42 protein-coding genes and 1 tRNA gene are annotated in these 57671 nt (G+C 54.8%); 25 read left to right on the top strand and 18 right to left on the bottom strand.

Annotation, left to right across the window (positions count from 1 at the left end; translation table 11 throughout):
• Window positions 1-282 precede the first annotated feature (282 nt).
• Window positions 283-1029, top strand: coding sequence for an SDR family oxidoreductase (locus tag ABVT36_RS15270; RefSeq protein WP_368457316.1), 747 nt, complete (start codon window positions 283-285; stop codon window positions 1027-1029).
• 573 nt (window positions 1030-1602) lie between these two features.
• Window positions 1603-2013 (top strand): hypothetical protein, encoded by a 411-nt coding sequence (locus tag ABVT36_RS15265; RefSeq protein ID WP_368457310.1) that lies wholly within the window; start codon window positions 1603-1605, stop codon window positions 2011-2013.
• Between the two features lie 562 nt (window positions 2014-2575).
• Here the strand turns inward: ABVT36_RS15265 and ABVT36_RS15260 are convergent.
• Window positions 2576-2662, bottom strand: a tRNA-Leu gene (locus tag ABVT36_RS15260).
• Window positions 2663-2936: 274 nt separating this feature from the next.
• On the opposite strand from ABVT36_RS15260, the gene rnr reads away from it, so the two are divergent.
• On the top strand, window positions 2937-5606 hold the full coding sequence (gene rnr, locus ABVT36_RS15255) for a ribonuclease R (RefSeq protein WP_368457315.1): 2670 nt from the start codon (window positions 2937-2939) through the stop codon (window positions 5604-5606).
• 3 nt (window positions 5607-5609) lie between these two features.
• Complete coding sequence (gene rlmB, locus ABVT36_RS15250; protein ID WP_368457309.1) at window positions 5610-6362, top strand: 23S rRNA (guanosine(2251)-2'-O)-methyltransferase RlmB; 753 nt, start codon at window positions 5610-5612, stop codon at window positions 6360-6362.
• Window positions 6363-6398: 36 nt separating this feature from the next.
• On the opposite strand, the gene ABVT36_RS15245 is transcribed toward rlmB, so the two are convergent.
• Window positions 6399-7106, bottom strand: coding sequence for a 2OG-Fe(II) oxygenase (locus ABVT36_RS15245; RefSeq protein ID WP_367151503.1), 708 nt, complete (start codon window positions 7104-7106; stop codon window positions 6399-6401).
• Between the two features lie 252 nt (window positions 7107-7358).
• Here ABVT36_RS15245 and rpsF point away from each other — a divergent pair, with 252 nt between their 5' ends.
• From rpsF to ABVT36_RS15215, 6 genes are all read left to right on the top strand, one after another.
• On the top strand, window positions 7359-7811 hold the full coding sequence (gene rpsF / locus ABVT36_RS15240; RefSeq protein ID WP_367151505.1) for a 30S ribosomal protein S6: 453 nt from the start codon (window positions 7359-7361) through the stop codon (window positions 7809-7811).
• 11 nt (window positions 7812-7822) lie between these two features.
• Window positions 7823-8053, top strand: a complete 231-nt coding sequence (gene rpsR, locus ABVT36_RS15235; protein WP_020411626.1) for a 30S ribosomal protein S18 — start codon at window positions 7823-7825, stop codon at window positions 8051-8053.
• A 35-nt stretch (window positions 8054-8088) separates the two neighbouring features.
• Complete coding sequence (locus ABVT36_RS15230; RefSeq protein WP_367151506.1) at window positions 8089-8922, top strand: hypothetical protein; 834 nt, start codon at window positions 8089-8091, stop codon at window positions 8920-8922.
• A gap of 37 nt (window positions 8923-8959) precedes the next feature.
• Window positions 8960-9406, top strand: a complete 447-nt coding sequence (gene rplI / locus ABVT36_RS15225) for a 50S ribosomal protein L9 (protein ID WP_367151507.1) — start codon at window positions 8960-8962, stop codon at window positions 9404-9406.
• A gap of 108 nt (window positions 9407-9514) precedes the next feature.
• On the top strand, window positions 9515-10954 hold the full coding sequence (dnaB, locus tag ABVT36_RS15220) for a replicative DNA helicase (protein WP_368457308.1): 1440 nt from the start codon (window positions 9515-9517) through the stop codon (window positions 10952-10954).
• A 34-nt stretch (window positions 10955-10988) separates the two neighbouring features.
• A complete protein-coding gene (locus tag ABVT36_RS15215) occupies window positions 10989-12092 on the top strand; it encodes a winged helix-turn-helix domain-containing protein (protein WP_368457306.1) in 1104 nt (367 codons plus the stop codon).
• Between the two features lie 161 nt (window positions 12093-12253).
• Here the strand turns inward: ABVT36_RS15215 and ABVT36_RS15210 are convergent, their stop codons facing one another.
• The 10 genes from ABVT36_RS15210 to ABVT36_RS15165 all read right to left on the bottom strand — a co-directional run bounded on the left by ABVT36_RS15210 (window position 12254) and on the right by ABVT36_RS15165 (window position 23381).
• Entirely contained in the window at window positions 12254-12925 is a 672-nt protein-coding gene (locus ABVT36_RS15210; RefSeq protein ID WP_368457304.1) for a DUF6515 family protein, read from the bottom strand.
• A 147-nt stretch (window positions 12926-13072) separates the two neighbouring features.
• Window positions 13073-13948: an agmatinase gene (gene speB, locus ABVT36_RS15205; RefSeq protein WP_367151512.1), complete on the bottom strand. Its 876-nt coding sequence runs from the start codon at window positions 13946-13948 to the stop codon at window positions 13073-13075.
• Window positions 13949-13985: 37 nt separating this feature from the next.
• A complete protein-coding gene (nspC, locus tag ABVT36_RS15200; RefSeq protein ID WP_368457302.1) occupies window positions 13986-15179 on the bottom strand; it encodes a carboxynorspermidine decarboxylase in 1194 nt (397 codons plus the stop codon).
• 67 nt (window positions 15180-15246) lie between these two features.
• The gene (locus tag ABVT36_RS15195) at window positions 15247-16455 is read right to left on the bottom strand and encodes a saccharopine dehydrogenase C-terminal domain-containing protein (RefSeq protein ID WP_368457300.1); all 1209 of its coding nucleotides are present in this window, start codon (window positions 16453-16455) and stop codon (window positions 15247-15249) included.
• Between the two features lie 134 nt (window positions 16456-16589).
• The gene (gene speA / locus ABVT36_RS15190; RefSeq protein ID WP_368457298.1) at window positions 16590-18512 is read right to left on the bottom strand and encodes a biosynthetic arginine decarboxylase; all 1923 of its coding nucleotides are present in this window, start codon (window positions 18510-18512) and stop codon (window positions 16590-16592) included.
• Between the two features lie 313 nt (window positions 18513-18825).
• Window positions 18826-19761: a hypothetical protein gene (locus ABVT36_RS15185; RefSeq protein ID WP_368457296.1), complete on the bottom strand. Its 936-nt coding sequence runs from the start codon at window positions 19759-19761 to the stop codon at window positions 18826-18828.
• A 462-nt stretch (window positions 19762-20223) separates the two neighbouring features.
• Window positions 20224-20883, bottom strand: coding sequence for a hypothetical protein (locus ABVT36_RS15180; RefSeq protein WP_368457294.1), 660 nt, complete (start codon window positions 20881-20883; stop codon window positions 20224-20226).
• Window positions 20884-20978: 95 nt separating this feature from the next.
• Window positions 20979-21596: a transcriptional regulator gene (locus ABVT36_RS15175; RefSeq protein WP_368457292.1), complete on the bottom strand. Its 618-nt coding sequence runs from the start codon at window positions 21594-21596 to the stop codon at window positions 20979-20981.
• A 12-nt stretch (window positions 21597-21608) separates the two neighbouring features.
• Window positions 21609-22718, bottom strand: a complete 1110-nt coding sequence (locus ABVT36_RS15170) for an aminotransferase class I/II-fold pyridoxal phosphate-dependent enzyme (protein WP_368457290.1) — start codon at window positions 22716-22718, stop codon at window positions 21609-21611.
• A gap of 165 nt (window positions 22719-22883) precedes the next feature.
• Window positions 22884-23381 carry a TetR/AcrR family transcriptional regulator gene (locus tag ABVT36_RS15165; protein ID WP_368457289.1) on the bottom strand — a complete coding sequence of 166 codons (498 nt, stop codon included), beginning with the start codon at window positions 23379-23381 and terminating at the stop codon, window positions 22884-22886.
• 193 nt (window positions 23382-23574) lie between these two features.
• Between ABVT36_RS15165 and ABVT36_RS15160 the strand changes: the two genes are divergently transcribed.
• A complete protein-coding gene (locus ABVT36_RS15160) occupies window positions 23575-24108 on the top strand; it encodes a dihydrofolate reductase family protein (RefSeq protein WP_368457288.1) in 534 nt (177 codons plus the stop codon).
• A 305-nt stretch (window positions 24109-24413) separates the two neighbouring features.
• On the opposite strand, the gene ABVT36_RS15155 is transcribed toward ABVT36_RS15160, so the two are convergent.
• On the bottom strand, window positions 24414-24956 hold the full coding sequence (locus ABVT36_RS15155) for a carboxymuconolactone decarboxylase family protein (protein WP_368457286.1): 543 nt from the start codon (window positions 24954-24956) through the stop codon (window positions 24414-24416).
• Window positions 24957-25116: 160 nt separating this feature from the next.
• Between ABVT36_RS15155 and ABVT36_RS15150 the strand changes: the two genes are divergently transcribed.
• A complete protein-coding gene (locus tag ABVT36_RS15150) occupies window positions 25117-25710 on the top strand; it encodes a TetR/AcrR family transcriptional regulator (protein ID WP_368457285.1) in 594 nt (197 codons plus the stop codon).
• An 11-nt stretch (window positions 25711-25721) separates the two neighbouring features.
• Here the strand turns inward: ABVT36_RS15150 and gap are convergent, their stop codons facing one another.
• Together gap and tkt are read right to left on the bottom strand one after the other, a co-directional pair.
• On the bottom strand, window positions 25722-26729 hold the full coding sequence (gap, locus tag ABVT36_RS15145) for a type I glyceraldehyde-3-phosphate dehydrogenase (RefSeq protein ID WP_367151528.1): 1008 nt from the start codon (window positions 26727-26729) through the stop codon (window positions 25722-25724).
• A 193-nt stretch (window positions 26730-26922) separates the two neighbouring features.
• Complete coding sequence (gene tkt, locus ABVT36_RS15140) at window positions 26923-28926, bottom strand: transketolase (protein WP_367151530.1); 2004 nt, start codon at window positions 28924-28926, stop codon at window positions 26923-26925.
• A 248-nt stretch (window positions 28927-29174) separates the two neighbouring features.
• On the opposite strand from tkt, the gene ABVT36_RS15135 reads away from it, so the two are divergent.
• The 4 genes from ABVT36_RS15135 to metF all read left to right on the top strand — a co-directional run bounded on the left by ABVT36_RS15135 (window position 29175) and on the right by metF (window position 33724).
• Window positions 29175-30170 (top strand): metalloregulator ArsR/SmtB family transcription factor, encoded by a 996-nt coding sequence (locus ABVT36_RS15135; RefSeq protein WP_367151531.1) that lies wholly within the window; start codon window positions 29175-29177, stop codon window positions 30168-30170.
• Window positions 30167-31387 (top strand): methionine adenosyltransferase, encoded by a 1221-nt coding sequence (gene metK, locus ABVT36_RS15130; protein WP_367151533.1) that lies wholly within the window; start codon window positions 30167-30169, stop codon window positions 31385-31387. The genes ABVT36_RS15135 and metK overlap by 4 nt, the downstream gene beginning before the upstream one ends.
• A gap of 56 nt (window positions 31388-31443) precedes the next feature.
• On the top strand, window positions 31444-32829 hold the full coding sequence (gene ahcY / locus ABVT36_RS15125) for an adenosylhomocysteinase (protein ID WP_367151535.1): 1386 nt from the start codon (window positions 31444-31446) through the stop codon (window positions 32827-32829).
• A gap of 61 nt (window positions 32830-32890) precedes the next feature.
• Window positions 32891-33724, top strand: coding sequence for a methylenetetrahydrofolate reductase [NAD(P)H] (gene metF, locus ABVT36_RS15120; protein WP_367151536.1), 834 nt, complete (start codon window positions 32891-32893; stop codon window positions 33722-33724).
• Between the two features lie 56 nt (window positions 33725-33780).
• On the opposite strand, the gene ABVT36_RS15115 is transcribed toward metF, so the two are convergent.
• Window positions 33781-34356 carry an OmpA family protein gene (locus tag ABVT36_RS15115; protein ID WP_368457284.1) on the bottom strand — a complete coding sequence of 192 codons (576 nt, stop codon included), beginning with the start codon at window positions 34354-34356 and terminating at the stop codon, window positions 33781-33783.
• A gap of 759 nt (window positions 34357-35115) precedes the next feature.
• Between ABVT36_RS15115 and ABVT36_RS15110 the strand changes: the two genes are divergently transcribed.
• On the top strand, window positions 35116-36810 hold the full coding sequence (locus tag ABVT36_RS15110; RefSeq protein ID WP_368457283.1) for a thiamine pyrophosphate-binding protein: 1695 nt from the start codon (window positions 35116-35118) through the stop codon (window positions 36808-36810).
• Between the two features lie 169 nt (window positions 36811-36979).
• Here ABVT36_RS15110 and ABVT36_RS15105 read toward each other — a convergent pair whose 3' ends face one another.
• Entirely contained in the window at window positions 36980-37429 is a 450-nt protein-coding gene (locus tag ABVT36_RS15105) for a hypothetical protein (RefSeq protein WP_368457282.1), read from the bottom strand.
• Window positions 37430-38424: 995 nt separating this feature from the next.
• Between ABVT36_RS15105 and ABVT36_RS15100 the strand changes: the two genes are divergently transcribed.
• The 8 genes from ABVT36_RS15100 (at window position 38425) to ABVT36_RS15065 (ending at window position 57125) form a co-directional block, all read left to right on the top strand.
• The gene (locus tag ABVT36_RS15100; protein WP_368457281.1) at window positions 38425-38655 is read left to right on the top strand and encodes a hypothetical protein; all 231 of its coding nucleotides are present in this window, start codon (window positions 38425-38427) and stop codon (window positions 38653-38655) included.
• 53 nt (window positions 38656-38708) lie between these two features.
• A complete protein-coding gene (locus ABVT36_RS15095; protein ID WP_368457279.1) occupies window positions 38709-38942 on the top strand; it encodes a transposase in 234 nt (77 codons plus the stop codon).
• Between the two features lie 436 nt (window positions 38943-39378).
• Window positions 39379-41628, top strand: coding sequence for a type I secretion system permease/ATPase (locus tag ABVT36_RS15090; protein WP_368457278.1), 2250 nt, complete (start codon window positions 39379-39381; stop codon window positions 41626-41628).
• Complete coding sequence (locus tag ABVT36_RS15085) at window positions 41625-43037, top strand: HlyD family type I secretion periplasmic adaptor subunit (RefSeq protein ID WP_368457277.1); 1413 nt, start codon at window positions 41625-41627, stop codon at window positions 43035-43037. The genes ABVT36_RS15090 and ABVT36_RS15085 overlap by 4 nt, the downstream gene beginning before the upstream one ends.
• Window positions 43038-43059: 22 nt before the next feature.
• Window positions 43060-45666: a cupin-like domain-containing protein gene (locus tag ABVT36_RS15080; RefSeq protein ID WP_368457276.1), complete on the top strand. Its 2607-nt coding sequence runs from the start codon at window positions 43060-43062 to the stop codon at window positions 45664-45666.
• 305 nt (window positions 45667-45971) lie between these two features.
• A complete protein-coding gene (locus ABVT36_RS15075; protein ID WP_368457275.1) occupies window positions 45972-46580 on the top strand; it encodes a hypothetical protein in 609 nt (202 codons plus the stop codon).
• Window positions 46581-46676: 96 nt separating this feature from the next.
• Window positions 46677-47747, top strand: coding sequence for a hypothetical protein (locus ABVT36_RS15070; RefSeq protein WP_368457274.1), 1071 nt, complete (start codon window positions 46677-46679; stop codon window positions 47745-47747).
• A gap of 171 nt (window positions 47748-47918) precedes the next feature.
• A complete protein-coding gene (locus ABVT36_RS15065; RefSeq protein WP_368457273.1) occupies window positions 47919-57125 on the top strand; it encodes a calcium-binding protein in 9207 nt (3068 codons plus the stop codon).
• A 206-nt stretch (window positions 57126-57331) separates the two neighbouring features.
• Here the strand turns inward: ABVT36_RS15065 and ABVT36_RS15060 are convergent.
• A partial coding sequence (locus tag ABVT36_RS15060; RefSeq protein ID WP_368457272.1) for an IS30 family transposase occupies window positions 57332-57671 on the bottom strand: 340 nt, incomplete at its 5' end.

Genomic DNA, 57671 nt, shown 5'->3' with positions numbered 1-57671 from the left:
GCTTGGCGCAGCCCGTGACCCTTCATCTGAATCCAAGGCGTTGAGAAGTTGCCGGAGTAGGATGGCTGCGCCTTAATGCCAGATTAAGGGCCTCGGGGAAATGTCTTGATATGAACGCACCGAATCAAGTGTTTTTTGGCATCGATACGGCTGCTGCATTAAGGAATTGAATTCAAGCACAGAAATAGGCAATCCTAATGCAGGAATTGGACTTGTTGTGGTGCTAGGAAACTTCTATTTTATATGACTGATATTTGGCAAGCAAACGAAGGAGAGGCCGCTATGGGAAACAATATTGAAGGAAAAGTTGTCGTTGTTACTGGTGCCAGCAGTGGGCTGGGTGAGGCAACCTCGCGTCATTTGGCGTCGTTAGGTGCAAAAATTATGTTAGGTGCACGCCGGGAAGATAAGCTGGCAGCTATTGTCAATGATATTAGGGGTGCAGGCGGTGAGGCTGATTATTTGGTCACGGATGTAACAGTAAAAAGTGAGGTTTTGAAGCTTGTGCAAAAAGCGACCAGCAGTTTCGGACGTCTGGATGTCATCGTCAATAACGCCGGGTTAATGTCAATTGCGCCAATGTCAGAATGCAATACCGATGAATGGGATCGTATGATTGATATCAATATCAAGGGCGTTCTTTATGGGGTAGCAGCAGCCTTGCCTGTCTTCGAAAAACAGGAAAGCGGACATTTTATTAATATTTCTTCTGTGGCAGGGATTAAGGTCTTTAGCCCTGGCGGGACAGTGTACAGCGGCACAAAATTTGCGGTGCGGGCAATCAGTGAAGGCTTGCGCCATGAAGTTGGCGGTAAAATCCGCACAACATCCATTGAACCTGGGGCCGTTGAATCTGAATTGAAATATGGGTCGTCCCATGAAGACAGCTCCGCCTTTGTCAGGGAATTCTATGAGAATAACGAAATCCCGTCTGATTCTGTAGCACGTGCGATTGCTTATGCGATTGAGCAGCCAGCTGATGTCGATATCAACGAAATCGTTATCCGCCCAACTGTCCAGGAATTTTAAGCCCGATAGGACAGAAGAAATTTGAAAACCGCTGTCGTAAAACCCGACCTGATTTCGTGTATAGCCGCACGTTTATTCGATATCGCTGTCCCGCATAAGGGTCAGATCGAATTGAAGGCTGGCATCACATAAAGACCTTAAAAATTATTGGGGCTGGAATAAATTTCTGGCGCCCTTTTATTCTTGGATTGACGTGCTTTCCTGTACAAAACGGATGGTTGATTTTGACAGAGGTGAATCTTCCGCGGATCAATTTCACTTCTTGCCGCCATGATACTTACTATCCAAGACCAGTACCTATAGGCAGCTGGTTGTTTAGTTGCAAGCCTTCCCTTGTAGTCTCAGTTCGCAAGTGTCGTCCGTAGCGAATGTATGGATAGTGTCCCTAACAGCCTGAATCCTGTCTGGGCTTGCGGGCGTGATATTTCTTCCATTCGATTCAGTTTCCCAGCAGAATTTGTGATATTTCATAACTGGCGCGAAATAACTTTGTAATTGTTCGCGCGCAATGAATTTATTGCCTTAACATAAATATTGCGGTATTTTTGTTTTGCACTGTTAAAGATTATTTACATGGATGAAATAATTATGAAAATTAAATTTCTACTAATATTGTCGCTACTTGCATTTGGGTCTTTAAAAGCATATTCCTCATGCGTGATGGCTAGTGGAACGGTATATTTAGACCCAAGCAATCCTGCAAATAATTCCGAATTGTTGGTTGGCAACGTATCTAATGTTGCTTTTGGTCAGTATTTTTTGGACCAGTCAATTCAGGGTGGTGGATTAATTAGCACTTTTCAAGCATTTCCAGGTTTTTTTAGTAATAATCGGTATGGATTTATTGGGTCCTCAACCACTTTGTATACTTCTGTCCAAGTTCTACCAACGGCCTCTCCAGGTGCCGTCAATATTTCACAGCGTATTATTGATGTTGCTGGTAGAATTATTTGCTCCGGAAGCTTTCAGGTTGTCATTCTTTAAATAACGAGGTTGGAGGAGGAGTTTAACGATTTTTCCTTGTAGGCTGGTACATTTCCTCGACCTGAAGCAGATAGCTGAACTCGGTAAAGCGCGTTCAGTTATCTGCACCAATTCGGCCTCTGGTCCCCGTGATAGCCTGACCCAAGACCAACAAAGATCAGCGGCCAGTGCAGTCGTTGCCCATCGGCCCATTTCCCGGCGAGCAAGCGGAAATAATTACGCCGCTCAATCTATTTCAGGTTCGCTTATCGACTAAAGTGGATCAGCCTGGGTGCAAGGTAGTGCAGAAGGTCTCACCTTGGGTTGAGGCGACTTCTGCAAGAGCTGAAAGGGTGGTAGCAAGAATGGGTGATTTAGTGGGTTAAATTGCTCTATTCGCTTGCCAGCGGAATCTGCTGTGGGGTGAGCCGAAGCAGCTGCCCTGTGTTCAGTGGTATGCGGTTACTGTTGGGGCGTTATAGGTAAGGGAAGTGGGCTCAGTTGTCGATGGGGTCGAAGAGCGGGGCTGGGGTGCGCCGGAGGGCTGAAGAGTGTCAGTTTGCTGATTTGTGAAAGGGGAGTTTGGTGCCCAGGAGAAGACTTGAACTTCCACGACCGTTAGGTCACTAGCACCTGAAGCTAGCGCGTCTACCAATTCCGCCACCTGGGCAATCAACGGCGTTGACCGTTGAGGAGGCGCACTATAGAGACTTGTCCCAGGGGTGTCAACGACCTGCTGCGGCTTTTTCGTCCCGGCCCACGGCAGTCGGGAAATGTGCGCAAATCGCTTATACTGCTCATCAATAGATGCAAACTTCCGGTTTTACCTGCCGGCCCTCAGACCTCCTTCACCAAGCGCACAAGTCCCCGGAAGGCTCCGGAGCCGTCCGAGGGGCAGGCCAATTCGGACCACGGATATTATTTTGACTCGAAATACGACCCCTATGGACGCCGACCCGCACGCGGAGCGGGAAGCGGAGAAATACGACAAGCCGGTTCCCAGCCGCGAATACCTGTTGCAGCTGCTGGAGCGGCAGCCGGGCCCGGTGTCCTGGGAGACACTGGCGGATGTGTTGGAACTGGCGGACGAGGATCGCCGCGAGGGGGTGCGGCGGCGCCTGATCGCCATGTCCCGCGACGGCCAGATCGCCAGCAACCGCGCCGGCGATTTCGGCGTGCTGGAAAAGATGAGCCTGGTGCGCGGCCGGGTGATCGGGCACCGGGATGGCTTTGGCTTCGTTACCCCGCGGGAGGGGGGCGAGGACCTGTTTCTCTCCCACCGGCAGATGCGCAAGGTTTTTGACGGCGATGAGGTGCTGGTGCGGGAAACGCCGGGGGGCTTCCGCGGCAAGCGGGAAGCGGCGGTGGTGCGGGTTATCCAACACAATACGCGCCAGTTGGCGGGGCGGTTGTTCCGGGAAAACGGTATCTGCTTTGTGCGGCCGGACAATCCGCGCATCAGCCTGGACGTTATGGTTGCGGCGGAGAAGACCGCCGATGCGGGTCACGGCCAGTATGTGGTGGTGGATATCATCGCCCAGCCGGGAAGGGATTCGCTGCCCCAGGGGGAGGTGGTGGAGGTGCTGGGTGATCACCTGGCGCCGGGGATGGAGATAGACCTGGCGATCCGCAACTACGGCCTGCCCCACACCTGGCCGGCGGCGGTGCAGCTGGAGGTGGACGCCATCCCGGAAGAGGTGGAGGAGCGCCACAAGAAGGGGCGGGTGGACCTGCGCCATTTGCCGCTGGTGACCATCGATGGGGAGGACGCGCGCGATTTCGATGACGCCGTGTTCTGTGAAATGACCGCCGACGACAGCTGGAAACTGCTGGTGGCGATCGCCGATGTGTCCCACTATGTGCATCCGGGCAGCGCCCTGGACCAGGAGGCGCACAGCCGTGGCAACTCGGTCTATTTCCCCGATTTCGTGTTGCCGATGCTGCCGGAAAAACTGTCCAACGGCCTCTGTTCCCTGAACCCGGAGGTTGACCGCTTGTGCATGGTGTGCGAAATGCACATAGGCAGCGATGGAAAGATCCGGAATTTCCGCTTTTTCGAGGGCGTGATGCGCAGCTATGCGCGGCTGACCTATACCCAGGTGGGCCAGATTGTGGCCGAGCGGGACAACCGCAGCAGCGGATTGCGTAAACAGTTCGCCGCGCTGACACCGCACCTGGACAATTTGCACCAGCTCTATAGGGCACTGCGGGGAGCGCGGGACCGGCGCGGCGCCATCGATTTCGAGACCACCGAAACCCGGATTCTCTTCGACCCGCAGCGCAAGATAGAGCGCATAGTGCCGGTCACCCGCAACGACGCCCACAAGATGATCGAGGAGGCGATGCTGGCGGCCAATGTGTGCGCGGCGCAGCTGATGACGCTGTCGGGCCAGCCGGGCCTGTACCGGGTGCACGATGTGCCCAAGGAGGAAAAGCTCTCCAATTTGCGCGAATACCTGGGTGAGCTGGGCCTGCGCCTGCCAGGTGGCGCCGAGCCCCGGCCAAAGGATTTCCAGGCGCTGCTGGAGCAGGTAGAGGGGCGCGCGGATGCCCACATCATCCAGATGATGTTGCTGCGCTCCATGAACCAGGCGCTGTACCAGCCGGAGAATCGCGGCCACTTTGGCCTGGATTACGATTCCTATGCGCATTTCACCTCGCCCATCCGCCGCTATCCGGACCTGCTGCTGCACCGGTTGCTGCGCTGGTTGATTCGCAACGGCAGCGCCAACGAGCGGGCTGTGGCGGAAAAAGTGCACGCAGTTCCGGGCGCGGAGGCGCTGCAGCGGGAAAAAATCACGCCCTACGACACCGGTGCCATGGTGCAGTTGGGAGAGCACTGCTCCATGACCGAGCGCCGCGCGGACGACGCGACGCGGGATGTGGTGAGTTGGCTGAAGTGCGAATACCTGCAGGATCATGTGGGCGAGGTCTACCCGGGGGTGATCAGTGCGGTCACCGGTTTCGGCTTGTTTGTGGAGCTGGACCAGTTCTATGTGGAGGGGCTGATTCACGTTTCCTCGCTGCCCAAGGATTACTATCGTTTCGAGCAGGCCCACCAGCGTTTGATCGGCGAGCGCAGCGGCCAGCGCTATCACCTGGGGGATTCGGTCACGGTCAGGGTGGCCAGGGTGGACCTGGAAGAGCGCAAGGTGGATTTTGTACTGGAGCGGCTGTTGCCGCGCCGAAAGCGCGATAACACTGAGGTCAGTGCGCGGGCCATGGAACTGGCGGTGGAACACCAGCAGGAGCGGCGCCGGCGCGGCAAGGCGGTCGAGGGGGCTGCGGACAAGGCGGATAGAGAGCCGCGCGGCAAGGCCAGTCCCTGGGGCCGGCGTGCGGAGGTTGCGGCGACGACGCCGTTTCGCAAGCGCAAGGTGGGCGCCACGGAAGCGGAGCCGGTAGCGCCGCAGCCGGAAGCCCCGGCCGAACCGGAGGCAGAAGGGGACGAGCAGCCGCGCAGGCGCCGCGGCCCCAGGCGTACGCCCCCGCGCAAGGGCGGCAAACGCCCGGCGGTGGCGGCCCGCAAGGCGTCGCAGAAAGCCGAGAAAAAAGGCAAGAGCCAAAAAAAGAAACCGCAAAAGAAAAAAGCCCCCAAAGGTAAGAAGAAATAAATCGTGTCGGAGCAGTTAATTTACGGCCTGCACTCGGTGCAGGCCCTGTTGAAGAGCGCACCGCAACAGGTGCAGCAGCTGTTGCTGCTGCGCGGGCGCAAAGATATGCGCCTGCAGAAAATCCTCAGCCAGGCGGAGAAAAACGCGATTGCGGTGCGCTTTGTGGACCGCCAGACGCTGGATGAAAAAGTGGGCGAGGCGGGCAACCACCAGGGCGTGGTGGCGATTTGCGCGGGCGAGACCCGGGTGCAGGACGAACAGTTTTTACGGCAGCTGCTGCAGGAGCTGGCCGCCAGCGGGGAGGCCCCGTTTCTGTTGATCCTGGACGGTGTAACCGACCCCCACAACCTGGGCGCCTGCCTGCGCTCCGCCGAGGCCGCGGGCGTGCACGCGGTGATCGCCCCCAAGGACAAATCCGCCGGCCTGACGCCCACGGCGCGCAAGGTGGCCTGCGGTGCCGCGGAGGTGCTGCCGTTCGTGACGGTGACCAACCTGGCCCGCACCCTGGAGCAGTTGAAGCAGGCCGGTGTCTGGATTTTCGGGGCCGCGGGTGAAGCGGAACAGGATATTTACCAGAGCCAGCTCACCGGCCCGCTGGCACTGGTGATGGGCGCGGAGGGCAGCGGCCTGCGCCGGCTGACGCGGGAAAAATGCGATTACCTGCTGAAGATTCCGATGGCGGGCGAGGTGAGCAGCCTGAATGTGTCGGTAGCGGCGGGGGTGTGCCTGTTCGAGGCGGTGCGGCAGCGGCGCTGAGGCCGGCTTTCCGCCCCGGCAGCCGTACCCTGTCGCTCAAGCTCCCCCGGCGTAGAGTTCCTGCGCCGGCCGATACATCACCCAGGAGGTGAGGACATACTTGTCGCCGGATAGCGGCGCATTGCCGCGGTGGGTGTGGGTGAAGCCGCAGGGGGACAGTATGAGGTGGCCCCGGCGCGGCTTGATTTTGGTTCCCTGGTAACAGAATTCCGTCTCGCCACCCTCCTCCACATCATTCAGGTACAGGAGCCAGAACAGCACCCTGTGCAGCGACTTCTGCGCCGGGTCACTGGGGTGGGGGTAGTGCTCCGAGTGCCAGTGAAAGAAGCCGCCCCGGGTCTGCTCATAGTGCTGGAAATTGATCTGGTCGAGGCGGTAAAAGCCCGCGATCAGCGCCTGCAGCTGGCGGTCGTCCAGCTTGCCAATGTCCCCGCTGGCCAGGTTGTGCCTCTTGCCGGTGTCCTGGTCCAGGAGGGCCGGGGACAGGGCGCCGGTGAGCATATGGGGGTAGCGGCGGCAGTATGCCATTAAGCCGTAGCTGACCATCTTATTGATGGTGGCGCACTCGTCGCGCCAGTGGTCCAGGTAGGAAATATACAGGTCGGTACTGTTTTTCTTGTTTTGGTCGACGCCGGAGCCGGTGCGCCCGGGCTGCTTGTGGGTATCGTCGCGAAAGCGCCCGATCAGTCGATCGCAGTAGTCCGCCGGAGCCATGTCCTCGAACAGCACAATCATTGAATCCATGGTTTTCTCCTGCACCGAAGGTTGCGTGCGACTGCTGGGGATAAGCTGAGACGAAGACTGGCCGGGATCCTGCAACTGGACGGCCGGGGCTGCCGGTAGGGGTCCGTTTCAGCGGGGGCCGGTCAACTTGCAACCAACCGGGCGAATGCATAGAATACGCCGCCCGCAATGGGCCCCTTGTTTAGCCGGGGCCATTGTACTCCTTGCCTCACCGGACTGTCCGGGGGGCTGCTTAAACCGTAAGGAGCCGAAATGCGTCATTACGAAATTGTATTCCTGGTCCACCCGGATCAGAGCGAGCAGGTGCCTGGTATGGTAGAGCGCTACACCGCTGCCATCAAGGACAGCGGTGGCCAGGTCCACCGTCTGGAAGACTGGGGCCGCCGCCGCCTGGCCTATCCAATCAACAAGATCCACAAGGCGCACTACGTTCTGATGAACGTCGAGTGCACCGAGGAAGCGCTGCAGGAGCTGACCACCAACTTCCGCTACAACGACGCGGTGCTGCGCAACCTGGTGATGCGCGAAGACGAGGCCATCACCGAGGAAAGCCCGATCATGAAAGCGGAGAAGGAGAGCCGTGAACGCAAGGCGGCGCGCGCTGAACGCACTGAGCGTCGCGAGCGCACTGAGCGCCCCGAGCGGGAGGAAAAGCCTTCCACGGAGGAAACCGAGTCTTCTGATAACGCTGCAAGCGAAGAATAAGGGGTTAGCACATGGCACGTTTTTTTCGTCGTCGCAAGTTCTGCCGTTTCACCGCTGAAGGCGTAAAGCGTATCGATTACAAAGATCTCGATACCCTGAAGGCCTACATCTCCGAGACCGGCAAAATAGTACCGAGCCGTATTACGGGCACCAAGGCCAAGTACCAGCGCCAGCTGGCCACAGCGGTCAAGCGCGCCCGCTACCTGGCACTGCTGCCTTACACGGACAGCCACGAAGCCTAGGGCTGCCGGGGCATTAACAGAGAAGCTATCTGACCGTGCGCGCTCTGGCTGAATTCATCATGCGCGGGCGCGTGCGCGCGATACTCATCACCATGGTGGGTATCCCGCTGATCAGCCCGGCGGCACTGGCCCTGGTGAGCCTGCGCCGCGGCAGCAGCGACGGCCTGATGGTACTGGCCTGGGGGCTGCTGCCACTGGTGACCGCGGGTTTAAGCGGTTATCTGTCGCCGCTGATGACGGGCCTCGGGGTCGGCCATCTGGTCGCGGTCTTCTGTGCCGCTATGGCCCTGCGGGGCACCCGTTCCTGGAGCGTCGCCCTGGTGGTGGCCACCCTGGTGGCGGTAGCAGGTATCCTGCTCAATGCGCAGCTCAACGGCGGTTTGCTGGAGAGTCTGCTGCAGGCGGCCGAGGAGACCAGCGCTGAACAGGCCGCACAGCTGCGGCAGATATTCGGTAGCGAGATCCTTGCCACCGGATACCTGAGCTGGATGTCGGCGGTGACCGTGGTTCTGGCGCTGGTGCTGGGCCGCTGGTGGCAGGCGCTGTTGTACAATCCCGGCGGTTTTCGCCAGGAGTTCCACCAGCTGCGCATGCCGCTGCCACTGGCTGTGGTGGGAATGCTGGTCTGGGCCTACAGCCTGACCACCCAGGAGTACGCCTTCTGGGGTGCGGTGGCGGCCCTGCCGATGGTGGTGGCCGGCATAGGGCTGATTCACTGGCAGGTGGCCAGTCGAGGATGGGGACGGGGTCCCCTGGTGGCCATGTATGTGGCACTGGTACTGGCGACACTGCCAATGGCGGGCTTCCTTTGTGGTTTGGCACTGGTAGATAGCTGGATAGATATTCGCGAGCGTTTTGCCAAGAAATAGCGGGCGATCGCACAAAACTGAGATTGAGGAAACCGAGATGGAAGTTATTCTGCTCGATAAAGTAGGTAAGCTGGGCAATGTTGGTGACCGGGTGGAAGTGAAAGCCGGTTTCGGTCGCAACTTCCTCCTGCCCACGGGCAAGGCGGTTGCGGCTACCGCGGACAACGTCGCCAAGTTCGAAGCCGAGCGCGCCGAACTGGAGGCCGCCGCCGCGGCCAAGGTGGCAACTGCCGAGGGCCGCGCCGCACAACTGGCGGAAGTGTCTGTGACCATCGCCGCCAACGCCGGTGATGAAGGCAAGCTGTTTGGCTCCATCGGCACCCGCGATATCGCCGATGCGATCACCGCGGCCGGTGTCGAGGTGGCCAAAGCCGAGGTGAAGCTGCCGGAGGGTGCGCTGCGGGAAGTCGGAGAGTACGACGTCGATGTACAGCTGCACGCCGATGTGATTACCACCGTCAAGGTGATCGTCGAAGCCGAGTAAGCCGGGGACGCCTGCGGCAGCTGCCAGGGGCGGCGAGCCGCGCTACAATCGGGCGCTGGATCCCTATGGGTCCGGCGCCCTTTTTGTTTGTGCCTACAGATAACTGCCATGAACCAAGACGTCGAGCTGGAACAGGCCTTGCAGGCTGACGATTCCTCGCCCCTGCCCCATTCGGTGGAGGCGGAGCAGTCCGTACTGGGTGGGCTGATGCTGGACTCCAGCCGCCTCGACAGTGTCGCCGAGCAGCTTGGGGAGGAGGACTTCTTTGTCGCCGGCCACCGCAGCATCTTCGCGGTGATGGCGCAGCTGGCAGAGGCCGAGCAGCCGCTGGATATAGTGACCCTGGCGGAGGCGCTGGCCAGCCGCGAGCTGCTGGCGGAGGTGGGGGGCGCGGCCTACCTGGCGGAGCTGGCTGAAAACACGCCGTCGGCGGCCAATATCGTCGCCTACGCCAAGATAGTGCGCGAGCGCTCGATGCTGCGCCAGCTGATCGCCGCCGCCGGTGAAATCTCCCGCACCAGTTTCAATCCCGGCGGCCTGGCCTCGGCGGACCTGCTGCAGATGGCCGAGCGCCGCGTGGCCGAGATCGCCGAGGGGCGCACCAAGGAGGGCGGCTTTCTCGGGGTGGACGCCCTGCTGAAGAAGACCGTCGAGCGGATCGACGAGCTGTTCAAGTCCGAGGGCGACCTCACCGGCCTCAGCACCGGCCTCACCGAACTGGATCAGCGCACCTCCGGCTGGCAGCCCGGCGAGTTGGTGGTTGTGGCGGCGCGCCCGTCCATGGGCAAGACTGCGCTGGCGCTCAACTTCGCTGAGAAAGCCATGCTGAGCCAGGACCGGCCGACGCTGGTGTTCAGTATGGAAATGCCGGCGGAGTCGCTGATCATGCGGATGCTGTCCTCCATCGGGCGCATAGACCAGACCCGCATTCGCAACGGCAAGCTGCAGGAGGAGGACTGGCCCAAGTTGTCCGGTGCGGTGCAGAAAATGCGCGGACGGCCCCTGTACATCGACGACACGCCGGCGCTGTCCCCCAGTGAAGTGCGGGCGCGCACCAAGCGCACCCTGCGCGAACACGCCAATATGCTGATGCGGGAGAACCCCAGGCTCAGCCACGAAGAGGCGGATGCCAGGAGCCTTCCGGCGCTGATCATGCTGGACTATCTGCAGCTGATGCAGGTCAAGGGCGCCAGCGAAGGGCGCACTCAGGAAATCTCCGAGATCTCCCGCTCCCTGAAGAGCCTGGCGAAGGAATACGACTGCCCGGTGATCGCCCTGTCGCAGTTGAACCGCGGCGTGGAGCAGCGCCCCAACAAGCGCCCCATGAACTCGGACCTGCGGGAGTCCGGTGCCATCGAGCAGGACGCGGATGTGATACTGTTTATCTATCGGGACGAGTACTACAACGAGGACAGCCCGGACAAGGGGATGGCGGAACTCATTATCGGCAAGCAGCGCAACGGCGAGATAGGCACCTGCCGGGCGGCTTTTGTCGGCAAGTTCACCCGCTTCGACAACCTGGCGCCGGAGTACTACCAGGGGGAGTGAGTTTCCCCCGCCCACACTTGCCTGGGGAAGGGCCTTGCTGAGCGAGCGAAACCTGCGCGCCTTAGCCATAGAGCGCCAACATGTACACCGGCCCTGGGGCGGTGACCTGCCGTCCCTGGTCCGCCACCTGGGCGCCCTGCAGCTGGACGCCATCCAGCGCATCACCCGCGCCCACCACCACCAGCTCTACACCCGGCTGCCGCGCTACCGGGAGGACCATCTCGGCGCTGCGGAACAGAGGCGGGAGATCTTCGAGTACTGGTCCCACGCCGCCGCCTACATACCCATGGAACACTATCGCTTCGCCCGGGTGCGCATGAACCGCATCCGCGCCGGGCAGCGGCACTGGTATGAAAAGAACGCCCGCCTGTGCCGCTATGTGCTGGACCGCATCCGCACCGAGGGGCCCCTCAGGGCGAGCGATTTCGTCCGCGCAAAGGGCGGCTGGTGGGCCTGGTCGGAGGAGAAGAAAGCGCTGGAGCAGCTGTTCCACGAGGGAGAGCTGATGGTCAGTCACCGGGAGGGCTTCCAGAAGGTGTTCGATCTGCCGGAGCGGCTGCTGCCGGCGGGAATCCGCACGGAAACCCCCAGCGATCTCGATTATGGCCGCCATCTGGTGCGCACATTTCTCACCGCCCAGGGGGTCGGGCGGCCGGAGGAGATCACCTATCTGCGCCGCCACGACAAGCCGGCGATACGGCAGGCCGTGGCCGCCATGTTGAAAAGCGGCGAACTGCAGCCTTGCGGCGGGGACCTGCTGCTCACTGCGGACGGCCAGCCGAGCCCCGCCAGACCGGCGCGCAAGGTGCGCCTGCTGTCGCCCTTCGACCCGCTGGTGTTGCAGCGCAAGCGCCTGAAAAGACTGTTCGGCTTCGACTACCAGCTGGAGTGCTACCTGCCGGCCCACAGGCGTCGCTATGGGTACTTCTGCTTGCCGATACTCTATGGCGACCGGTTTGCCGGCCTGGTGGACCTGAAGGCGGACCGGGAAGCGGGACTGATGCGCACCGAATCCGTGCACTGGCGGGAGGGGCCGGGCCCGGCGCTGGAGGCCAGCTTTGGCCTGGCCCTGCGGCACTTCTCCCGCTTCCATGGGTTGGCGGCAGACGACTGGCGGAAATCCTCCAGAGTCCGCTAGCAGGCTGTTGAAATTCGAAGAATTTCGACGCCTGGTACCGGAATATGGATGTTCCGGCAAAATCGGCGACGCCTAAGTCGTTGATTTTGGGAGAAAAGTGAAAATCACATTTTTCGCTTTTCGTGTGTTGAAAAAGGCAGGATGCCTTTTTCAACAACCTGCTAAAGGCGCACCACCAGGAAGACCTCGCGTCCGTCGCGCATTGTGGGTATGAAATAGGTGTTGCCGTAGCGGTAGTACTGGATTCCGTTGATGACTTCGGCGCTATAGCCGACGGGTAGTGTCTCCAGTACCTGGCCCGGTGTATAGGGTGAACCGGGCGTGCCCGGTGCCGCTGCAGCCGGAGCGGCCGCGGCCGTAACCACATGCCCCGGAGGCGGCGGCACCACTATGTAGGTGCCGGTGGCGGGCCGCCACTGGTAAAAAGCGTCCGCATACTGGTAGAAGACGGCACCGCCGACGGTGACAGGTACCGCGCTCGCCGGCAGTGTGACCACCGAGGCGCCCAGGGGGGCGGACACCACCACGAAACCGGCAGGGCTCGGCCGATAGAAAAAGCCGCCGCCGTAGTAGTAGGGGTGGCCTCCCACGCGCAGGCTGACAAAGCCCTGGGGCAGCACCGGGAAGGTGAACCCGATGGAAACACGCGGGCCGCCGTGGTAACGGTAGGGGTACCGATATGGGTAGTGGTAGGGGCGATGATGATGGTGCGAATGGTACCGGTGGCCATGGCGATCGTGCCCCGGGGACCGCGCATCGGCGGGTGGCGCAAACGCAAAGGCCCCCAGTGCCAGCAGGGCGATTACACCTAGCAGCGTTTTGACCGTTTTCACAGAAGTCTCCGGGAGAGTGATCACTTACTTTGGTCAAAGTTTAACCTGCTGGAGGCGTATCGCGCCATAGTTTCCGGTTAAGAATTGTGAACTTTAGCGGCTGGCTGAAAAAGTAGCTTTCAGCCAGCTGTCAGAGGCTGTCACCCCTTATGGGCGGTTGCGCTGCACTATGCCCATCAGCTTGTACAGCAATTGTGCGGCGGCGAAATCGTAGGCGTGAAAGCCCTCTATAGGGGCGAACTCCAGCAGGTCGAAGCCGATGATCCGCCGCTGCCGGGCCACGGACTCGAACAGGCCCAGGGTCTGATACCACCCCAGTCCGCCGGGCACCGGCGTCCCCGTGGAGGGGAAGACCGAGGGGTCTATGCCGTCGACGTCCAGCGTGAAGAATACCTTGGAGGGGAATTCCTCCGGCAGCTGGAAGTCCTGCACGTTGGTGGGCACCAGCTGGTGCGCATCCAGATAGTGCACGCCGTATCGCTGACGGGTTTCCTTTTCCTCCTCGCAGTAGGCGCGGATGCCCAGCTGGAACAGCGGCAGGCCCGCCTCCACCACCAGGCGCATCACACTGGCGTGGCTGTGTTTCTGGCCCTCATAGCGATCGCGCAGGTCCGCATGCGCGTCGATCTGCACCACGCCGAAGTCGGTGATGCCGGCGTCCAGAAAGCCCTTGATCACCCCCCAGGTGACCGAGTGCTCCCCGCCGATGCCCACTGGCATTCCGCCCATCCGCAAAACCGCCTCCGTGGCGCCGGCGATCCTGTCCATCACCTGCTCCGGATCGCCGGATACGTCCACCGGGGGATGGGTAAAGATGCCCAGGTCACAGGGGGAGGAGAAGTTGTCAAAAGTCTCCAGTTGCCAGGAAGCGGCCAGTATCGACGCCGGTCCCCGGCCGGTGCCACCGCCGTAGGATACTGTCGCCTCGTAGGGAATCGGCAGTATGTGAAACAGCGCCTGCCGGGCCTCTGGCTGGGTTATTTCAGAGCCGAGAAAGATAGGGTAGGTGGATTCTGGGCACATATTGCTACTCTTGAGCGGAGCGTCGGGAGACGGGAGTTTATGACAGCCGGCTCTTGAACGCCCGGTAACCAAATTGTTTGACGATTTTCAGGGCATCGGTATCCGAGTTCCACAGGGCGATGGCCGGCAGTTGGATACCGTTAAAGGTATTGGTCTTGACCATGGTGTAGTAGGCCATCTCCTCGAATACCAGCCGGTCGCCGACCCGCAGCGGGTCGGCGAAACTGTACTCGCCAATGGTGTCCCCCGCCAGGCAGCTCTGGCCCCCCAGCCGGTAGTCGTGGGGCAGTTCCCCCGGCCGTGCCGCGCCGGTGATCTGCGGGCGGTAGGGCATCTCCAGCACGTCGGGCATATGGCAGGTGGCCGATGTATCCAGGATCGCCTGGGCCTGCCCGTTCCAGGTAACATCTACCACCTCGCTCACCAGAACGCCGGCAAACAGCGCTATGGCCTCGCCGGGCTCCAGGTACACCTGCACGTCATATTTGTCGCGGAAGGCGCGCACCGCCGCCACCAATGCGTCCACCTGGTAGTCCCGGCGGGTGATATGGTGCCCGCCGCCGAAGTTGATCCACTCCATGCGCGGGATCAGGTCCCCAAACTTCTCCTCCACCGCGGCGATGGTGCGCTCCAGGGGAGTGAAGTCCTGCTCGCAAAGGGTGTGAAAATGCAGCCCGGTGATACCGTCCAGTGCCTCCCCGGAAAAGAGTGAGCGCACTATGCCGAGCCGGGAACAGGGTGCGCAGGGGTCGTAGAGAGCTGTGTGTCCCTCTGAATGCTCCGGGTTGATGCGCAGGCCGAAGCGCAGTTCCGGCCGCGACTGCTGTGCGCGCAGACACAGGGATTTGTACCTATGCCACTGGGAGAAGGAGTTGAATACTATATGGTGGGCAAAGGTCAGTAACTGTCGCAGCTCCCGCTCCTTGAAGCCGGCGCTGAACACGTGCACTTCGCGGTTCAGGTCGCGGCCGCCGTACTCCTCATAGGCGAGTTTGGCCTCGTGCAGGCCGCTGGCACAGACACCGCTCAAGTATTGGGCAACCAGGTCCCCGGTACTGAACATGGAGAATGCCTTGAGTGCCGCCAGTACCCTGGCGCCACTGCGGGCCTGCACTTCCGCCAGCAGCGTCAGGTTGTCCCGCAGAGCTACTTCATCCACCACAAAACAGGGCGAGGGCACACGGGTGGGGTCGAATTCTCCAAAGTAGTCTTTGCGCGGCGTCAGGTCCATGGGTTGCGGCTACCATCGAAGCGGCTGGGGTGAAAGGCGCCGGTCGGCGGGACCGGCGCGCGGCGGATCAAGTGAACGGTTGGTCCAGCCAGGTTTCCTGCCAGGGCAGGCCGTACTGGTTCAGGTCCGCCATGAAGGGGTCCGGGTCCAGCTGCTCCAGGTTCCAGACCCCGGGTTGCATCCACTTGTCCTCCAGCATCAGCTTGGCCCCAATCATCGCCGGCACGCCGGTAGTGTACGAGATCGCCTGGGACTCTACCTCTTTGTAACACGCCTGGTGATCGCTGATGTTGTAGACGTAATAGATTTTTTCCCCGTCGCTTTCCTGCGCACCTTTGGGGGTGCCGCGGACGATATTGCCTATACAAGTCTTGCCTTTGGTCAGTGGGCCGAGACTGGCCGGGTCCGGCAGCAGTGTCTTGAGAAACTGGATCGGCACTATCTCCCGCCCCTGAAACTCTACCGGCTCTATGCCCGTCATACCGACGTTTTGCAGCACCTCCAGGTGCTTGAGATAGTTGTCGGAGAAGGTCATCCAGAAGCGCGCCCGTTCGATTTCCGGGAAGTGCTTGGAGAGCGACTCCAGCTCCTCGTGGTAGAGCAGGTAGATATCCTTTTCGCCAATACCGGCGGGGAAATCGAACACCCGCTTCTCCTGCATGGGTTTGGTGGTCACCCAGTGCCCCTTCTCCCAGTAACGGCCGTTGGCGGTGATCTCGCGGATATTGATTTCCGGGTTGAAATTGGTTGCGAAGGGCAAGCCGTGGTCGCCCGCATTGCAGTCGATGATATCCAGGGTCCGGATGCGGTCGAAATGGTGCTTGCGCGCGTAAGCGGTAAAGACGCTGGTCACACCGGGATCGAAGCCGCTGCCCAGCAGTGCCATCAGGCCGGCCTGCTGGAATCTCTCCTGGTAGGCCCACTGCCATTTGTATTCGAACTTGGCCTCTTCCGGCGGTTCATAGTTGGCGGTGTCCAGGTAGTGCACACCGGTTTCCAGGCAGGCATCCATTATGTGCAGGTCCTGGTAGGGCAGGGCCACATTGATGACCAGCTGTGGTTTCACCTTTTCTATCAGTGCCACCATTGCCCCTACATCGTCCGCGTCGACTTCCGCGGTATCGATCTTCCGGGGCAGCATGGCCGCTATCCGGTCGCATTTGCTTTTGGTGCGGCTCGCGAGCGTGATCTGTTGGAAAACCTCCTCCACCTGCGCGCACTTATGCGCTACCACCTGTCCCACGCCACCGGCGCCGATAATCAAAACACTGGCCATGCACATACTCCTCTTTCATCTGCGCCAGGGCATCGCCGCCCTGGGAAATTGCCCGTAATCGCCTGTATCCCAAGGGTGCGCGCCCTGTCCAGCGGTGTTTTATCCCGCCCACCGGATGCCTGGTGCGCTATCCCTTATCTCTCGAAATAGGTGTACCCGTCCATGCTCGCGGTATAGGTATGCAGAATCTGCTTGCGTTGCTGTGGACTGATACGGCCACTTTTTACCGCGGCTTCCGCCAGCCTGCGAAACCGCTCCAATAAATCCTGCGGCCGGTATTCCACATAGCTGAGCACGTCGGCGATACTGTCGCCGTGAATCTCATGACTGTAATCGAAGCTGCCATCGGCGTGAACACGCACACTCACCACATTGGTGTCGCCAAACAAATTGTGCAGGTCACCGAGGGTTTCCTGGTAGGCCCCCACCAGGAAGGCGCCGAGTATATAGTCCTCCCCCTCCTTCAACGGATGCAGTGGCAGGGTTTTCTGTTCACCATGGCGGCCGATAAAGCGGTCTATCTTGCCATCACAGTCGCAGGTGATGTCGGCGATGATGCCGGTGCGGGTCGGCGCCTCGTCGTGCCGGTGAATGGGTACCAGTGGAAATACCTGGTCGATGGCCCAGATGTCGGGCAGGGACTGGAAGACGCTGACGTTCGCATAGTAGATGTCCGAAACCAGCTCCGGCAGGGTCCGCAGGTCAATCGGCACCTCGTCCGCCTCGTCCAACAGCGAGCGGATTTTCTGCGCCGCGCGCAGGAAATAGTTTTCCGCCTGGGCCCGCTCGCGCAGGCCGACCTGTCCGTGCAGGTAGAGAGCGCGGATCTCATCCCGATAATAGAGGGCGTCGTTGTAACTCTCCTGCAAATTGTCAGTGGTGACACTGTTTACCGCGGCTTCCAGATAGCGCAGCATCGGGTGGGCCTGCTCAGAAACCCGCCCCTCTCCCAACTCCACCGGCTCGTAACGGGTGGTATCGAGGATGTCGAACAGGAGTACCGAAGAGTAAGCCACACTGGCCCGGCCAGATTCGGTGATAATCACTGGGTGGGATACCCCTTCGCTGTCCAGTGTATCCATGATGGCTTCCACCACATCGACACAGTATTCGTCCAGGGAATAATTCTTGCTGTGGGCACAATTGGTCTTGGAGCCATCGTAGTCCACCGCCAGGCCGCCTCCCAGGTCCAGGTAACCCATCGGTGCTCCTTCCTCCACCAGATCCGCATAGTAGCGGCAGGCTTCCAGGACCCCGGTGCGGATATCGCGGATGTTGGGCACCTGGGAGCCCAGGTGGTAGTGCAGCAACTGCAGACAGTCCAGCATATCGTGGCTGCGCAGCTGGTCCACCATTGCGATCAGGTCGTTGCTGCCCAGGCCGAAAATGCTGCGGTCCCCACTGGTGGCGTTCCAGTGGCCACCCACCCTGGAGGCGAGTTTGACCCGCACCCCAATCGACGGGCGTACCTGCTCGCGCTCGGCACAGCGAATAATGGTATCCACTTCGGAGGGGGTCTCGACGACGAAAAATATCCGCATCCCCAGGCGCTGTGCCTGCAGGCCCAGATTGATGAACTCCTCGTCCTTGTAACCGTTGCAAACAATCAAGGCGTCGGTATTTTCCAGAGCGGACAGGGCCACTATCAGCTCCGCCTTGCTGCCCGCCTCCAGGCCGTGGGCAAAGGGTCCGCCGGCCCTGGCGACTTCCTCGATCACCTGGGCCTGCTGGTTTACCTTGATGGGGAATACGCCGCGGAAAACATTGTTGTAGCCGCAGCTGCTAATGGCGCGGGCAAAGGAATTATTGATACGGGCAATCTGGGCTTCGAGCAGGTTTTCTATGCGCACCAGCAGCGGCATGCTCAGTCCCCGCTCCGTGGCCCCCCGGGCTATATCCAACAGTGACACCTGGCACGCTGTACCTTCACCGAATTCAACACCAACGGCGATTTCGCCGTCATCGCGCAAATCAAAATAACCGGCACCCCACTTGCGGATGCCATACAGCTCGGCGGAATCTTCGCTGGTCCAGTGGTGTATTTTCCGGGATTTCATCACGCCAATCCACTCAGCCTGTTTCGGGTCGCGAATATTGCGGTCGGCGCTGGCGGAAAGCAATAGTTAAATGCGGAAAGGCGAGTAATTTTCTGGCAGAAAATTAAATTTTCATTCGGTTTTTTTGGATGGGATAAAGGTGTATTTATGGGATTGATCAAAAGGCGCTATCGTTGGATTCGCCCTTCGAAAAATATGGCGCCACCGTTCGGTGCGATACCGGGTGGGGAAGCCGTTCTCAATCTGGTGGCGCGAATTGGCGGTGGGGCCAGGTCCGGCCATCGCCAAAGCCACTGTCCCCGGTTTTTTCAAGTCAGAGTTTCTTCTTGACGAAGTCGAGGAATTCCCGGTGAATCTCCCCGTTGGTCGCATGGCCTACTCCCGGGAAAGTATAAAACTCCACATTTGCCCCACTATCGAGATACACTTTCTGGCTATTTGACCAGCGGTCTGGTTGCATGAGTTTTCCCGTGGTGTTGTAGATGGTCTGCCTTTCAGCTTCGGAGTAGGCATCATCGTACGCAACCGCATCATTGGTGTCCTGTGCGCCCATAAAAAGAAACTGGGCAATGTTTTGCCAGCTATCCAGGTCAAAGTTGCTGCCGGTGATTGATTCGAAATCACTGATCCCAATAGGATAATTTAATGCATGTTTGTCGATGCACTTTATGGGCAGCATCAAAGTGCCATTTAAACCACCGGCCACAATCATCGCGATTTTTTCAGGGTGTAAAAAAGAAAACCGGTTGGCAAAGGTGCCGGATGCCGAAAATCCCGTAAGCAGGATTTTGTCTTCAACCGCTGCCGACTTTTCACGCAACCTGATTTTTGCGTCCTCTAGCATTGCGGCCAACTGGAGATCGAGCCTGTCGATAGCACTCGATCCTGCAGTCATGGTGTCCCTATCCAGCGCATGCGTATAAATGTGATCCTGGGTTTCCGGGCGTGGGAATACTGGCATCAGGATGGGAAAGGACAATTGCCTGGCCAGCCAGGGGCCAACGGCATTGCCGCCGATAGCGCCCTTGGCAGCCGCATAGTGAAAGGAGAAGTTGTCGGAGGGCTCACCGGTATTATTGGTCTCCACAATCAGGTAGGTTTTTTTATCGGGCTCCCAGGCGTCAGGCAGTTTAAGCAAATAGGGAAAATTGAATCCCTGTTCAGGACTGGCAGGTACTTCAATAATTATGTTTGCATAGCTGGCGCAGGCCAGAAGAGAGAATGCCAATATTGCTATTATTTTATGCATGCTTATCTCGCTTATATTTCTTTCGAATGGGTCGGCAAGGGAAATCCCGGCTTTTATATCTCTTGATCCGGGTATTTATTGCGCACTGAAAGTGAAGTGTTGAGATATTAGTCGAACCCTGCTGCAAATAGCCTTGTCTTTACCAGTTTTTACCCATCTTTACGCATTCTTGTTGAGCGGTGGCATAGCAATTGTCTTACCGCTTCGCGGGCAGGTTCAGCAGAGGTTCCCTAACAGGTTGTTGAAAAAGGCATCCTGCCTTTTCAACACACGAAAAGCGAAAAATGTGATTTTCACTTTTCTCCCAAAATCAACGACTTAAGTGTCGCCGATTTTGCCGGAACATCCATATTCCGGTACCAGGCGTCGAAATTCTTCGAATTTCAACAGCCTGCTAAGAGAAAGGATTGTTCCGAAACGGGATCGGAGTTTTGCCTCGCCTGCTTTCCGCGGGAGCGGTGCTCAGCTGCTCGACGCCCGATCCGCGAGGGTCTCGCAGCGGTTGTGAAGCCTGTTATCCGGGCTAGAGGGAAGGGCTTGGGTACTCATCCCGAATCGGTTGATTGCCTCGGCCGGCATCCAGTAGATGCTGTCGGCAGGCGCGGCTTCCAGGGTGTACCAGTAAAATTCCGATGCGATTCCCATCTCGTCATAGTAATCGAGGTAGAGCCTGTGCTGGGGATCGTCCCTGGGGACCTCATCGCCATTGACCAGGCCGCCAAAGAGGCCGGCTTCCGCCCAGCTGTGCACGCCGACACAGGCGCCGGGTTCGATCGAGCGCGTCTCACCGGCGAGAAAAAGATCAGTGCCGCCGGAGGCGATTATCCCGTCGGTGGGAACCAGGGTATGCAGGCCAGCACTGCGGACAAAGCGCGCCGTTTCCAGGTTTGCTTCGTCATCCACGGAACCGGGCACAAATTGAAGCACCAGTGTCTTGACCTGTGTATTTTCTCTGACGACCCTGCGCAACCGGTCCGGTGTGCTCCCATCGATCACACCCTGGGCGACCAGTCGATCCCCCTGAACCACGAACGAAAGCTTCTCATAATCGTCCAACAGGACACAGCCGGTGGTAGAAATCACCGCGACCAGCAGCAGGAGTTTCGTATGGAGGTTTTTCATGGCGATATCCGTGTTTGTGTAGTTTTACGGGCGCTTTATCGGTCTCCGCGCTTGTCGTTATAGGGAGGCTTTCACCATCCGGTTGCTGCCACCAGCTATTCCGCTTTTTGTATTTTGGGCTCCTGAAGGTACTTGTAGATCGTCGCCCGCCCCAGGCCGACAATCCGCGCAGCGTAGAGGATTGCACCGGGTGCCTTGAATGCGCCCTCGGCATCGAGATCCCGGACCAGCTGGCGCTTCTGCACCCGGTCGAGATTTGAAATTGCGGTTTTGTGGCGCGCCGTCCAGTTGGCGATAAACTGATTGATACGCTCGTGCCAGTCGTCGCGAAACAGCGCCTCAGGCTGATCCGTGAGCGCCACCGGCCCGGCAAGATTCTGCAGGGCCAGTACCGCTTCGGTAATCGGTGACAGGTCGAAATTGACACACATCAAACCAAAGGCCCGGCCTTTGTCATCGCGCAGTACATTAGTGACCGAGCGAATACGGCGACCATCCCAGTTGGTTTTCTCATAGGGTCCGATCACCCGGGAGTTTTCGTCGAAGTCGATGGTATTCAGCAAAGACGGATCGCCTTTGTTGCGTTTGGAGAATCCGCCGGCGATATGGACTATCCGCTCGCTCGCCAGGTCGTGGAGTACCACCTCCAGATTGGTGCCGAAAACAGCGCAAAGCCCCTCGGCGATCTCGATATAGGGTTTGAAGCCTTCCATCGCCCAGCACCCTCAGGAAAATTGCTCGATATGTTCTCCCAGCCGTTCCAGGCCGGCTTCCAGTTGTGCTTTGCGCTCGCCGATCCCGAGTCGCAGATAGCCGTCCAGGCCATAGACATCACCGGGTAACACCAGTACACCTTTTTCCTCACGCAGACTATGGGCCAAAGCGGTGGAACCGATATTGGCCCTATAGCTGACAAAGGCCATGCCACCGGCCTTGGGCGGAACAAAGGAAAAGCGGGGATGCTGGTGGATCCAATCGGTCAGCAAGGCTCGATTCTCCCGCAGGATGGTTTTGCTGCGTGAGAGGATGGCCTGTCGCCTTTTCGGTGCAAGTACCAGCTGGCCGATATACTCGCTCAGGGCGCTGGTGGTGATTGAGGTGTAATCCTTGTAGCGCCAGGTGTCATAGATCTCCGCCGCCGGTCCCACCAGCCAGCCGATTCGCAGGCCCGGCAGAGCCATGGCCTTGGAAAGGCCGGATGTCGCGATGCCTTTTTCATAGAGATCGGCGATGCTCATGGGTTCGTCACCGTCCAGTTCCGAACCCTTGTAAACCTCATCCCCATGCAGGTAGACATCGTGACGTCGCGCTATGTCGATCAACCCATCGAGCTGGTCCTGATTCAGCAGTGCCCCGGTCGGATTGTTGGGATGGCAGATGGTGATCAGCCTGGTCTTGTCCGTCACCAGGTCCTCGATCTGGTCGAGATCCAGTTTCCACCCATTCTCCGGGCGCAGTGCTGAGGTTTTCACATTGGCGCCGATTGCCATAGCCCAGCCGTGGATCTGCAGGTAATTGGGTGTGATCACGACAATCTCGTCGCCGGGATCGATAAGCGAGGAGACCAGCAGAAAATTTGCCTCGGCGGAGCCATTGGTCACTATGACTTCATCGCCTGTGCGGTCCCTGTAGAGGTCGGCGATGGCCTGCCGCAGTTCGACAGCGCCATTGGTCCAGCCGTAGCCGAGCTGGATTTCCTGCAGCCCGGCCAATTCCTCCCCCGTGAGCAATTCCTTGAGGGTATAGGGATGCACACCACTGTCGGAGAGGTTATAGGGCACAGTGTTTTCGTACAGGGACTGGATACGCTCAAGGGAAAACTCTTCAATCTGCATTTATATAACCCCGCGCTTGCCTGTTGATGAAGGGTTTGAGGATTGAAAGTCTAATATAGACAGCTTGTCTATACCAGCCTGTCAACTTCACCCAATGACTCACTGGCTGTTCCGAACATGGAACTTCAAGGTGCAAATCGATTGTCGCCCTTAAAGCCCGCTCAACTACGGGGAAGGGCTTGCGCCGGCGTTTGTGCGGTGGCTGCTCTCTATAGCCCCAATAATTAAACCCATTGAGTCGTCAATACAGTCCATATCCAGCGAGTCAGGGTTGTACTGCATAGCTAAAGCCACACCATGCAGATAGTCGGCCAAGTGGTTTCTAATTTGCTCAAGTTTTGGTTGGGTTAGGTTCAGGGGGGTTAATGCTGTGACTAAACGGTCGCTAAATAGCTCTGCTGGTCCATAGGAAGTCATAGACAAAAAGGTCTCCAATAAGCCTGGATGACTTCGCAATAGTTCGAGATAACTCCTACTAAGTCTCGCCATTTCACCCTTCCAGTCCCCATTGCCCGTCGGTTCATAGATTCCTTCCATCAATGAGGTTGTTACAGCCTCAAGAAGCGAGGCCTTGTTGGAAAAGTAGTGGTAAATAGCCATAGCATCGACACCGAGCCTGCTTGAAACCTGCCTGATACTGGGCACTTTGCCGTTTTCCTTCATAAGGTCACGGGCACAAACTACGATGCTCTCGGATGAAAGCTGGCTCTGTGAACGGCGGGGTCGGCCAGGGCCCTTTTCCTTGACAGGCATTCTTTACCTCTTATAATCACATCAAATTCTACAGTGTAGAAATAATACGCTTTGCGGACCCCAACCGCAAGGCCCTGCTATTGCTTTTGTTGAGAGGTTTGAGATGCCAAACATTGTGTACATTGCTACGAGCCTTGACGGCTATATAGCCGATAAGAGCGGGGGAGTTGATTGGCTACACAGCACTCCTAACCCGGATAACGACGACTGTGGATGGGCTCAATTCATAGCCGGGATTGATGGTCTGGTAATGGGGCGAATCACGTTTGAAGCGGTCTGTGGGTTCGATGTGGAATGGCCTTATTCCGTACCTGTCTTTGTATTGAGCAATTCCATGTCCTCTATTCCGGAAGGATATCGGGATAAAGCTGAAGTGGTCAGAGGGGCATTACCCGATGTGGTGAAGTCTCTTAACGAGAAGGGTCTCAACAATCTGTACATTGACGGAGGAAAAACCATTCAAAGCTTCCTCCAGGCTGATTTGATTGATGAAATGATCATCACACAAATTCCTATTCTGCTCGGTGGCGGTTTTCCCTTGTTTGGCGAATTAGCACATCCCATCGCTTTCGAGCATGTTGGTACCAAGGTTCATTTGAACGCTCTAGTGCAAAGCCACTATCGACGAAAACTATAATTAGCTAACAGTAGTCAGGCGAGCGAAACAACGAGGTCAATGTCCGCGTCCTTGTCAAATCCAAGTCTTTACAGCTGAGAAAGGGAAATTTCTGCAGCAGCCTGCGGGTAGCGATATACAGGGAAGATTGCTGTTCCGATAGGAAGTAAAACGGGGCTAAGGGGATCGGAGCCGGGTACAGCCGGTTTTCGCGCAAAAAAACACGAAGACTGATAAAACCTTAAAACGGGTTTGGAGGGCAAACGGAAGCGCTGCAGCAAAGGCCGACAGGAGCCGGCCTTTGCGCTTATGGGGAATTCGCCGGATTAGCGCACAAACTTGGCCAGCCGGGCGTCCACCGGCGTTTTGGCGAAGTGGTTGGTATAGTTGCTCATCACTTTTTGCGCCAGGCCCAGGATAATGTCCAGCAGGTTCTGCTGGGTATAGCCGGCGGCGTAAAAGCGCTCCAGTACCCGGTCCGGGACAACCCCGCGCTCCCGCACTATGGCCAGGGTGGTATCCCTCAGCACCTCCAGCTTTTCCGACGGTAGCGGAGTCTTGTCGACCAGCGCGTTGTTGATAGCGTCGTCCACCTTCATGGACTTGGCGATGGCACTGTGCGCCGGTACACAGTAGTGGCAATTATGTTCCACATTGATGGTCTGCCAGACTACCGTCATCTCGTCTGCATCAAATGAGCTGTCTAAAAAATGCTGGTGTAAATCCTGGTAGGCGGCCAGGGCCGAGGGCGACTCCGCCATTACGCCGTGCAGGCCCGGGATCAGGCCGAACCCCTGGATGGATTTCTGCAACAGGGGTTTGCTTTTCTCCGGGGCACTGTCGAGGTCGTGAATCTGAAACTCTTTCATTGTCGAATCTACCACTTTGCTGATTGGGTTTAATTGTTGAGCAATTGCTCAACATTGGTGCAGGCTACACAATCTTGAGCGATCGTTCAAGATCTTTTTAACATTGTCACGGAGGTTCCGGCAGGATAGAATTTGAGCGATCGCTCAAGCCGGAGGCAGCATGGCCAATACTGCGAAATTCGACCGCCAGGAGGTACTGGGCAAGGCAACCCGCCTCTTCTGGCGAAAGGGGTTCCACGCCACTTCAACCCGTGATATTCAGCAGGCGACAAGTCTGCGCCCGGGTAGCATTTATGCTGCTTTTGGCAGTAAATCAGGGCTTTTCAAAGAAGTTTTGGCCTTTTACGCACAAAATGGGGCTGAAACGCTCCGGCAATGCATTGAGGGAGAGAAGACGATACTGGGTGGCCTACAGGCATTTTTCCGCTACACGCTGCTCGGGGGAAACAAGGACGCCCCCAACGAGCTCTGCCTGTTGGTGAAATCCCTCTCTGAGCTGGACGAAGGGGAGCCGGAACTGCTGGGCGAGACCCGCAGCCTGCTGGTGGCCGTTGAGAATAGGTTTCGCAACTATCTGGAAGCTGCGGTCAGTGCCGGGGAGTTGCCGGCCACGACTGACATCTCCGCGCTCGCAAGGCAGTTACAGGTCAAACTGATCGGCCTGCGCAGCTATCTCCGCGCCAGCTCCGATCGCAAGGCTGTAGAGAGGATGATCGATAATCTGTTCGAAATGCCCCTGGTGCAGTCACATTGAACCCCGCCAACTCAGGCGAGTTTCGTCACCACATCCAGCATCCGGTTCGCGAAGCCCCATTCGTTGTCGAACCAGGTCAGAACTTTAACCAGCTTGCCGCCGGCAACGCGGGTCTGGCTGGCATCGACAATGCCGGAGCGGGGATCGTGATTGTAATCGCAGGAGGCGAGGGGTTCCTCGCTGTAGCCCAGCACACCGGAGAAGTCATTCTCTGCCGCCGACCGCAGGACATCGTTGACTTCCGCCTGGGTGACCGATTGATGTAACTGCACCGACAAATCGATGGCGGACACATTGACCGTGGGAACCCGCATGGCCTGGGCCTGAAAGCGGCCCGCCAGGTTGGGCAGTATACGCTCGATACCGCGCGCCAGTCCGGTGTCAACCGGGATTATGGAGGTCATTGCGGAACGGGTTTTGCGCAGGTCGGTGTGATGGTAGGCGTCGCTCACCGGCTGGTCATTCATGGCGGCGTGAATGGTGGTGATAACCCCGGCATCGATACCAAAAGCCCTGTCCAGCGCGGCAATGACCGGCACACTGCAGTTGGTGGTGCAGGAGGCAGCGGAAACGATGGTCTCGGCTCCGGTGAGCACATGGTCGTTGACGCCGTGGACAATGGTGGCGTCCACGTCGCGGCTGGCGGGCTGGGAAAACAGCACTTTCCTTGCCCCGGCTCGGAGGTGTAACCGGGCGCGCTCGGGCTCGACAAAGCTGCCGGTGCATTCGAGCACCACATCGACACCGGGGGTGGACCAGTCCAGGCCCTCCAGTTGCTCGCAGTGGGTAACCGCTATAGGGTCGCCGTTGACGATCAGGGTGTCCCGTTCAACCGCCACCTCCCCAGCGAAACGGCCGTGTACCGAGTCGTACTTGGTCAGGTGCGCTATGGTGGCGCAGTCCGCCAGTTCGTTGATGGCGACGATGCGCAGACGATCCCGAGCGCCGGATTCATACAGGGCGCGCAACACTGAGCGGCCGATACGGCCATAGCCATTGATGGCGAGTCTGATACTCATCGCAAACTAACCACTGTCAACCTAGGGAACCTCTGAGTAATCCATCCGATGACTTTTCACCGATTGAATCGTCGCCCTTAAAACCCTGCGCGAATGCGCCGGGTCACATGTCTTTGGATACTCTGCGCCGGCCTTTGCCCGGCATCCTGTGGTGCCGGGGATGGCGGGCGCAGGAGTTCCGGTGTGTGGGCCGCTATTTGAGCAGCGCTGCCACCGCCTGAGCCACTTTGTCGGCGCTGAAACCGAAGTGTTGCATCAGTTCGCCGCCGGGTGCGGATTCGCCGAAGCTGCTCATGCCGACGATATCACCGTCGAAACCCACAAACTTATACCAATAGTCCCGGTGTCCCGCCTCCACAGCGACGCGGCTGCGCACGGACGAGGGCAATACCGACTCGCGGTAGGCCTGGTCCTGATCCATAAAGGCTTCGGCGCAGGGCATGGACACCACGCGGATTTTCCGGTCCGCCAGCTGTTTCCTGGCGGCCATGGCCAGTTCCACCTCGGAGCCGGTGGCGATGATGATGGCGTCCGGCACGCCGTCGCAGTCCGCCAGCACATAGCCGCCCTTTTCGATCTGCAGCAGCTGCGCCTGATCGCGCTGCTGGGGCGCCAGGCCCTGGCGGCTGAAAACCAGCGCACTGGGACCTTCGCTGCGGGTGACGGCCATTTTCCACGCCACGGCGGATTCGGTGGCATCGCAGGGGCGCCAGGTATACAGGTTGGGCGTTGAACGCAGCGCGGTCAGCTGTTCCACTGGCTGGTGGGTGGGGCCGTCCTCGCCCAGGCCGATGGAGTCGTGGGTGTAGACAAAGATTACGCGCTGCTTCATCAGCGCCGCCATGCGCACGGCGTTGCGGGCATACTCCATAAACATCAGGAAGGTTGCGCCGTAGGGCACAAAGCCACCGTGCAGCGCTATGCCATTCATAATGGCGCTCATGCCGAACTCGCGCACCCCGTAGTAGACATAATTGCCGCTGGCGTCGGTGGGAGTCACGCCTTTGGAGCCGGACCAGATGGTGAGGTTGGAGCCGGCCAGATCGGCGGAGCCGCCGAGAAATTCCGGCAGTAATGGGCCAAAGGCGTTGAGGGTATTCTGGCTGGCCTTGCGGGAGGCGATTTTGTCCCCCCGCTCCTGGCACTCCCGGATGTAGGCGTCCGCCTCGGCGGGGAAACTGGCCGGCAGTTCTCCGCTGATACGGCGTTCGAATTCGGCTGCCAGCTGCGGGAAGGCCTCCTGGTAGTCGGCGAAGATATCGCGCCACTCGTCCTCCTGCGCCTCGCCTTTGCCGCGGGCGTCCCAGCCTGTGTACACGGACTCGGGAATTTCGAAGGGGGGGTGGGTCCAGTTGATGGTCTCGCGCACCAGGGCGATTTCGTCCTCTCCCAGCGGTGCACCGTGGCACTCCTCGCGGCCCTGCTTGTTGGGGGAGCCGAAGCCGATCACGGTTTTGCAGCAGATGAGGGTGGGCCTGCCGGTCTCCGCCCGGGCCTCCTCAATGGCCGCTTTGATGGCCGTGTGGTCGTGGCCGTCCACACCCGCGATCACGTGCCAGCCGTAAGACTGGAAGCGCCCGGGGGTGTCATCGGTGAACCAGCCCTCTACCTCGCCGTCGATGGAAATACCGTTGTCGTCGTAGAAGGCGATCAACTTGCCCAGCTTCAGGGTACCCGCCAGGGAGCAGGCCTCGTGGGAGATCCCCTCCATCAGGCAGCCGTCGCCGAGGAAGCAGTAGGTGTGGTGATCCACCAGCTCGTAACCCGGGCGATTGAACTGTGCCGCCAGCACCTTCTCCGCCAGCGCCATGCCCACCGCATTGGTGATGCCCTGGCCCAGGGGGCCGGTGGTGGTCTCCACTCCCGGGGCATATCCGTACTCCGGGTGGCCCGGGGTCTTGGAGTGCAACTGGCGGAAGTTTTGCAGTTCCTCCAGGGGCAGATCGTAACCGGACAGGTGCAGCAGGGAGTAGAGCAGCATGGACCCGTGGCCGTTGGACAGTACGAAGCGGTCGCGGTCGGCCCAGTCCGGGTTGGCCGGGTTGTGCTTCAGGTAGTCGTTCCACAGCACTTCGGCGATGTCCGCCATGCCCATGGGAGCGCCGGGATGGCCGCTGTTGGCCTTCTGCACGGCATCCATGGAGAGGGCGCGGACGGCATTGGCCAGTTCGGTGCGGGACGGTTTTGGCGGGGTCATAAGGCTCAACTCTCCGGGTATCAGTTTGGGTCCGGGACCCGCGACCGGCCGGCCGCGGCAGGGAAAATGGGGGCGTATTCTCCCGCAATCGGCGCCGGTGCGCAAAGGCGGGGAGCCAATTTGCCCGCACGCCCCGGCTGATTCCATGTCGCCGGGGAGCGGGAGGTCCGGATCTTCATCAAAAAATATTTATAAAGCTATATCAAAGTTCTTTGATATATAGGATTGCCGCTGTTAGACTCGCCGTCATGTCCCAGTCCCCCGGCCCCCTGAGTGCCGCCGACCCGGTCGTCGGCACCGAGATCCCGCAGCTGGCCGCGCGCCTCAAGGCGGCAGCGGACCCCCTGCGCCTGGAGGTTCTGCGCCTGCTCAGCCAGGACTCCTACAGCGTGTTGGAACTCTGCCGCATGCTCAACCTGCGCCAGCCGGCCTTGAGCCACCACCTCAAGGTGCTGTCCCAGGCGGGGCTGGTGAGCAAGCGCCGCGAGGGCAACAACCTCTTTTACCGCCGCAGCAGTGACAACGGCATTTTAGGTCCGCTGTTCACCGGCCTGGATCAACTGCCGCTGTCGGCGGCGCGGGCGGAGGCGGTGGCGGCAGTGGCGGCGGAGCGGGCCGAGGCGTCGCGGCGTTTTTTTGCCGACTACGGTAACCGTTTCCGCGCGCAGCAGGAGTTGATTGCCGGTTACGAAGTATATGGGCCCCAGGTAGCACAATTGCTGAGCCCCGCAACTACCGCTGTGGAAGTGGGGCCGGGTGAGGGGGAGTTCCTGGCCGAGCTGGCGCCGCGCTTCGAGCGAGTGATGGCGCTGGATCTCTCCAGCACCATGCTGGCGCGCGCGCGACAGTTCGCCGACGACCAGGCGCTGGGGAATATCGATTTCGTGCACGGCGATACCCGCAAAGTGGCGGCGCGCCCGCGCAGCGTCGACACCATAGTGATGAACATGGTGTTGCACCACACCCCGGCGCCGGCCGAGATCTTCCGCGACCTGGCGGTGGCGCTGAAACCCGGCGGGCAACTGCTGGTGGCGGAGCTGCAGGCGCACAAACAGGACTGGGCGCGCGATGCCTGTGGCGACCTCTGGCTGGGGTTCGCCCCGGAGCAGCTGCACGACTGGGCGGTGGAGGCCGGCCTCGCCAGCGGCCGCAGCGTCTACAACGCATTGCGCAACGGCTTTCAGATTCAGATTCGAGAATTTATAAAACCGCCGCAGGCGGTATCAATGGAGAACTTCGCATGAGCGAGTACAGACTGTTCACCTCGGAATCGGTATCCGAGGGACACCCGGACAAAATCGCCGACCAGATTTCCGACGCGGTGCTGGACGCCCTGCTGGCCCGGGACAAATATGCCCGTGTGGCCTGTGAGACACTGGTCAAAACGGGTATCGCGGTGATTGCCGGCGAGATCTCCACCTCCGCCTGGGTGGACCTGGAAGACCTGGTGCGCCGGGTGATCACGGATATTGGCTACACCTCCTCGGACGTGGGCTACGACGGCGACACCTGCGGTGTTATCAACGTGATCGGCAAGCAGTCCATGGATATCGCCCAGGGCGTGGACCGCGCCAAGCCGGAAGACCAGGGTGCCGGCGACCAGGGCCTGATGTTCGGCTATGCCACCGATGAAACCCCCACCTTTATGCCGGCGCCGATCTATTTTGCGCACCGTCTGGTGGAGCGCCAGGCGGAGGCGCGCAAGTCCGGCCTGCTGCCGTGGCTGCGCCCCGATGCCAAGAGCCAGATTACTTTCCGCTACGACGACCAGGGTAAACCCTGCGCTATCGACGCGGTGGTGCTGTCCACCCAGCATAACCCCGATGTCAGCCAGGCGGATCTGCGCGAGGCGGTACTGGAGCTGATCATTCACCACACGCTGCCGCCGGAGTGGCTGCACGCCGGGACCAAATATCATATCAACCCCACCGGCAAGTTCGTCATCGGCGGCCCGGTTGGCGACTGCGGCCTCACCGGGCGCAAGATCATCGTCGATACCTACGGAGGTTCGGCGCGTCACGGTGGGGGTGCCTTCTCCGGTAAGGACCCGTCCAAAGTGGATCGCTCTGCCGCCTATGCGGGTCGCTATGTGGCCAAAAATATTGTCGCGGCGGGACTGGCCAAGCGCTGTGAAATACAGGTGTCCTACGCCATCGGCGTAGCCGAGCCCACTTCCGTTGCCATCAACACCTTCGGCACCGGCCGGGTCGGCGAGGACCGGTTGATCGAGCTGGTGCGCGAGCACTTCGATCTGCGTCCCTACGCAATTTCCCGCGCGCTGGACCTGCTGCACCCCATGTACCAGCTCACCGCCGCTTACGGACATTTCGGTCGCGAGCCCTTCGAGCACACCTACCATTGGAGCGACGGCAATAGTGACAAGCGCAGCGAAACCTTTGTGGCGTTTCCGTGGGAAAAAACCGACAAGGCGCAGGTCCTGCGCGATCACGCTGGTATTTAATTTTATTCACATGCGCGGGCAGTGCCCGCGCGGACAAGAACAGACAAGGTTTGGTAATGAATCAGATGAGCACCGAATTCAAAGACTTTAAAGTTGCCGATATCGCCCTGGCCGACTGGGGGCGCCGGGAAATCGAGATCGCCGAAGGGGAAATGCCGGCACTGATGACACTGCGCGCCAAGTACGAGGCCGAGCAGCCCTTGCAGGGCGCGCGCATCATGGGCTGCATCCATATGACCATCCAGACCGCGGTACTGATCGAAACCCTGGTCGCGCTCGGCGCACAGGTCCGCTGGTCCTCGTGCAATATTTTCTCCACCCAGGACCATGCGGCGGCGGCCATCGCCGCGCGGGGTATTCCGGTCTTCGCCTGGAAAGGTGAAACCGAGGAGGAGTACACCTGGTGCCTGGAGCGCACCGTGGGTGCCGATGTGGCCGGCTGGCAGCCCAATATGATTCTCGACGACGGCGGCGACCTCACCGAACTGCTGCACCGCAGCTACCCGGAAATCCTGGATCACTGCCACGGTGTCAGCGAAGAGACCACCACCGGCGTGCACCGTTTGCAGGAAATGTTGCGCGAAGGCACCCTCAAGGTCCCGGCGATCAACGTCAACGACTCCGTGACCAAGAGTAAAAACGACAACAAGTACGGCTGTCGCCACAGCCTCAACGACGCCATCAAGCGGGGCACCGACCATTTGCTGTCCGGGAAAAAAGCCCTGGTGATCGGCTACGGCGATGTGGGCAAGGGTTCCGCCGCCTCCCTGCGCCAGGAAGGTATGATTGTGAAGGTGTCGGAAGTGGATCCCATCTGTGCCATGCAGGCGTGCATGGACGGCTTCGAGTTGGTGTCCCCCTACGTCGACGGAATCAATACCGGCGGCACCGACGGCATCAACAGGGAACTGCTGGCCAACACTGATTTGCTGGTGACCACTACCGGCAATACCAATGTATGTGATGCGCCGATGCTACAGGCGCTCAAAAGCGGTGCCGTGGTCTGCAACATCGGCCACTTCGATAACGAAATAGACACCGCCTATATGCGCGAGCACTGGCAGTGGCAGGAAGTAAAGCCGCAGGTGCACAAGATAGTGCGCAATGCCGCCACCAACGACCACCTGCTGTTGCTGTCCGAAGGCCGGCTGGTAAACCTGGGCAACGCCACCGGACACCCGAGCCGTATTATGGACGGCTCTTTTGCCAACCAGGTGCTGGCCCAGATCCATCTGTACCGGGAAAAATTCGCCAACCTGCCGGCGGACCAGAAAACCTCCGCTCTATACGTGAAGGTTTTGCCCAAAAAGCTGGACGAGGAAGTGGCCCGCTATATGGTCGAGGGTTTCGGTGGTGTGATTACCCGCATGACCGGGGCCCAGGCCGACTATATCGGCGTATCCGTGGACGGACCCTACAAGCCCGAGAGTTACAAATACTAATCCACCGCTGACGCCGCTCGTGTAGGGCGGCGGCGCAGCGGGGCACCGGAAAGACAGCACCATGACCGATACACCCAGAATCAGCTTCGAGTTTTTCCCGCCCAAAACCCCCGAGGGGCGGGAGAGGCTGTATCAAACCCGCGCGACCCTGCAAGCGTTCCAGCCGGCGTTTTTCTCCGTCACCTATGGCGCCGGAGGCACCACCCGCGAAACCACCGCGGATATCGTCACCAACCTGTGCCGCGATGGTATCTCCATCGCGCCGCACCTCTCCTTCGGTGGCGACAATGAGGAAACGGTGCTGGGTCTACTCAACCAATATCGGGATGCCGGGGTGGACCGTATCGTCGCCCTGCGCGGGGACATGCCTTCCGGTATGGGTGCGGTGGCACAACTGGTGTACGCCAACGAGCTGGTCGCCTTTATCCGCCGCCACACCGGCGAACATTTCCACCTGGAAGTGGCCGCCTACCCGGAGATTCATCCCGAAGCGGAGACTTATGACGCCAATATCCGCTACCTGAAAGGGAAGTTTGAAGCGGGTGCCGACAGCGCCCTGACCCAGTATTTTTACAACCCCGACGCCTACTTCTATTTCCTCGATCAGTGCGACAGCGCCGGCATCGAAGCGCCCATCTATCCGGGTATCATGCCGATCGTCAACTTTGCCAATCTCGCCCGCTTTTCACGCAATTGCGGCGCGGAGATTCCGCGCTGGCTGCGCCTGCGCATGGAGCATTTCAGCAACCCGGACGATGCCCGCAAACTGGGCCAGGAAGTGGTGACCGACCTGTGCGAAACCCTGTTGGAGGGCGGCGCGCCGGGCCTGCATTTTTACACCATGAACCAGGCGCAGCCCACCGCGGAGATACTGAGCGCGTTGAGCCTCGATTAAGGGGCTGCCGGCGGAGTGGCCCGGACAGTCGAAAACTGTTTATTCCGTAGTCCGAGCTACCGGAGCTTGGGTTTTAGGGGCTGCCGGTCGAAATTGAGCACGCGGATGACCAGGCGGCGGTTTAGCCGCTGCCCTTCCGGTGTGCTGTCGTCGGCGATGGGCAGGGAAGCGCCGAATCCCTGTGCCTCTATGCGTTCCGCGTCTATGCCCCGCTCGATCAGAAAGCGTCCCACCCAGTCGGCGCGCCACTGGGACAGTTTGAGATTTTTGTCCGCTTCCCCCTCGCTGTCGGTGTGGGCCTCAATGGCGATGCGCAGACTGGGGTAGTCGCGCATAATCACCAGTAGCGCCTCTAGATCCCGCAGCGTATCCATGCGCGGCGCAGAGCCGCCCGCCCTGAATCTGACCCCCAGGGTAAATTCCCCATCCTGCACCCCGGAGCCGTTTCTCAGGTAACGCACCAGAGCGTCGCCCAGTGGTGCGGCCCGGCGCGCCGCCTTCTCACCCGCGCTGTCTGCCACCTTTTCCCGCGGCGTCAGCGGGTATACATATTTTTTGTGGGGGTCGTAGCAGCCGCCCAGGAAGAGAGTCCCGGCCAGTATCAGGATCGCGAGCGGAACAAACCGCGTCATTGGTATGCTTCCGAGTCAGAGATATTTGTAGTGTAGTCAGGCCACGGTTTTTCCGCCCTTATAGCCGGGGCTGGCCAAGCTGTGTGGAATAAGCTGCCACTCATTTATTGATCGATTTTTTTGACGGCCGGAAGAATACCCCTAGCAGGTTGTTGAAAAAGGCATTCTGCCTGTTTCAAAACACGAAAAGTGAAAAATGTGATTTTCACTTTTCTCCCAAACTCAACGACTTAGGTGTCGTTTATTTTGCCGGAACATCCATATTCCGGTACCAGGCTGTCGAAATTCTGCGAATTTCAACAGCCTGCTAGGGCCAACTTCGTTAGTGTGAACAGGCCCTAGTCACCCGCAGCTTCAGGAGCCCAGTTCCACCCGCCAGCGGGCAATATCTGTGTAAACCGGTGCATGAATGAAGCAGGAATCAGGGCCGTCAAATTGTCGACGCAGGAAAATAGTTCTTTACCCAGAGAGCCTATACTCATGATCGGGCATTTTGCTGAAAAAGCCTCACTGGTTTTCGCTAATCCAAGTTTGTGGCACATGTCCGAAAATCCTGCAGGACAAAGCAAGCCGCTGCAAGCTGTGCCTCACAGCCCAAACCTTCTCTATTCGGGACTGTAGGTTGCTAACAAAACGAAGTGCGAGCCACTTGCCCTGGGGTGTCCCAAACCGCTGTACCTTGTATGGGTGGGCGGTAAGGGATCGAAAAACAGCATTTGAAAGCTTGATATGCAGTTTGGGTGTTTATGGAGTCAGGGTATGAGTTCCAACCTTCAGACAGTAACTATTTCAACCTATCTATGCTGTCGCCTTAAGGCGCTCGGTGTGGGGCATATATTTGGTATTCCGGGGGACTATGTCCTGCCTTTCTTTGATGAATTGATCGACGGCCCTCATGGTGTGGAACATATCCTGGTGTGCAATGAACTGAATGGCGCCTACGCCGCTGACGGATACGCAAAAGTCACCGGTTTTGGGGCCATGGCGGTTACCTTCGGGGTTGGCAGCTTCAGTACCATAAACGCCGTTGCAGGTGCTTTCGCCGACAGTACGCCACTGATTGTGATCGCGGGTGCGCCGACAGTGCAGGTGCTCACTACTCCAACAGAGCGAAAATTGCACCATGCGATGGACACGAATTTCGACGCATGCGTCGAGGCTTTTCGGCCGATTACAGTAGCGTCGCACCGTCTGATGTCTGTAGCTACAGCTCCACGGGAAATCGATGAAATTTTAAGGATTGCCTATCAGAAGAAGAAACCGGTTTACCTTGAAATTCCCTATGATTTGCAAACCGAGCAGGTGCCGTTGTCGGGCGAACCTGTTGACTTGATACTCAACCAATCGTCAGATAAAAACTTACGTGCGGCTGTTGAGGCGACCAGGGAGATACTTCAAAAAGCGAAAACCCGGGCGATTGTTGCCGGCCATTTGCTTCAGCGGGAAAGTCTGGTGTCCGAGGCCAAGGGCCTGGTGAAATCCTTAAACGCTGCGGTTGCCACCACCTTTGTAGGAAAAATTGCAGACCTTGAAGGGGACTCCAATGCTGCCGGTCTGTATATGGGGGGGATGAGTAATGAGATTACCCGAAAAGCAGTAGAAGGCGCGGATGCCACCATAGCGTTGGGAATGACTCTCAATGAATTTGATACGGGTATTTTTACTGCTCGTCTGGAAGGTGAGAGTTGCATCTGGGCTGACTTCGATAAGGTGACAATAGGTAGTCGCGTATTTGATAAGGTCTATTTGCGGCAATTTGTTCCGGATCTCTTGAGCTGTTGTAAAAATATTTCCGAAGGAAACTTGAATATTGGCAAGGGGCGTAGATTTTATTTTGAACGTGCGGATAAATTTACCTCCACAGAAAAGCCACTGAGGATAGATCGGCTATTTGTTCAATTTGCTAATTACTTTAAATCCGGAGATTTGGTATTTGGTGATACAGGTGGGTATATCAATGCGGCCCAGGCTGAATTCCCATCGGGCGTAGATATTTTTGGTTGTGGAAATTATGGATCGCTCGGCTCGGGATTTGGAATGTTCACTGGAGCCGTCTTTTCCCATCAGGCGGCCAAGCGCAGGCGATACATTATCACCGGGGACGGTGCTTTCCATATGACCGCCCAGGAAGTTTCCACATTGATTAAATATGGAATCGATTGCGTAATTTTTATACTAGATAATCAGGGGTATGGAGCAGAGCGGCAAATCTACCCCGGCAAGGAGCGTTCCTATAATAACACCCCAGTTTGGGCCTATGAGTCACTGGGGCAGGCGATGGGCGGCACTGAGGGCCGGAATACAACCGGGTACATAGCTGCCACCGAAAAGGAGATGGACGCAATTTTTGCACAGCTTACGGAGCCTGTAGGTGTCAATATCGTCAGAATCAAACTGGATCCCTGGGACAGCGCTTCCTATAATGTTAAATTTAGCCAGGCTTTGCGACACTGATATATACTAGCAGGTTGTTAAAAAGCCCTCCCTGGCTTTCCTCAACCCGGGTTTGCGGCGCATGTCCGCAAACCCTCCACGACAAATCAAGCAGTCTTATGCTTGATTTGCGGCCCGAACATCCCTGTTAGGGACAGCTGGCCGCTGAAAACACTTTTTCAACAGCCTGCTAGGTAAACCCAAGCGCCTTGGCATCCGGATTAAAATATTTTTTGCCTTCTTCAGAAGCTTCGGCAAGTTCAACAACATAACCGCCAGGCGTTTCAAATCTACCTTGAAATCCGATTGGTACAGGGGTTTTGTTTTGTAGGATTGTCATTCCATTCTTAGATGCGATATCCAGTGTTAAATTCATGTTCCTAGTCCAATATAGTACTTTAGTCCTCTCTAAATACTCTGGAAAACCATTCAATGACTCTGTTACAACTGCTGATATATTTCCGTAGGGAGAGGTCAGCGCAATTACTTGTAAATTATTGAGTTTTGGCATGTTGAAAGCATATTCAAGCTCGGCGTCAAAGCACTGCAAGTAATTTTTTACAAACCCTTTACCTTCAGAAGGTTTAACAAATACACGTATATATTCCTTGCTGGAGAATGTATCTGACAGTTCTGACATATGCTTCTCTATTTGCTGGATGGATTTTATTGAGCCTAGACACTTTGACTGCAACCTGCAAATAGGGGACGGAAAATAGGGTGTTAAATATTACGGAAAAGCATTAGGACGGAAATAGAACGCGGTTGTGCCAACGTTCAATAACGTTGGCCCGGAAATCAATTAGGTTGTCTGGTTGTAAAAAAGGCGCAGCCAGCTTTGCCCTGATTCATAGCGTCGGCGCAGGGAATCCATCTGTCAAAATACTCGGGGGTGGTCCGGTTTTGTGACACCCTATAATCTACGTCCATGCTTATATCTCGGCACAACGCAATGATTTGTCAAAACCGATTTTTCGGACGATAAGCAAAAACTGCCTCGACACCCAACAATGTAGATATACGCGCCAATTTGTAATGGCATGTAATAGCGCAGAGGGGAAAACTGTGAACGGTTACCCAATTTATCGATCCCACTGGCATAGAATTGGCATTCAGTGGCAGTTGTTTACAGCTGTCACCTGCTGCAGTGATTCACTGGTATGGAGCGTGGTGTGGCGGTATTCATCCAAAGGAGCGATTGCGCTTTCTCCCTTCCCATAATTTCGCTGTTTTGTGAGTTGACTCCGGGCCAGGAATATGCTTGGCGGGAGGTCGACAATGAAAGAAGACATTGGGGTCTGCGCCTCGATCCGATTTGCCCGCGCCAGGAGTCTGAAATTCTGTTTTGTCCGCCGTTACTTTGGGGAAGTGTTGACTTAACCCTCTCCTGTTGTGTGTCTTCCTGGTGCAGTTATGTAATCGCCGATGCGATTATTCGAGTGGGGGAGCCGCAGGTTCAAAAAGCCGGCAGCCTTGCACCCTTGCCAGCCCCTGTTGAGCAGCCGCGCAACACGCCCGTGCGGGCGCTCCATCTTTGCATTTTCACAGTCGTAGCGCTCTGTTCTTGATAGATAAAGAACTGCATATTTCGTGGTTCAGTCCCACGATTGCCAGCAATTTGGATGGAAAATAACTATGTATACCAACAAGACTAGGAGTAGCTCGCACTATCTCAAAGGGTTGCTTTCATACAAGCTGTTTAACCAGCTGTGGGCATTGGTGATAGGGGTTTGCTTTATCATAGGCTGTACCCTGCCCCAAAGAGTGGAATCCCTGGACCAGGTGCAAAGTGGGCAAACGCCCACTGACTGCTCCGAAGACCTACAGCCAGTGGAGAAGATGATCTGTGGCGATATTCAATTGTAGGGACTCAGGGCCAGTCTTCAGGGGATCTACCAACAATTGCAGGCATTGATGAGGTGGCATTTCAAAAAAAGAAAGGCTTGTCGATAAATGCAATGACAAGTTCCGAGACGATTTACCAGGAGCTATGTAACCTTCGGGCAGGGATCGAATCAACCATATTGGAACTCAAGCGTGCCTATGGAGTAAAACGTGTTTTGTGGCGGGGGCTGGAAGGATTTAATGTCTGCGTCTGGTCAGCGATTTTCATTTGCAATGTAGCAAAAATAGTTTGCTTAAATTTAAGATAATTTGAAATGAGAAAAAACTTCTTTTGAAAGAGCGAAATTCACCAGCTTCTGCGGATAGCCCGAATTGTAAAAACATGGAATCGCTAAAAATGGGTGGCGACAGACAGATCTTGTTATAAAATGTGCTGGCTAATGGGAATCATCAACAAGCCAAAATTTTAGCAGAGCCGCCAGAGGCGACTGTCTCCGGACGGGCACTAACCTATTCAGGTTGCGATTACATTTTTTATAGGTCAAACCACAGCTAGATAAGACTTGACAACCTCTCAGATGAAAAGTAAAAACGCAATTCAACGCCCAGCCAGCTATTGAAAACTATAAAATCTTCGTCTACACTTTCTGCGCCTACATATAATCGTTTAATCAATAGGTTTGAAAATAAAAGATGGTCATTCTTAAAAGGCTACAGGTTAGTGGCAGTTGTTAAAGGTAGCCTATGGACCTCGGTTTACATTCATTAGTGGCCATTGCTCGGTTTCACCAGCTACCAGCCGAGCCAGACCAGCTTGCTCATCAGTTTGGTTCACCGGGAAAGGTTTTTACAGAGACAGAAATTTTACTCGCTGCAAAAGCACTCACACTTAAAGCCAAGTGTGTTAAGCCATCGCTGTGCGACTTAAACAATGCCATGTTACCTGCTATCGCAAAGTCAACAACGGGTGACTACTTTATACTGGCCAGGCTCTCGAGTGAAAAACTGGAGGCACAATCTGACGCATCAGAAGAAGATAACAGCGAAAGTCTGCTGATTCACAACCTGAACGAGCCAGCTCCAAGGTCCATCAGTGTGACAAAGTTTTATCAGTTGTGGTCAGGGGAGTTGATCGTACTGACTCGTCGCCAGGGGCTGGGGGAGAGCCTGCAACAGAAATTTGATATTTCATGGTTTATCCCTTCATTGGTTAAATACCGAAAATTATTTGGTGAAGTCTTAATCGCCTCGTTTTTTCTGCAGATATTTGCGCTGGTCACGCCGCTGTTTTTTCAGGTGGTGATGGATAAAGTTTTAGTCCATCGAGGTTTTACCACACTCGATGTGTTGGCAGTGGGCTTTTTTATTATTGTAGTATTCGAAGCTTTTTTAGGCGGCATCCGCAACTATCTCTTTTCTCACACCACTAACCGGGTGGATGTGGAGCTGGGCTCGCGCCTGTTTCATCACTTAATGGCGCTGCCGCTGTCTTATTTTGAATCTCGACAGGTCGGGCAAAATGTCGCTCGTGTGCGAGAGCTGGATACAATCAGAAACTTTATCACTGGCACTGCACTGACACTGGTAATTGACCTTTTATTTGTGTTTATTTTTATCGCAGTAATGTGGTACTACAGCCCAACACTAACCTGGATCGTACTGGGCGCTATTCCTTTCTACATCCTGTTATCGGTATTTATCACTCCCATTTTGCGTTATCGCTTAAACGACAAATTTAAACACGGTGCAGCTAATACGGCGTTTTTGACTGAGTCTATTACAGGGATCGGCGCCGTTAAATCGATGGCCGTTGAGCCGCAAATGCGGCGCAAGCTTGAAGACCATCTGGCCAGTTATGTTCACGCTTCTTTTCGCAGTCAAAACTTAAGCAATGTGGCAGGCCAGATCGCAGGGCTGATTAACAAACTGATGACACTGGGTATTATCTGGTGCGGTGCACACCTGGTGATTGATGGTGAGATAACCGTTGGGCAATTGGTGGCATTTAATATGCTGGCCGGGCGAGTCAGTGGGCCGGTATTAAAGCTGGTACAGCTCTGGCAGGATTTTCAGCAGGCAGGCATTTCTATTGCGCGTTTAGGCGATATTCTTAATACGCCACGCGAGGCAGGCTTTAATCCAAACCGCTCCCGTTTACCGTCATTGCAGGGTGCTGTCACTCTGGATCGTGTGCGCTTTCGCTATCGCAGTGACGGGCCTGTGATTCTTGACGATGTGGATCTGGATATTCAGGCGGGGGAGGTTGTCGGTATTGTCGGGCGCTCAGGTTCCGGCAAAAGCACATTGACCAAACTGATTCAGCGGCTGTATGTACCAGAGTCCGGTCGTATGCTGATCGATGGTGTCGATCTGTCCACAATTAATACGACCTGGCTTAGAAAGCAGATCGGTGTAGTGTTGCAGGAGAACTTTCTATTTAACCGGACCATTCGAGAAAATATTGCACTGTCTGATCCATCCATACCCATGGAGCGTGTTGTTGCTGCAGCAAAAATGTCCGGTGCGCATGAGTTTATTGTCGATCTGCCAGAGGGCTACGATAATATGGTGGGTGAGCACGGCAGCAATCTGTCTGGTGGGCAGCGCCAGCGTCTGGCGATTGCCCGGGCATTGATTAATAACCCGCGTATTTTAATATTTGATGAAGCCACCAGTGCCCTTGATTACGAATCCGAGCGCCTGATCCAGGATAATATGGCCACCATTTGCAAGGGCCGTACGGTGTTTATTATTGCGCACCGGCTCAGTACTGTGCGCCAGTGTGATCGTATTATTGTGATGGATAAAGGTCGAGTGGTTGAACAGGGTGATCACAACACCCTGTTAGAGAGTCAGGGGTACTACGCCAAACTCCACGGGTATCAAAACCATGGGCCTTCTCATCAAACGGTTCAAACACAAAGCAACAAAATAGAACGGCCCTTGCATGAGATTGAACGCAAGCATGCTGTGCGCAAGGATGAAAACGCATGAGGGCCTTCACCGTTCTACTGGATGCCTGGCGCCATCGGGACAAACTGGGTAACTCAGAAAAAGCACGGGAGCTGGCCGCGTTTCTGCCGGCGGCGCTGGAAATTCAAGAAGCACCTCCCAACCCTCTGGCTAAATGGGTTTCGCGCAGTCTGATGGCGCTGTTCTCGGGAGCATTAGTCTGGGCGTGTTTTGGTGAGGTTAATATTGTGGCTTCCGCTGAGGGTAAAATTATTCCTGGCTCACGGGTTAAGGAAATTCAGCCCCTGGAGAAGGCGGTGGTAAAGCGTATTTTAGTCAGTGATGGTGAAATGGTACGTAAGGGTCAGGCTTTAATTGAACTCGACAGCACATCAACCGTGGCGGATGAAAAACGTATTGCCGGTGAAATAGACAGTGCCAGGTTCAGGTTGGCAGTCGGTGATGCCTTCTTAAAACTGTTGGATATGCTACCCGAGGAGCAGAAAAAAATTGCGGTAAACTCAGTAACACTCTCCAATATCCCTGAGGCAACAGAGCAGACCATTCTGTTACACAAACGGTTGCTGTGGCAGCAGTGGTTGCAGTTTGATGCTCAAATCCAGGCCCTAAAAAGCTCACTGGTCAAAACACAAGCGCAGACTGACGGTACACGTGAGGTGATCAACAAACTGGAGCAGACTCTGCCCATTATTAAAAAACGCACAGCCACCATGAAAGTGCTGCACAGTAAAAACTTTGCCTCAGAAACTGATTATTTGCAGTTAGAGCAGGAGCGAATTCAGCAAACCCAGGATCTTGCCACAGAGAGGCAGCGTTTAAACCAGTTACTGGCCACACAAGATGAAGTACAACAACAAATCAATGCGTTGGCGGCACAGACCTACGCCCAGCAGTTAGCAGAAATGGCCGAGAACCAGCGGCAGATCGCCGCATTGCGAGAAGAGCTGGCCAAGGCTTCTGACCTAAACTCGCGGCAGATTTTATATTCCCCGGTTTCAGGCCAGGTACAGGATCTGGCTATCAATACGGTGGGTGGGGTTGTCACCGAAGCTCAAAAGCTGATGCTGATTGTACCGGATGAAGAGCACCTTGAAGTAAAAGTGTTTCTGGAAAACAAAGACATTGGTTTTGTACAGGAAAATATGCAGGCCGAAATCAAAGTACACACATTCCCGTTTACCAAATACGGCGTAGTCAATGCCGAGGTAATTACTGTGTCGGATGATGCCACAGTGGATGAGCAACAGGGGCTGGTATATGGCATGCAACTGTTAATGAAAAAAAACTCCATTCGGGTCAATGACAAACTTGTTAAATTAATTCCGGGTATGGCAGTGACCGCCGAGGTACAAATAGGAAAGCGGCGCATTATCGAATTTTTTATGGCGCCTTTGCTGCGATACCAACAAGAAAGTATTCGCGAACGATAACCTGATAGTAAGAGCGTAAAGTATGGGTAACAAAACCGATGTGGAGTCGGTATTACAGGTACTGGATTACACAAAATCCAATAAAAAGTGGTTTGATGAGAAAGAGTTGTTCGCGGGTTATCACACTGTGTCAATTCAGGGCCAGACAGTTAAAGGCCAGCGTGATCCAAAAAAGCGCCTGGCCAAGGTCGACTATGATTTTAATGGCAAGCGCGTACTGGATGTAGGCTGTTCCAACGGCGGTCTGTTACACGCATTGGCAGAGCAGGTGGCTTTTGCTGTGGGGGTGGATTTTAACGCCAAGTGTATTAATGCCGCTAACGCGCTGAAAGCGATAAATCAACGTGATAACACCCATTTTTATACGTTTGATCTAGATAAGGAAGACTTGTCCATGCTGCGCCACTTTGTTTTTGGTGAGCCCGTTGATATCTGCTTCTTCTTTAATATCTCGATCTGGGTAAAACGCTGGAAGGAGGCTTTCAGGTTATGCTCAGAGATGACCACAACACTATTATTTGAAGCACATGGTAATGAAAAGCAACAGGCAGAGCAGTTGCGCTTTGTAAAATCCATCTATCAGGATGTACAGCTGTTGTCCGAGCAGTCAGATGATGACCCGACCTATGCAAAACGCAAAATGTACCGCTGTGAAACGCCATTAACGAGGCAGGTTGTTACTAGTGTGAGCGGGGAAGAAAATTTCCTCAAAGTGTATAGTGAACAGACGGTGAAAGATGCGTATCAGGCCGTGTTCCCCGATCAGCCCATTGAGTCCATTGAGTTTTATCCCAACACGCATGAAAGTGTTGTGGCTGATATCAATGGCGACTATATAGTCAAATTTCCCAGACCTCATCGAGGGCTGGATGGTGTGAATACTGAGCAGTCTGTTACAGACTTTATGCGTGATAAACTGTCTCTGCCGATTCCCGCGTTAAGTGTTTACACTAAACCCGTGGTGATGGCTCGTTACCAGAAGCTGGCAGGAAATACCTTTAACAAAAATCGCTACGCAGCACTTTCGGAGCTGGATAAAACGTCAATCGCAAAACAGCTGGCAGAATTGATTGCCACTTTTCATGCGGTTGATACGGCGGACGCTCAACGTCACAACATCACACTGTCACCCTCCTGGGATTTATCCGTACCACAGATAGAAGAGCAGTTGGGGCAGGTTGATGACCCAGTCATTAAACAGCTGCTGCCTGAGGTAGTAAAAAATCAAAAAGCATTGCAGGTGCCGGAGAGTAATCAGGTGTTGGGGCACTTTGATCTTCACGGCGGCAATTTACTGGTAAACAGCAGCCATAAGCAACTGACCGCGGTTATCGATTTTGGCAACTGTAAAGTAGGTGATTTGCATCAGGATCTATCAGTAATGAATCTGAGCTCGCCAGATCTCGCCGAGCGAATTGCAACATGCTATGAAGCTATTGCTAAAAGAAAACTGAACCGCTTATTGATTCAGCATTACACCACTATTTTTTATATAAACCTGCTGGCCGGGTTAAAACGTAAAAAGGCCGATAAACAATATGCCTACTGGTCCGGCGAGCTTAATCGCTGGTACGACTACTTGCTGCAGGATCGAGCCCGAGCGCGTTTAAATAAACGCCCGCCAGCCACATCGATGCCAGCCGGCTGGCGCAAATGGCTGGCGTCCAACATAATGAAAGGCGCTTCGGTAGAAGGGTTAAAAAAAGTTCTGAATCAGCAGGGATTTTCACCACTGGATATTGCCACTGAAATTCAGCTGATCACTGAACACCCGTATGTTGAGGCCGGTACTGAAATATTTCAAACGCTGAACAAACGCAACTGGCTGTTAAAAACCTGTGACAAACTGGCTGCTCTGGATACGCGATATTACACAGCAATTGAAAAGCGTACTACCCCGGACTTTCAGTGTTTTATCAATGAATATTACAGTAAGCACCTGCCGGCTGTATTCACTGATGGTGTTAATCACTGGCCTGCATTGAAAAAATGGACTCCTGAGTATTTGCTTGAGCACTATGGCGATCAGTCCATAGAAGTTCAGTTTGGTCGCGATACCGATCCGCTGTTTGAACGCAATTCCAGCAAACATAAAAAACGTATGCTGATGCGTGAGTTTGTCGATCTCATTCGGCGTGAAGGTGAAACGAATAACTTCTATATGACAGCCAACAATACCAAGAACAGCTTCACCAGCCTTGAGCCGCTGTTTGAAGATGTTGCCGACTTTGGTGAACGCTATCGTCAGAAAGAGAGTATTCAATCGGCTAATCTGTTCTGGTTTGGCCCCAAGGGCACCTTTACGCCAATACACCATGACTTAACCAACAATATGCTGGTTCAGCTCTATGGCAGGAAAAAGGTCACGCTGATTCCAGCGTTCCAGGTGCCATGGATGTATAACGACAAAGGTGTATTCAGTGCGGCTGATTACCCGAACTATGATGCCGAGCGCCACCCCTCTCTTGAAAAGGTAACACCGGTAGAAGTGATCTTACAGCCCGGTGAATCGCTGTTTATCCCCATTGGCTGGTGGCACTGTGTTGAAGCGCTGGATGTGACAATCGGAATCAGTTTCACCAATTTTAATGCACCGAATAATTTTGCAGCTGAGTTTCCCAAGCCATAATGATTTGATACAACAATAACAACTGATAAGCGTTTATGAATCGGCATTTATCTTCATGCTTCCCCCGACTTTGTTGTCTGGTAATAATATCTATTCTGTTGGCTACCTGGAGCAATCATGGTGGTGCGCAGATATTTCAGTGTAAAGGACGAGACGGACGACCCCTTTTCACTGACAGCCCTGCTGATTGTCAGGACAGTAATGCGAGTAAAGTTGTTCGTAAACAATCCAGTATTCAAAAATCAAAAAGCAGTAGAAAACCGGATTTTCGATACCCCAAAAGACAGTATCAAAAAGTAGATAGTGTGTGGAATATATTCATAGAACAGGAACTGTCTGATAACGATCCAGCAATGGCCGGTAATGCAAAAGCGAAGCTCGAAAAAAATCTGAATAAGATTTTCTCTGTATTACCAGAACAGGCCGCTTCTAAGCTCAGGGCTTTGAATATTTACCTGTTGTGGGGAGAGCAGTCTACGAATGGAGGCAGATCCAGCGGTATGTCCTATTTTCGCGAGGGGGAGCCGCAGCGTTACGATTATCTTGATCCGCTCTGGAATAATGTCATTGTGATTTATAGCGCCAAAAACCTGATGTATCTCGATAAGCTGTGGGCTCAAAAAGCGTTGATGCATGAGTTAGCACATGCCTGGCATATTAACAATTGGCCAGAAAAGTACAAACCTATTTACAGCGCGTATCAACAGGCAAAACAACAGGGTTTGTATCGCAATATTAAAAATAACAGGGCAGGGGTAGTGCCGGATGCCTACGCCCTCAAAAATGCACTTGAGTATTTTGCTGAGTTGTCAGCGATGCATTTTGTGGGTGGCAATTATTTCCCGTTCAATGCAAAAGGTTTGAGGGAATATGATCCGACGGGTGCGAATGTGATTGCATCGCTGTGGTTTTAATCACTCAATGCTATCCGTAAGCAGGTGATTTATACACAAGAACGATGTAACACGATTAACGGCAATTTTATGTGGTTTTGAACAGGCTTGAATGGGATGAAAACAATTATTAAAAAATTATGCTGGTATACCACTTACCTGTTTTGTGTATGTTGGGTCTTCACGGCACAAGCTCAATTTCTGTCGGTGGAGCATGTTGCATACAATGCGGGTAAGGTGAAAGCGATATCACCCAATGGGAATTATTTTTTGTCAAAAGGGTCGCAGCAATATGGTCTTTATACCCTGAAGGAGGGGAGGCTTTCTCGCATTGCTGGTCTGTGCTGTTTTCGTGGTAAACGCTCTGATGCACAGTTTGTCGACGTGGGTTCCTCCACACAAAAAATTCTGACATTTGAGCAGGAGGGGGAGCAGCCGCTGACTTTAAAATTGTGGAGTATTAAAGGTCAAACAATAGAATCTATAGCTCTGGACATCAAAAATCCCGATTATTCATTTTCTATAGAATCTTCTGGCCGTTATGCGTTTGTTCTCGATAACAGCCGGGTTACGGTAGTTAATTTGGACAAATTATCGATAGCCAGGCAGGTATCGATAAAAGGCGAGGGCAATCCAAAGGCTGTTTGGGGCAATGCATCACTTAACTACTTGGCCATCGTGTACAAAGACAATCAGGTTAAATTCTACGATTTAAATACAAAATCTATGCTGGCTGGTTTGACGGTTGATAGTCATACATCGGTAAACTCAGCTGTTTTTGTCGGTAGAAACCAACAACACATTTTATTGCCCTTTAACGACCGGTCAATCGTTCAATTTGATATTCAGAAAAACCAACGGGTGAGGGAGTTTTCATCTCAGGAACGAGCAAGTATCAAGCGATTATATATTGATAAAAATGGTGAAAATTTATTTTCTGTCAGTAGCAAAGGTGTATCCGTCTTCGATATCAATCAAGGTAAAAATATCGCCTATATCCATGTCTCGGATGTGTTAAAAGAAGGCGCGAAACGTGACGAAGCAAGAGCATGGTTTAATCATTTCCAGTTTAGTGATGCCACTAATTCGGTCTATGTACTGGATAACTTCAACAGTATTAATCAGGTGATCTTTCAAAAAGAAGGGACTCCTCCCGTGGGGCGCCAACAAAGCGTACTGGCGAATTAGTGTTTTGGTCTGATTTGACTGGCACCCGAAATCCGAGTCTTGCAGTTATTTATTTAAAGTTTGAATTAAGAGTCAAGTCAATCAGTAGTTGTTACTGATAGAGCTTATTTATTGTGTAAAAAAGTGAGAAAAATAATGACGGTCTTGGATACCCAGGCTGGTAGAGACAGTGTGCGCGACTTTATCGTGAATAACGAAGGGCGTGAAAACCATATCTACCTGGATACAGCGAATGTGCCAACTACAGGCATCGGTTATGCGTTATTGATTGATAATAATGGTACGTGGGAAGTTAGATCTACTATCGAGGCGGATTTTCAGGCCGCCGGTATTCTGGGGCCTGGTGCAACGCTGGCAGCTGCTGACAGAAATCTTCTGCAACAGGCCGCGAATAATTTAAATGCCGGTAACGGTGCCAATAACGGTAATATTATTGGCAACAATACAAACTGGGGATTTGGTAATACCATAACAGATGCGCAAGCCAATACGTTGTTTGATAATCAGATTGGCAGTTATCAGACCGCGACAATCAATCGTCTGGCAACGGGGGCGGGTATTACAGCCGCAGCTGCTACCACGCTGTACAACGGTTTGAGTCACGACACCCAGACCACATTATTGGATTTATCATTTAACAATCCAAGCCTGATTGGGCGTGGGTTATCTACGGCGTTAAATAACGGCAATACGATGGATGCGTGGATGGAAATTCGTTTTCGCTCCAACCGCCGGGATGCAAACGGCCATCGCTCGGACGGAATCGATAATCGAAGAGAACGAGATGCAGAGCGGTTTGATCTGACCGGAGTCACCCGTCAACAGGTTGCCAATTATGTTGCTGCCAACCAGACAGAAATTCAAAATTATTTAAATGATTTAAGATCTTCAAACGGTAATGTTCCCGCTGATGTACCGACCTATGCTGAAATATTAGCGCAGGCGCTGGATAACTGGGATGACGATAATCCAACCAATCCGCCTACACCCACTCCCGCGCCGACTCCGGCACCAACTCCTACACCGACGCCAGCGCCTACACCGACGCCAGCGCCTACACCGGCTCCAACGCCAGCGCCTACACCGGCCCCAACGCCAGCGCCTACACCGGCCCCAACGCCAGCGCCTACACCGGCCCCAACGCCAGCGCCCACACCGGCTCCAACACCAGCGCCTACACCGGCTCCAACGCCAGCGCCTACACCGGCTCCAACGCCAGCGCCCACACCGGCTCCAACACCAACGCCAAGATGGGATGTGGATGAGCCAGTTATTGTTGCGATCGAGAATGGCATTGAATACTGGTACAACCCTGAAACCGGTGAGATAAGACCTTGGCATCCCGAGGACAACAACGGTGGCGATCACCCATGGGATGATCCAAATAGTATTTCACTGCCACCTATAGAGCCGACTCCGACTCCGACGCCGACGCCGACTCCGACTCCGACTCCGACGCCGACTCCGACGCCGACTCCGACTCCGACTCCGACTCCGACTCCGACTCCGACTCCGACGCCGACGCCGACGCCGACGCCGACGCCGACTCCGACACCGACGCCGACTCCGACTCCGACGCCAACGCCGACGCCAACGCCGACTCCGACGCCAACTCCGACGCCGACGCCGACTCCGACTCCGACTCCGACGCCAACACCACCGCCACCGCCGCCACCAACTCCGCCAGTGCCGCGCAGAGACCCGCTCGCCCTGGACTTAAATGGTGATGGCACAGTAGAAACACTGTCAAAAGAAGAAGGTGTCCATTTTGATCTGGATAATAGTGGCTTCGCCGAACAAACGAGCTGGGTAGCGCCTTCTGACGGTTTCCTCGTTCTGGATCGAAATCAAAACGATATTATCGATGGCGGCGCTGAACTGTTTGGTACAGAAACCTTATTAGCCAATGGTGAGTACGCTGAAAACGGTTTTGAAGCACTGGCTGAATTTGATGTCAATGACGATGGAATCATTTCTGAAGAAGACAGCATTTTTGGAGACTTGCGCATATGGCAAGATACTAACAGCAATGGCGTCGCAGAAACTGAAGAGCTGCAATCGCTAACCGATGCAGGTATTGCTTCAATTAATTTGGATTACGAGTCCAATCAGTTTACCGATGACAACAACGTTCAGCATCGTGAGAATGGCATTTTCACCTATGCGGATGGATCAACCGGCATCACCAATACACTGTGGTTTGATTCCGATCACCGCGACTCAATTCCTGTAGATATTCATAACGGTTCAGGCATTGATGTGTCAGAAGAGATTGCCGCACTTCCTGATGCGGTGGGTTTTGGTAATGCCTATTCACTGCATCAGGCGATGTCACTGGATGAAACCGGGCAATTGCAGTCACTGGTAGAAAGCTTTGTCAGCGAAACAGTCCCCCAGGCTCGCAAAGATCTGGTCAGCCAGATACTGATCGTATGGGCCGGTCAACAAGACACAGATTCAGCCAGCCGCGGTTATGCCATTAACGGTCAGGAGCTGGGTATTCTGGAAACCTTCTGGGGGCAAACCGCATTGCAGGAAAACCCCACCGGACAATACGCACAAATGCTGGCTGGTATTTATCAGGGGCTTGAAGCATCGATTTACACGCAGTTGATGGCCGACAGTCATGCCGACAGTTTATTTAATCTATTGTCCTTCACTCAGGAGGGGGATAACTGGGTAGGCGACTTCACACAAGTCAGTGAACATTTTGCTACACAATTTGCTAACGACGTCGAAAATGCAGGTGCTCAGCTAACTGACTTTATTGATGTTGTTAAAGGCATCAACCCATACAGTGACGCGATGTACCGGGACTTTGTTGAAGCATTGGAAGCAGAAGCGGCATTGCTGGATGCCGACTCACAACGCGCTATGCTGGAAGTAGTGCGTGCCGGTGACGATCATATTATTGGTACTGAACTGGGTGATTCCATTCGCGCTTTCACAGGTAATGATATTATCGAAGCACTGGGAGGCAATGACTTTGTTCAAGGGGGTGCCGGTAACGACAAACTCTATGGCGGAGACGGCAATGACTTCCTGCTTGGTGGTGATGATAATGATGACCTGCGTGGCCAGCAGGGGGATGACATACTCAGTGGTGACGACGGTAATGATCGTCTCTATGGTGACGCCGGTAACGATAACCTGTTTGGTGGTGATGGCCAGGATTACCTCTACGGTGGTGATGGTGATGACATCTTGCGTGGTGGGCAGGGCAACAATGATTACCTCTCTGGTGATAAAGGTAATGACACCTATATGTTCAGAGCGGGCGATGGGAATACCACCATCAACAACTACGATACCGATGAAGGGCATCTGGATAAACTCCAGTTCCTGGGTACGGTAAATCCATCGGATATCAGCGCTAAACGTTCGGGTAATCATTTGCGTTTAACGCTGCTGGCTTCGGGCGAAGTGATCACCATCAATAATTATTTTTCGGGTGATGCGGCATCCGGTTATGCGCTTAACCTGATTGAGTTTTCGGATGGCACGAGCTGGAGCATTGATGAGGTTAAACAGCTTGTTCAGCAGGGCAGCGCGCAGAACGATACGCTCTACGGTTATGCGGTAGACGATAATCTCGATGGCCTGGCCGGTAACGATACGCTGTATGGTGCCGGTGGCAACGACACCTTGTCCGGTGGTGAAGGTAATGACCGCATAGAAGGTGGCAGTGATGCCGATACCTTAATCGGTGGTGCGGGCAATGATAACCTCATTGGTGGCACTGGCAGTGATATTTACCGCTACAGTCTGGGTGATGGCAGCGATAGCATTAGCAACTACGATAAATCCGAAGGTCGCTATGATGTATTGCGCCTTGATAACACTGTCAATGTCAGTGAAACCAAAGCCACGCGTTATAACGATAACTTAATTCTCACCATGGCTGATGGTGAAAAGATCACAGTTAAAAATTACTTTAACAGTGATGGTGAAGGTGGTTACGCATTAGATGCTATTGAATTTGCAGATGGCACCGTGTGGGATCTGGCGACGATTAAAGAGCTGGTATTGCAGCCCAGTGAAAATACCGATTACCTCTACGGTTATGCCAACGACAATACCATCGACGGTCTGTCCGGCAACGATTATATCTATGGTAAAGCCGGAAATGACACATTGCTGGGTAATGATGGCAACGATCACCTGGATGGAGACGAAGGTGATGATGAGTTGGAAGGTGGAGCCGGTAATGACAACCTGTACGGTGACACGGGAGCAGATCAGCTCGACGGTGGCCTGGGTAATGATTATCTGCATGGCGGTACAGGCAATGATGTTTATCTGTACAGCCTGGGTGATGGCAATGACCGTATTCACAACTACGATGTATCAGCTGATCGCTACGATGTTTTACGCTTTGATAATTCCATTGCAGCCGATGATGTAAAAGCTACGCGCAGTGGCGCCGATCTGGTACTGAGCTTTAATAATGGTGAGTCAATCACTGTGCAGTACTATTTTAACAACGATGGCACTGGTGGTTACGCGCTTAATACCATTGATTTTAGTGATGGCACACAATGGGATTTGGCCACCATTAAAGACAAAGTACAGCAAAGCTCTGATGGTGATGACAACCTGTATGGCTATGCCGATGCGGATACCCTGTCCGGTGAAGGTGGTAACGACTATATAGCGGGTGCAGCTGGTGACGATACACTACTGGGGGGTGAAGGTAATGATACAGTCAGAGGTGAAAGCGGCAACGATCACGTTCAGGGTGATGCCGGTAACGACACGCTCTATGGTGGCACTGGCGATGATGTTCTGCTCGGTGGTGAAGGTGATGACACTCTCTACGGTAATGACGGTAAAGACCAGCTCAGTGGAGGCACCGGTAACGATATCCTCCAGGGTGGTGCTGGCGATGATGATTACTTTTTTGCTCAGGGTGATGGCCACGATCGTATTAATGACCAGCAAGGCCAGGTGACTATTTATGTTACCAATCTCAATCTGGATGATATTGTATTTCGTCGTGATGGCAGTAGTCTGGTTGTCAGTTTTGAAGGCAATGCAGCAGACTCGATCACACTGGAATCATTTTATTCATCGGCAGGGGGGGCAGCACAATCGGGCATTTATCTGAGTCCCGCTGGCCAGACCGCAACGTTTATCAGCCCGGCGGAACTCGATGCACTGGTATTGCAGGCTACTGACAGTGACGATCAGATAGCCGGTAGTGATGAAGGGGATGTGATCAACGGACAGTTGGGTAACGATGTGCTCGATGGTAAATCCGGTGATGATACGTTATCCGGCGGTGCAGGCAGCGATACGCTGGATGGCAGTGACGGCAATGATTCACTGACGGGAGGCACAGGCAACGATACACTCGATGGTGGTACGGGTAATGACAGCTACCATTTTGCCGCTGGTGATGGTAGCGACACGATCAACAACTCGGGCAGCAGTACCGATGTTGATGTGATTCATTTTGCCAGTGATGTACTTCCAGCTCAGGTCATGGTAAGCCGGGTAGACAATCATCTGTACCTGAACTATGCCACCAATGATCAGATCATTGTCTCCAACTTTTTCTCCAGCGAAGGTACAACTAACAGTGCCATTGACCTGGTGACATTTTCGGATGGCACACAATGGAGCCGTGAAGAGCTGTTGGATATGGCATTGATCGGTAACAGCGATAACAATCTTCTGACGGGCTATAGCACTGATGATATTCTCGATGGGCGAGAGGGGCAGGACACCCTGATTGCAGGCGATGGAAACGATCAGTTAAGCGGAGGTGCAGGTAATGATGTGCTTGATGGCGGCCAAGGGAACGATCAGCTTAATGCTGGCACCGGAGATGATCAGTTATCCGGTGGTAGCGGTGATGATGTCTACCTGTTTGCCAGTGGTGATGGTCGAGATACCCTAAGCGATACCCATGGCGTTGATCGTATTGAGTTCAGCAATATCGCATCAACACAAGCGGTGCTGCGTCGCGATGGTTCAAATTTGGTGATCAGCTTTTTATCCGGTGATGATCAGATCACTATTCAAAATCAATTCAGTGGTGATCAGGCAAACGCTATCACTTCAAGCATTGAGAGCATTGCTTTCTCCGATGGTGTGCAGTGGAGTTTTGCCGATATTCTGGTTCAGGCGGTTAAAGGCACTGATGGAGCAGATACCATCCATGCCTTTAACCATGACGATACTATCAATACCGGTTTAGGCAATGACACTGTCTACGCACAAGACGGCAGTGATATTGTCAGCACTGGCGATGGAAGTGATTACATCGAAGGTGGCCGTGGTGACGATACCATTTACGGTGGTGACGATAACGATGTTCTTCACGGTGGTGATGATAATGACATGCTGTACGGTGAAGCTGGTGATGACACTCTGCACGGTGGCAGTGGTACAAATACCCTCGATGGTGGTATTGGCAATGACACGTTGTATGGTGGTTATCAGTCCGATCAACTGATCGGTGGCGCTGGCAATGATCAGCTGGAAGACTACGGGGGTGATAACATACTCCATGGTAATGACGGTGATGACACACTCAACGGTGCCGGGCAGCTGTTTGGTGATGCCGGAGACGATACGATCAGTGGCAGTGGGCTGTTAAGTGGCGGCGCTGATAACGATACGATTACCTCAGACTCTGCGTCGACAATAGTCGGTGGCACTGGCAATGATATTTTATACGGTTCATTCAGTGATGAGACTTATGAGTTTGCACTGGGTGATGGTCAGGACCTGATTATCGAAACCCGTGAGAATGAAGTCTACAGCAATGTTAATCCTTCCAGCGACACGATCAGGTTTGCCTCAGACATCGCGTTGAGTGACCTGAGCTTTGAGCGCCACGGTAATGACTTGCTGATCGTTCACAGTAATGGAACCGATAGAATCACCGTTCAAAACTGGTACAAAGAGCCGACTGAACATTTCAAAATTAATGCATTTGAGTTTAGTGATGGCACCACACTGACAGACACGGAAGTCGAAGCCATGGTGGTGACTTACGGCACCAGTGGTGATGACACCTTAACCGGTTACCGTGACAAAGATGATGAAATTCACGCCGGTAGCGGCGCGGATGAAGTGTGGGGCCGCGAGGGCAACGACACGATTTATGGTAATGACGGTAACGATTACCTCGATGGCGATGAAGGCAACGACACGCTATTTGGTGGTGAAGGTGATGATAACCTGGTAGGGCGCATCGGTGCCGATCAGCTGACCGGTGGCGTTGGTAACGATACGCTGCAGGGAATGGAAGGCAGCGACACCTTAGTGGGTGGCGTCGGTGAAGACAAATTATTTGGCGGCGCTGATAATGACCATCTGCAGGGTGGTGACGACAACGATTACCTGGATGCGGGAGCCGGTAACGATATTGTTGATGGTGGTGCCGGTGATGATCAGATAGCTGGTGGTGAAGGCGACGATACCTACCTGGCCGGTACCGGTAATGATGTGATTGTCATTTCTGATAAGGGTGGCCACGACACCGTTGATGTCAGCGCTGGTGGTATTGATGGTATCTATTTTGATGGCACGTTGACCATTGATCGTTTGAGCTTTGCACAAGACGGTAATGATTTGGTGATCTCGGTAGATGATGGCAATTCGCAAACCATCAGGGTGACCGACCACTTCCTGGGGGCTGAAGCCTCCATTGACTGGATACAGCCGGTTAACGGTAGCCAGATAGGCACTGCACAAATCAATCAACTGGCGGCCGGTGGCAGCAGCGGTGATTACGATGCCGAGTTTGTAGGTACAGCAGCCGGTGAACAATTGCTTGGTACCGCTGGCACCGATCTGATCAAAGGGCTTGGCGGCAATGACACGCTGTTTGGTTTTGGCGGTAATGACCGGCTTGAAGGCGGAGAGGGTGATGACCGACTGCAGGGCGGCAATGGCGGCAACACAGGTTCAGGTGACGACATACTGATCGGTGGTGAGGGTAATGATATTCTCTCCGGCGAAGATGGTAATGACACGCTCGACGGTGGAAATGGCAACGACCATTTTTATTATTTCGCCAACTCAGGTCAGGACACCGTGATCGACGACGGCGACGGGCAGGATATCCTGTTCTTCAACGACGTCAGCCCGGATCGACTGAGTTACCATCAGCAGGGCAATGATCTTATCGTGCTGGTGGATGGCGACCTTACTCAGCAGGTGCTGGTGCAGGATCATTTTCTGGGCGGTAACAATGAAATTATGGTTCAGCCCAATGGTGGGTTCACACTAACGCCTGCGGATATTGGCGTGTTGCTGACTGCATTGCCCACTGATACTGGTGGCGGTGATACCGGCGGTGGTGACACTGGCGGTGGCGATGGTGGCTCAGGTGGTACTGATATCAGTGGCGATGACACTATCACAGGTACTGCCAATAATGATGTGATCATCACGGGTGCAGGAAACGACATCCTGACAGGTGCTTCTGGCGACGATGTTATGATTGGCGGTGCCGGCAATGATACGTATATCATTGGTGCCACAAGTGGCCAGGACACCATCATCGATATCGATGGCCAGAATATCATTCGCTTCGTTGACGGCATCAGCTTTAATGATGTAGCCAGCGGTTTATCCAAATCCGGTAATGACTTGATCCTCAATATTGGTAGCAGTGGCGACAGTGTACGAATCGACAGCTTCTTTAGCGTTGCCAATACACTGGAAAAACTGGAGTTTGAAACCGGCGGTGAAATATCCGCAGCGCAACTCTATGGTGCTTTTGGACTATCTGCACCCACAGCCACTGAAACCAACGGCGAGTCTCTGTTCGGTGATAACAGTGACAACAGCTTGTCCGGTACCGCCAACAATGATGCGTTAGTTGCCGGTAGTGGCAATGACACTCTGAATGGATTGGAAGGGAATGATCAACTGATTGGTGGTGCTGGTAATGATATTTACCTGATCGGCAGCAACAGTGGCAGGGATACCATTGTTGATACGGATGGGCAAAATATCATTCGCTTTATCGATGGTATCAGCTTCAACGACGTTGCCAGTGGTTTATCCAAATCCGGCGATGACCTGATTCTGAATATCGCAAACTCCGGCAACAGTGTAAGAGTGGATAACTTCTTTACACTCACCAACACCGTTGAAAAGCTGGAATTTGAAACCGGTGGTGAAATCTCAGCGGCACAGCTTTACGGAGCATTTGGCCTGTCGGCGCCGACTGCAAGTGTAATAACAGAAGATGCCCTCAGCACTGCAGCAACGCCAGCGGCGATCAGCAATCAGCTGGATCAACTGGTCTCTGCTATGGCCGCCTTTAAAACGCAGGATGGCAGTGGAGATATTATCTCGCAAGAGGAGGACAGTCAGCCTAAATCTACACTGGTTGAATCCCCACATATCGAATAGCAGTTAACCTGAGCTTTAAAAAGGGGGCTGTGATTTTTTCTGATTCACAGTCCCCTTTTTTTGTTTTTCACAATGGGGTACTGGAGATTTTCCGTCGTTAAAAAACATAATTCCCTGTAGACCTTGTTAGCTGTGGCTTTTAGATGGGTATTAACTTTTCAATCAAACAAAGATAGATGCGGTTTCAAGTAATAACTGCAATTTCGTTACGCGGCGAGTAAATCTGCTCGCTGCCCCATCAATAGTCCGTTTGGCGATCGAGAACCCCTCGTCTTTCTCGGACGGTCGTTGAGTCGATTCATCACCGCTTGCACCTCTTCATCAGTGACTTCATTGAAGTCGGTGCCTTTAGGAAAATACTGTCGGATTAGGCCGTTGGTATTTTCGTTGATCCCACGCTCCCAGGAAGCATACGGATGAGCGAAGTAGACATCAGCGCCAAGCCCATCGCCAATTTTTTCGTGCTCCGAAAACTCCAAACCGTTATCAAAGGTAATGGTTTTGACCTTCGATTTCAGGGCCTTCATGCCCACAACAGCTGCCTCT

It is taken from the genome of Microbulbifer sp. TYP-18, from assembly GCF_040932045.1.
In the GTDB taxonomy this organism is placed as follows: Bacteria; Pseudomonadota; Gammaproteobacteria; order Pseudomonadales; family Cellvibrionaceae; genus Microbulbifer.
This window is presented reverse-complemented; position numbering and strand designations above follow the sequence as displayed.

Coding starts and splice junctions, on each gene's coding strand:
- ABVT36_RS15270 (WP_368457316.1), top strand. CDS start 283: ATGGGAAACAATATTGAAGGAAAAGTTGTCGTTGTTACTGGTGCCAGC.
- ABVT36_RS15265 (WP_368457310.1), top strand. CDS start 1,603: ATGGATGAAATAATTATGAAAATTAAATTTCTACTAATATTGTCGCTA.
- rnr (WP_368457315.1), top strand. CDS start 2,937: ATGGACGCCGACCCGCACGCGGAGCGGGAAGCGGAGAAATACGACAAG.
- ABVT36_RS15245 (WP_367151503.1), bottom strand. CDS start 7,106: ATGGATTCAATGATTGTGCTGTTCGAGGACATGGCTCCGGCGGACTAC.
- rpsF (WP_367151505.1), top strand. CDS start 7,359: ATGCGTCATTACGAAATTGTATTCCTGGTCCACCCGGATCAGAGCGAG.
- rpsR (WP_020411626.1), top strand. CDS start 7,823: ATGGCACGTTTTTTTCGTCGTCGCAAGTTCTGCCGTTTCACCGCTGAA.
- rplI (WP_367151507.1), top strand. CDS start 8,960: ATGGAAGTTATTCTGCTCGATAAAGTAGGTAAGCTGGGCAATGTTGGT.
- dnaB (WP_368457308.1), top strand. CDS start 9,515: ATGAACCAAGACGTCGAGCTGGAACAGGCCTTGCAGGCTGACGATTCC.
- speB (WP_367151512.1), bottom strand. CDS start 13,948: ATGTGCCCAGAATCCACCTACCCTATCTTTCTCGGCTCTGAAATAACC.
- nspC (WP_368457302.1), bottom strand. CDS start 15,179: ATGGACCTGACGCCGCGCAAAGACTACTTTGGAGAATTCGACCCCACC.
- ABVT36_RS15195 (WP_368457300.1), bottom strand. CDS start 16,455: ATGGCCAGTGTTTTGATTATCGGCGCCGGTGGCGTGGGACAGGTGGTA.
- speA (WP_368457298.1), bottom strand. CDS start 18,512: ATGAAATCCCGGAAAATACACCACTGGACCAGCGAAGATTCCGCCGAG.
- ABVT36_RS15185 (WP_368457296.1), bottom strand. CDS start 19,761: ATGCATAAAATAATAGCAATATTGGCATTCTCTCTTCTGGCCTGCGCC.
- ABVT36_RS15180 (WP_368457294.1), bottom strand. CDS start 20,883: ATGAAAAACCTCCATACGAAACTCCTGCTGCTGGTCGCGGTGATTTCT.
- ABVT36_RS15175 (WP_368457292.1), bottom strand. CDS start 21,596: ATGGAAGGCTTCAAACCCTATATCGAGATCGCCGAGGGGCTTTGCGCT.
- ABVT36_RS15170 (WP_368457290.1), bottom strand. CDS start 22,718: ATGCAGATTGAAGAGTTTTCCCTTGAGCGTATCCAGTCCCTGTACGAA.
- ABVT36_RS15165 (WP_368457289.1), bottom strand. CDS start 23,381: ATGAAGGAAAACGGCAAAGTGCCCAGTATCAGGCAGGTTTCAAGCAGG.
- ABVT36_RS15160 (WP_368457288.1), top strand. CDS start 23,575: ATGCCAAACATTGTGTACATTGCTACGAGCCTTGACGGCTATATAGCC.
- ABVT36_RS15155 (WP_368457286.1), bottom strand. CDS start 24,956: ATGAAAGAGTTTCAGATTCACGACCTCGACAGTGCCCCGGAGAAAAGC.
- ABVT36_RS15150 (WP_368457285.1), top strand. CDS start 25,117: ATGGCCAATACTGCGAAATTCGACCGCCAGGAGGTACTGGGCAAGGCA.
- gap (WP_367151528.1), bottom strand. CDS start 26,729: ATGAGTATCAGACTCGCCATCAATGGCTATGGCCGTATCGGCCGCTCA.
- tkt (WP_367151530.1), bottom strand. CDS start 28,926: ATGACCCCGCCAAAACCGTCCCGCACCGAACTGGCCAATGCCGTCCGC.
- ABVT36_RS15135 (WP_367151531.1), top strand. CDS start 29,175: ATGTCCCAGTCCCCCGGCCCCCTGAGTGCCGCCGACCCGGTCGTCGGC.
- metK (WP_367151533.1), top strand. CDS start 30,167: ATGAGCGAGTACAGACTGTTCACCTCGGAATCGGTATCCGAGGGACAC.
- ahcY (WP_367151535.1), top strand. CDS start 31,444: ATGAATCAGATGAGCACCGAATTCAAAGACTTTAAAGTTGCCGATATC.
- metF (WP_367151536.1), top strand. CDS start 32,891: ATGACCGATACACCCAGAATCAGCTTCGAGTTTTTCCCGCCCAAAACC.
- ABVT36_RS15115 (WP_368457284.1), bottom strand. CDS start 34,356: ATGACGCGGTTTGTTCCGCTCGCGATCCTGATACTGGCCGGGACTCTC.
- ABVT36_RS15110 (WP_368457283.1), top strand. CDS start 35,116: ATGAGTTCCAACCTTCAGACAGTAACTATTTCAACCTATCTATGCTGT.
- ABVT36_RS15105 (WP_368457282.1), bottom strand. CDS start 37,429: ATGTCAGAACTGTCAGATACATTCTCCAGCAAGGAATATATACGTGTA.
- ABVT36_RS15100 (WP_368457281.1), top strand. CDS start 38,425: ATGTATACCAACAAGACTAGGAGTAGCTCGCACTATCTCAAAGGGTTG.
- ABVT36_RS15090 (WP_368457278.1), top strand. CDS start 39,379: ATGGACCTCGGTTTACATTCATTAGTGGCCATTGCTCGGTTTCACCAG.
- ABVT36_RS15085 (WP_368457277.1), top strand. CDS start 41,625: ATGAGGGCCTTCACCGTTCTACTGGATGCCTGGCGCCATCGGGACAAA.
- ABVT36_RS15080 (WP_368457276.1), top strand. CDS start 43,060: ATGGGTAACAAAACCGATGTGGAGTCGGTATTACAGGTACTGGATTAC.
- ABVT36_RS15070 (WP_368457274.1), top strand. CDS start 46,677: ATGAAAACAATTATTAAAAAATTATGCTGGTATACCACTTACCTGTTT.